Here is a 55,298-nt window from a genome sequence, read left to right as displayed (position 1 = left end):
ATCAGGATAAAGATCTAATTTTAATGGAAAAATTAACCGCATAATTAATAATCGAAATTTAGAATAATACTCTTGTTTTATAGGGGTCAAAACAGCTACAATATAAAAAGATTACATTCCTTTTCATATTAAATTTCTCCGTTAGTGATGCAAATTAAAGTGAGAAATTTAATAACGAAGCGGCCGGATTGAATTTATCATAGTTTTCACAGTTATACCCTAATCAAATTATTTTGTACTTTCTTCATTCCTTCATAAATTTACGAAAGGTTATAAATATTTAGTAATCTGTTTTCGGGATAAAATAGGACTTAAGTTTTCGTTTTTTTGTATTTATTTTAACTTTTACATAGTTCAAATTAATGGTGTTAATTAATACTGAATATGAATAGTTTTTTATATTAAAAGAACCCACAAACGCAATTAGAAATATTGTTTTCAGTAGTAAAAGTAAAGTGGAATAGTTTTCTATGAATGATTCCAAAAAGTAATAGAATAGTAATATAAGGAAGCCTAAAAGATAATTGATTAATAACGATCTACATTTTGTAATCCTAACATTAGTAATCTTATTCAAATCAATTGTTGTAGTACTAATTTTCGCTGTAATTACTAGCGTTTTCTCTGTTAATGAAAATTCCTTATTATTTTTTTCGATTTCTATAAGTTTATTATACATTAAATTAATGTTATTCACATAATATTTTTTAAGCATCTTGTATATACAGCTAATAGTCTTTGATAACCTACAAAAAAGACATAATATTTATCATTAAAATAAATTTAACTTAGCTGTATAACAAGAAATCCCCCAAATTGTTTAACAAAAATATATAATGAACATCGTTTTTATATTGATTTAACCTATAAGTTAAAATAGTTAACCTATATTTTTTTTTAACTTATGAATTAGAGGTTTATTAGGTGAACAAAAGTTACCTTGTAGCAATATCCTATTTACTAAAAAATAAAATTAAATGAATAATGCATTTTCAAATAAAAATAATATAGCAAATGCTATTGATTTAAATTTATTAAAATTAGATAATGATTTTGCTAGGATGTTACTCTTTGTAACAGAAATATGTGCTGTTAAAGACGCATTTATTTCATTGGCAGATGTTCAAGGGCACTCTATAAAATCTAAAATTGGTTTAGATTATTTGACAAATCAAAATGATATTATTTGTTTTCAGGAGCTTGTTAATGGCAATGAATTTTTAATAATTTCAGATCTCGAAAAAGATCCAAAATTCCAATCTATTGATGTAAATAATACCTTTAAATTTTTTGCAGGATTTCTTATAAATATTCCAGGTAGTTTAGTACCAGGAACAGTCTGCATTTTCAATAGAGAAGTTAAAGAACTTTCTTCAATTGAATTAAAAACACTTCAACAGACTATCTCTCAAATCGAATCCTTGCTTCAGTTGAATCTTGATAACCAAATGCTGCAGGAAACGGTATATCAAAAGGAAAATAATTTTGATTTGCTTATCAAAAATTCGTTAGAGGTTTTTTACCAATTTGATTTAGAAGGAAATGTCATTTATGTTTCGAAAAACTGGAGCAGTTCACTTGGTTATTCGAATGATGATCTTGTAGGAAGTAGTTACAGTAAATTTATCCATCCAGATGACCTTGATTCAAGTTCGGAGTTTTTAAATAAGGTGGGGCAAAAGAAAAATGTGGTAAATGAGCACGCATACAGAATCAGGCACAAGGATGGTCATTATATTTGGTTTTCATGTAAGATAGAATTACTAGAAAATAATAAAGGCACCTTTTTTATTGGCGCTTCGAGAGATATAACGGATTATGTAGAAAGTCAAAATAAACTAGTTCTGCAAAAAGAATTTTATGAAAAAATCATAAAGGGAATCCCCTCTGGTGTAGCGGTATTTGATGGTGATTTTAGATATATATACTTGAACCCTAATGCTATTGTAAATAAAAGACTCCGAAAATTTATTGTTGGAAAAAACGACTTCGATTATGCTAAAAAAACGAATCGAGAAGCTACATTTGCAATAAATCGAACAAGTAAATATGAAGAAGCAATACTAAAAAAACAAACAATAGTATGGGAAGAAGTACTCTATGACAAGCTTGGACAAAAAACCTATCATAGTCGAAAAATATCCCCCCTATTTCACAAAGATGGGACACTTGATATGTTAATAGGTTTTGGAGTTGATATTACGGAAAGTAAAAATGCTCAATTGGAGTTACTTAAAAGTAAACAACTTACCAGTAGTGTTATTAAGAATGTAGGAGTTGGAATTTTGGTTCAAGGCCCACAATCAGAAATAGTAGAAAATAATGATGCTGCTTGTGAAATGTTGGGTCTTACACAGGACCAATTGCTTGGTAAGACCTCCTTTGATAAAGGCTGGAGTGTAATACATTTGGATGGGACTACTTTTAAATCTGAGGATCATCCCGTTCCAAAAGCTATTAAACAATTAAAACCATTGCATAATATAGTCATGGGTGTTCATCGTAATGTGACCAATGATTTAGTTTGGTTGTTGGTTAATGCAATACCTGTATTTGGCGATAATGAAGAATTAATTTATGTAATATGTTCTTTTAGTGATATAACTGCTCTAAAGGCGGCAGAAGATGCTTTAAAAATTAGTATCGAAAGGTTTGAGCATGCCAGTAAAGCTACTTCAGACGCTATGTGGGACTGGGACCTTATAACTGACGATGTGTTTTTTGGAGGAACAGGTACTACTTTATTTGGACACATATTTGAAAATAATACTTTAAAGGTTTCAGAAAGTTTGCAATTTGTGCATCCTGACGATAGAGATTATGTCGTTTATAGCCTTGAAAAGGCCTTTGACGAAGGTGCGACTGGATGGTCTACTGAGTACCGTTATTTAAAATCTGACAACACTTTTGCTTATGTAAAAGATAAAGCAGTAATTTTAAGAGATGTTAGTGGTAAAGCCATTCGTGCTATTGGTGTTCAGCAAGACATCACTAATGAAAAAATACTGAAAGACGAGTTAATACAAAGTGAAGAGCAATTCAAAGGAGCATTTATTAATTCACCAGTCGGTATGGCTATTGTTGGCCTAAATGGCAATTGGTTGATCGTAAACAACCAAATGGAAGAAATATTTGGATATACAGATGATGAATTTAAAGTAAGAAATTTTTTAGATTTAACACATCCTGATGATGTTGAAGAAGATCAGGCTAATTTAGAATTGCTAATGACAGGGGGGATATCTACTTTGAATAGAGAAAAAAAATATATCCATAAAAATGGAAGTATTATTTGGATACATTTATCTGTTGCGATAGTAAAAAATAGTTTAGGTGATTTAATCCACTTTATTAGTCAGTTTGTAGATATTACTAAAAGAAAAGCATTAGAAAAAACAAATAGGTTATTAGTAGAAGAAAATAACAAAATAAAGAATATACAGTTGGACGAAGCTAAAAACAGGTATCGTCTTTTAGCCGATAATATGATTGATTTGGTTTGTTTGCATGGCCTCGACTCTAGTTTTCAATATGTATCACCCTCGATACATGCTATATTGGGATATTATCCAGAAGACTTAATTGGCTTAACGCCCTTAGATTTTATACATCCGCAGGATAAGGAAAAATTGCAAAAGAGTATTCTAGGATTTATAACTGAACGAGAATATTTAGTTGCTCGATTAAGATTTAAAAATAAAAAAGGCGATTATGTTTGGTGCGAAACAACAGCCAATTTAGTCAAAGAAAAAGGTAAGGCGACTAGCTTTCACTCTGCTACCAGAGATATCACATTAAGAATGGAAGCAGAAGAAAAAGTTAAAAGAACGTTGCAGAAGGAACGTGAACTTAATGAATTAAAGTCAAACTTAGTTTCTACCATTTCACATGAATTCAGAACCCCTATGACTACTATACGCGCAAGTGCTGAACTGATTCAAATGTATTTGAAGAATCAAAAAATAGAAAACCAGTCACTATTGGAAAAGAGAGTAAATACTATCATAGGTGAGATTGACCGTCTTGTTGAATTAATGAATACAGTTCTAATTATTTCCAAAAATGATCTAGGGAAAACTGATTTCACTCCCGTTAATTTTGATTTAAAGGAAACTTGTTTTGATGTTTTTGAATTATGTGATGTTGATCAAAAAAAAGGAAGAAATTTAATAACATCATTTGAAGGTGATACTTTTCCTGTCTTTGCTGATATAAAACTAATGGAATATACTCTTATTAATTTGGTAAATAATGCATTTAAATACTCTGTAGGGTGCGGTGATGTTGTTTTTAATCTTTTTTCAAATGAAGTTTTCATTATTGTTGAAATTATAGACTTCGGCATTGGAATTCCAGAAGAAGATCAAGACAAATTATTTAATACTTTTTATAGAGCGAGTAATACCATTGGTATCCAAGGTACAGGTTTGGGGCTCTATATAGTTAAAATCTTTACGGAGAGAAATTCGGGTTTGATAAAATTAGAAAGTAAGTTGGGAGAAGGCACCAAAGTAACATTACAATTTCCAAAGTTAAAAAAATAATATTTTTCGTCTAAGAAATGAAATAGTAGTATATCTTGATTGTGATTTTTTAAAATCATTATTTGTTATTCATATGAGTGAAACCCCTATCGAGATTTTTGTTTAGGTTAAACAACTCTTAAAGTTATTCCCAAATAAGTTGATTTCAAACTAATTATATCAAGTTTTTATATTAAATTGGTGTATTTTTTAAACTAGTTTCTAATATAACAGTAAAATGGCTAAAATTTTGTTTATCGAAGATGAGGTTGAAATAAGAGTTTTAGTTTCTGAATTCCTTTTGTTTATGGGGTACGAAATTGTTGAAGCGATTGATGGAGTAGATGGATTAGAAAAAGTACATAAGGAACTACCAGAATTAATTTTATGTGATTTAATGATGCCAAAACTTGACGGATATGGTTTTCTAGAGCAACATCAGCGTTCAGTCTATGCACACATTCCCGTTATACTAGTGACGGCAATGATGAATATGGATTACGAGTTAATTAGTAGGGGGCTTAATGTTAAAGGATATATTAGAAAGCCTTTTAACTTTGAAGAGCTCAAGCAGATTATAGTGGATAATATTTTATTAGCGTAATAAATATTTATTACTGTTTATTTTTAATCTAAATAAAGCATCGCTTAAGGGGACTTTTTAAGCGAAATACAGTAGCTTTAAATTATAAAAAGAGGCAAGGATTTAATTCCAAAATATTGTTTAGCTAAATATCCGTTTTTTAATTAAAACTCAGTAGCATAATATACTACGCTTAAAAGTTTAATTAAAATATTTTTTTAAACTTTTAATGATTTAATATATTCTCGAGCAGAAATTTCAGTATATGATTTGAAACTTGTAGAAAAATAAGAGAATGAATTAAAACCTGTTTCATCGACTAGGAACTGAATGTTCTTTTCACCCAGATTAATAAGTTTAATTGCATATTCGAGTTTGAATTCTCTTATATATTGGCTGGAATTTTTATTAGTATGTTTTCTTATTTTTTTGTCTAATGTTGATTTACTCATGAAAAGTCTTTTTGATAATTCAGTAGTATCAATTTTTGACTTCATTGTTTTTAATAATATTTCATTTAGGGATATAATAAAATCTTTTTCAGACAATTTTATGGTAACTTTTGAAAATGGATCTGGGGATAATTTTTTAACTATATTTTGTTTGAAATCTAATATGTTTTTGATTTTATAAAGTAACTCTTTTGTCTTAAAAGGTTTTGTTAAATAATCATTGACACCATTTTCTAGCTGTCTGTACTTAATACCTTCATCAATATTAGCAGTAATGATGATAAAAGGGATAGAGTTTTTTTTTATTTCTTTATGGATTTTTAAAAATAATTCTTCGCCAGTCATAGCAGGCATCATAAAATCACTAATGATGAGATCACAGGTTTTTCTTTTAAAATAAGTGACTGTTTCAGCACCATCTTTGAACCACTCTACATCATAATTATTGAAAGTCAATATCTCTACAATAGAAATTCCCAAGGCTAAATCATCTTCAATTAATACTATTTTTTTTTTAAATTTCATCTAGTAAAACTAATCATTCCTATTTTAAAATATAGGTATTTTTTTTTAATTTTTACACAAAAACACATTGATTAAATATGAAAAAAAATACTTTTGTGAGACGTTAATTTATACTTAAAAATTATAATAGCTGACCGATGTAGTATTTAAAAGGCAAAAATAATATTAGGTAGCCAGCAATGTAAGTAAGAATGTTCTATTCATAAAGTGAATTTCTATTTAAATAATGAGATTTTTAATTGATTGTGAGTATATATGTTGTATAAATATGGATTGATAAGCAGTTGTGATTTAAGTACGACAATACTTAAAATGTAAGGAATCGTTCTTATATATAAAAAAAAAAATATTTTTTATTACTTTGGAGTTCCTTAGAATTTAAATTAGAATCGTATGATTAATTAGTATTGCAGATTTATGAAACAAAAAAACACTATAAATTAAATGTATAAAAGTAAAATACTACTAATTGATGATGAGATAACCCTTCGAGAAACAATACATGAAATTCTTGCTATTGAGAATTATGAAGTTATCTCTTTGTCGAGTGCACAAGAAGCATTGGATTTATTAGATAATTGGGTACCAGATTTAATAATTTGCGATATCATGATGCCTGTAATGGATGGATTTATGTTTTATGAAATATTGAAAGAAGTCAAACCTTTATCTGCTGTTCCTTTTATATTTTTAACTGCAAAAAAGGAGGATAATTTAATGCGAAAGTGCTTGCTTCTGGGAGCAGATGATTTCTTGATTAAACCTTTTATTATTAATGAATTAGTAAAAATTGTAGAGGTAAAAATTAATAGATTCAAGAAAATAAAAAATACAGTTGGTAATTTATTTGTGGGAGAAAAAAAATATTTATTGCATGAAGTCAATACTTCTCTTAATGGTATCTTAGGAAGTATAAATTTGTTAATAGATGGAGGAGATGATTTAGAAAAGGATAATATTAAAGAATTTCATGATATTATTAAAATATGTGGTTACCATTTAAATAGAACTATGTTCAACTTATTCCTTTATCAAATTGTTATTAATAATGAAGTAAGATATTCAGAAAAGGATAAAAGTAATATCGGCGATACGTTTGAAAATGTTTTAAATACAATTCAAATAGCATATAATGATGCGGACGAAAGAATTTTTTTTAGAATAAAAAAAGCTACTATAAAAGTTAGTGAAGAGTATTTATATTTTATTCTTTATGAGATTGTGGAAAATGCTTTAAAATTCTCTGATAGTAAATCTGTTTCAGTTATAGGTAAGCCTTTTGATGATAAATATTATAGGGTAGTTATTAAGGATTCCGGAATTGGTTTTTCTCAGGAAGAATTAAAAAAAATAGATGCTGGACAGCAATTTAATCGTGAAAAAAGAGAACAACAGGGATTGGGGTTGGGGATTTTTTTAACTAGAGCGATATTAAAGAAGCTGGGTGGTGTTTTTACAATTATTTCAACTGTAAATATGGGGACGGAAATTACATTATATTTCCCTATTTAGAGCAGTAGTATCAGGGTGTAATTTCTTGACAAAATAATCAGATTAAATAAAAAATCAGTTATAATTAAATTTATAAATTTAATTATGACTGATTTTTTTACTGCTATTCTAATATGTTAAAAGTATTTAAAACTTTTATTGGTATTGATATTGAATGCATTAAATATTTAATACAAGTTTTGTGTTATTTTTTTTCTAATTACTTTTTTTCTAATTTTACTTTATAAACACCTAAGCTCAAGGCTAGCATTAGTAAAATCCAAATATGATCATCAATAGGTAGTCCTACTGGATCATCATCACTAGGAGCCCCTTCCGGATTATAGTATCTTGCACTACTAGGGTCCCAGCCCGATGGATCTTCTTGTGCAAATGTAGATGTTGAGCATAATACCAGTAAAACAAAATAAAAAACATTTTTTTTGATTTTGTTTATATTTTTCTTTTTAAACATTTAGTATTGTAATTTTTTATTTATAATTTTATGGTTAATAGTCGTAATTTTCATGATAAGTATTTGTTTTTCAACTATGTCTATTTGTAATTTTATAGAGGAACTAGTAATGTTATCTTTACTATAAAGCAAGCGTCCAATTATATCATAAATTTCAATTTTATCCATTATTTCACTTCCGGAATTAATATTCATCGTGTTATTTTGTTTGTATATGATAACATTATTGGCATCAAAACTTGGCTCATCTAGTACTAATTGTTTTTGATAAATAATTTCAAAACGAGTATTAAAATTTCCAACTTGTGAGTCAAATGAATATGCTGCTGATTTTAAATTTTGTAAATTACCAGTAAGATTATCTCTTAGTATGACTGCTTGATTGGTTTCAAAAAGACCATCAACATGATCAATGCTTATCGTATACATTCCAGCTACATTTGTTCTGAAATTTAAGGGAACCACATCATTTGGATCAAAAGGTAAACTTCTTGCCTGAATATTGTATTCAGTATTGTCTACAATAGACGATAAGCTTGTTGAAATTCCTTCAAAAACTTTACCTTCAAAGCTATAATCGACCCCATTTGTAGCTCCAGTAATGTATCCTATTAGATTTTGACTTATTATTTCTTTTGTATTTGCTAAATTCAGCCATATTCTATGCTTTTCTGTAACAGCTGCATTTATATTTTTAAAGAAAGCGTGTGTAACGTCTCTAGACCGCATCGAATTATTAAATTGTAAGTTTGCTGTAAGTAGACCTGTTTTAACTTTGACAAAAAAACCTTGTCCTATTGCAACAGTTCCAGTTGAAACTCCTTCATTAACGTCTGGCTGAACACTTGTAAGACCAGCATTTGTAAGTGTCGCATAACCTAGTCCTGTTCCTAAATCATTTATTTTTCGCCATAACCAAATAGTTCCATCTATAGCTGCGCTATTACTTTTAAGAAAAGTTTCTACTGAAATGGATGATGGGTAAGGATTACCTACTAAATTGTATCCATTTAAAGCAGTACTTAGTGAACTATTTATAGTTCCATTATTAGGTGTTCCTGTAAATTGAGCTTGATAAGAAATACCAGGTACTGCCGATTTAGTTGCAGGAAAAATTGCGGGAATGTATGTTGCAAAAGTATTGGGAGATCTAATAAGGTATCCTTTGCCAGTTTCAAAACTATAGCTAGTTACTGTTTGCTCAGGAAAAAAACTGTTATTGAATACTGGTGCATAAGCTCCATTCACAGATGCTGTACTGTCATAAAAATAAAATCTATTTGTCAAAGTTCCATTTGAAAAATCTTTTAAATTTTGATCTGAAACAGGTGATGACCATAAAGTAGAGTCTAAGCGATAGAGTGGTGCACTATTTCTTTTTACTGTGATGATTCCATTATTTATGGCTCCTTCTGGTTGCAATAGATTAGCGTCATTATTTAGTGTAAAACTACCTGAAGGATCAATTGTAAGACCTCCGTTTAAAGTAATATTATGGCCTGAATCAACAATTACTGCAACATCACTATTTACAGTTATACTGCAGGACTGTATGTCAGCACTTGCTGTGAAATTTCCATTAAAAATAGCTGAATTTGAAAAAGAAGGTAGTCCATTACTCCAACTGCTTCCATTCCAGATTGTGACAGCTGCAATTGTAATTACGGCTGGAGAAGAATAGATAAAAGACAAGTTACAGTCATTTGTTACTGCCCTAAAATAGGTTGTTGCAGATATAATTCCAATTGAACTTCCACTTAAAGTTGATGTTGTATTAATGATGTCGGTTGTAAGTAAAAAATCTGATGTTAAGGAACTTTGCCATTTTACTACCGTTGTTGTATTGCCTGATAAATTTAAAGTACTTGGTTGAGAGGGCGAGCAAAAATCTTGATTTGATGAGATTATTCCTCCAGAAGGTAGAGAGGTAACAGCAAGTGTAACTATATTTGAGTACGCAATCGAAGAGGTACAGTTTTGAATTACTGCTCTAAAATAAGTTGTAGTTTTTATTGTGCCAATTTCTATCCCTGTTAAGGTTGCATTGCTGGACACAATGTCTATCGGCGTTGAGAAATCTGGACTCAGGGCGCTTTGCCATTTAGTTATTGAACCAGTATTACCAGTTAATACTAAATCATGAGGTTGAGAATTTGCACACAGTAATTGATTAGATTCTAGAATTCCCGGAATAGTAATTGCAGAAACAGACAAGGTAATCAAGGGTGAATAAATTGTAATAGTTCCATCTTCCATTACTGCTCGGCAATAGTTTATTTCTGTAATAGCTCCTATCTCTAACCCCGTCAATGTTGTTAAAGGATTAGGTATTACAGTGGGGTTTGTAAATAGAATATTTGAAGATTTTTCCCATCTTACTACTGGATATATATTTCCTGTAATAGTTAGAGTTGATGGTATGGTGTTGGGTGTAAGTGATTGATTTTCAGAAGTTATTATGGTGGTGTCTGTGTAGGTATTGCTTGGTGCATAAGTAAGTTTGCTATTTGCCAAGGTTATTGCACCAGCTAAAGTAAACATTCTTCCATGAATTAAACAATTATTAGCAATAGCAATAGCTCCAGCTTTACAAATAAAAGTTCCATTTGCTATAGAATTTACTCCTAGTGATAATGCCCCATCGATAAGCCAAAACACACTATCAGTTGCAGCTCCATTTATTAATATAATTTCAGTAGCGGCAGCCAAAGCAAATGCGCCGTTAATTTTAATGATAAAAAGTGATTGTGTATTATTTTGTCCGTCGAGTGTTAACTTACCTCCTAAAGTTGAAGCTCCACCAATTGAATAAACACCTGGAAGTAAAATTTCGCTAGATCCAAATGCGACTGGATGTGAAGAATTAGTAGTAGGGTAAGCATTAATAGTAGTAAACAACTCTTGTAAGTCTTCTTTAGCTTTAAGTGTCAAAGGATCATAAGTATGGAGTAAAGGGTCTGTAGGATTTGGAAACCCAGTAAGGGCTCCTACTTGAGTTCCTATACTGCTTAGGTAAGAAGAAGATCCAGTATTAGTAATTGCACCAGTTCCTGAATAAAGAACAAACGGACCTGCAGCTGCTAAATTAGGTATAGAATTAACGGTTATCTTGATGCTGTTAGAATAAGTATCAATCCCATCAACAGCTATAACAGCTCTGTAAAAGGTTGTAGAATTAATATTTTCAGTACAAGAAAATGAAAGAATTTCTGAATAATGGAGTATATCTATAGGATTAGTAAAAGTACTATTTGATGCGCTTTGCCATTTTATGACAGGACTGATATTTCCAGCTAACACTAAATCTGCAGGTGTTGTACCTGAAGTTATCTCTTGGTTTCCCAATAAAACCATAGTATTGGATGCAGGAGGTGATGCTATGGATAAATGCATTCCATCTACAGTAGTTATTGCTCCAGCCATGGTCATTGCGCTACCTTGCATAGTAGCATTTGCTCCCATACTTATGGCACCTCCTAGACAAATAAATATTCCTCGGGCTTCGCAATTTGCAGCTACACTAGCAGCACCAGCTATAACCCAATATACATTTTTGGCCTGCGTACCATTCGTTAAAATAATTTTTGCAGTTGCTGCCATGGTGAATGCTCCTCCCGTCTTGATGATAAAACGTGCATTTTGATCACCATTACCGTCTAACGTCAAATCGGTAGCAACACTAATTGCTCCAACGGTCGTATAGACCCCGGGAGCTAAAGTTTCAGAACCATAAACACCAACTCTGTTAGTACCTGTTCTTGAAGCTAGATCTGTGTAAAGTATATTTAGGTCTACTGCGCACTGAGCAGTTTCTTTTGTAACACTATATAAATTTGTGGGTTGTGTAATTAAACTTTCAAATCCTACTAAAGTTCCTGCATTAGTACCGATACTTCCGTAATATGTAGAAGAAATACCTGCATTTGTGATATCTCCAGCTCCAGTAAATAAAAGGAAATCAGTTGTGGTACCAGTGATTGGTGCAGGATTTATTTGTGCAAAACTCACAGTTGGTAAAATAGTACAAAAAATAGTATAAATAAGAACGTTTAATTTTGATGACATTATTGAGAATTTAATAAAGTGCAAATTTCCTTTATTATATTCTATTCATTGTCAGTATACTTACTCTTTTTTAAAAGATACTCTATGGGAAATGTCCGTATTTATACCGACATATACAGTTGTTGAATTAATTTTTTGTGATGGAAGCTAAGAAAAGTGATTTTATAATTGAAGTTTGATTATTCTAATGTTACTAAGTTATTCTTTATTGCATAAATAATAAGTTCAGCACTATTTTTACTATCTGTTTTAGAAAGTAATCTTGCTCTGTAGGTTTCGATTGTTCGCTGACTTAAAAAAACGTGTTCTGCCATTTCTAAATTAGATTTCCCTTCACAGATCAATTCAAGGACCTCCAATTCTCGCTTACTTAATTTAGATTCAATAGTTGCTTTGGTATTACTAATGGTAGATTTTATAGTATTCAATTTTATTATATTACCAACGATACTTGGCATACCATTATAAATAATTGTAGTTCCAAATAATTCAATTTTGATTTCCCCTTCATTTTTATGATTTGCTGATAATCTCAAAGAAATAGTAGAATTAATGTCTTTTAAATATTGATCTATCTCAGTCATTTTTTTTGTTTGACTTAACCGGTCCTCTGCCAATAGCTCTTTAAAAGTAATATTTGAGAAGTTTTCTTTTGTATAGCCAAATATAGAGGCTAGTGTTTCGTTATATAGTAAAAATTTACCTTCTTGATAAATAAACATTCCTAAGGTAGGATGCTTTATTAGCGCCTGCAGTTTTTCATCATTATATTTTTGAATCGTTTCGTATTTCGCAAGCCGCGTCTCTATAACTTTTAATAAATCAAATAAGTCAAATGGTTTGAGAATGTAATCATCTGCGCCTAACTGCATTCCTGCTCTAATATCTTCATTTTCAGTTTTTGCTGAAAGAAAAACTAAGGGAATTGTGGATGTAGCTTTAATCTGCTTAATTGTTTTATAAAAGTCATAACCATTCATTTTAGGCATTTCAATATCACATAATATCAGATCGGGTAGGTGCTGTAATGTTTGTTGAATGCCCTCTAATCCATCCTTAGCTACAAATACTTGAAATTTTTCTCCTTCAATAAATTCGGCTATATTTTCTCTTAACAAGGTATCGTCTTCAACGATAAGAATTTTTTTCATATCTCTTGTTTTCAAAAAGGTAATGTAATGGTAACTGTTGTTCCTTTGTTAATTATTGACTTAATAAGTATGGTACCATTGTGAAGTTCTACAAATCGTTTTACTATGGATAATCCAAAACCAGTTCCTTTAACTACACCAATATTTGAAGCGCGATAAAAAGGTTCTAATAAAAATTTAATTTCATTTTGTGGAATTCCAATTCCTTTGTCTTTAAGCGTTATTTTAATTTCAGTATCGTTTATTCTATCAAGACCTACATTAATTAGTTTTTCTTTCGGACTATATTTTATTGAATTTGAAATAAGGTTATTAAAAATATGACGAATCATAACTGGGTCCATGAAATAATTTTTAATATTCAAATTATTTTTTAAAACTACCTTATGATTGGTATCTGAGATAACTAAATTCTCTTGGATTATATCATTCAATAGAGTTACAAAATCTATATGCTCAGGTCTAAAGAAAGATTTACTATTTTGCGCTTCATCAATTAAAGACACATCATCAAGTAACGATTTTGTTTGTTGAATAGCGTCAAATATTTGTTTGTACTTTTTTTCTTTCTTTTCCTCGTCCCAAGAATCATGGTATATTTTTAATAACTGAACGCTAGATAGTATTCCTGCCAACGGTGTTCTAAACTCATGTGATACCGTCGATATAAATTGTGACTTTAAAGCGTTCACTTCCTTTAATTTATGGTTTAACTGGTTTAGTTGTTCTCTTTCAAGTATTCTCTTTGTTATATTATTAATTGTGGATATTAAATACGGTTTACCTTCAATTAGTAGTGGACTAGTATAAATTTCAATATCGCAAATTTTGCCCGAAGCTAACTTATGAATAAACTGAAAATAAGATTGGCCTGCTAATCCAAATTTCCCCAATTCTTCTATGAACTGTTCTGGAGGAAAGGTACTAATATCAGATAAGTTCATTGATTTAAATTGTGCTAATGAATAACCATAAAATTCTGTGGCTGCAGAATTAACATCTATAATATTACCATTAAGAGGATCAATGAGTAACTGTACTGCTTGGTTTTTCTCGAACATTGCAAAATAAAACTGGCGGCTTAGTTTAAGTGCTTCTTCTATTTTTTTTCTATCAGATATATCACGGATAAGGCACAGAATAAATTTCTTTTGTCCTACGGCATATACATTACTAACAAACTCAACATCTAATGATGCACCTGCTTTAGTTTCGAGAGGCATGTTATCAAACCTAATATGTTTATTATTTTGTAATTTTATAAAAGCTTCTTTAGAAGTTGCTATATTTTTAAAAATTCCTATTTCCCAAAGCTCTTTTCCGACTAATTCGACATAATTATAGCCAATCATTTCGATTAAGGAGGGATTAGCATCTGTTATTTGTCCAGTTAAAGCATCAAGAATTAATATTCCTTCTTTTGAAGATTTAAAAATACTAGTAGAATGGACTTCAATATTTTTATACTTTTCCGCTGCTGACTTTCGAACTGTAATGTCTTGCATTAATCCCAAGGAAAAAAAATCCTTTGTTTTTTTATAATATAGGGTCGCTCCTTTAGTATTTATCCACCTTATTTTTCCATCGGATCTTCGAATAATTCTATATTCAATATTCCAAGGTGTTTTATTTTTAATTTTTTCTAAGATATACAATTCTATATCTTTTTTATCTTCAGGATGAACCAAAGACATCCAAGATTCTAAATTTATAGAATCATCTATTTTTAATCCTAATATAGTTTTTAATTCATCAGATACTTCCCATATATCGGTGGTGAAGTTTATTTTATAGGAACCAATAACTCCAAATCGCTGTGTTGCATTAAAAAAAAAGTTATTTTCTTCCAATTTATTTCTAAAGTTTACTTTTTTGGAAATATTCTTTATTGATATAGCGTATTGACTTTCATTTTCAAGATACAGGCCAAATAATTGAACAAAGATTTGCAAATTATCTTTTGTTATTATTTCAATTTCACAATTTTGCTTACTTTTTGTATCTACAGCCTTTTTTAAAAAGTCATCAAAAGTGGGGAGATACTCCAATGGAATAAATTGATTAAATTTAAAATTCACCAATTCAGCATTACACAACCCCATTATTTTACTACCACTATGATTAATGGATACTATTCTTTTATCCAATCCTAAAATAATATAACCAAGAACAGAGAAATCACAGAGCAAGTTTAATTGCTCTAGATCTTTCTCAGCATTTTTTTTGGAAAATTGAAGTGCTTTGTTTTGCTTTATAAGTTTTGAATTTTGAATTCTTAGTTTCTCTATTATCTTCTTAGATTCCAACTCTATCATATATATTCTCTTAATAGGCAAATTGTATTGCGTTTAGCCAAATCCACCAAATCGGAGTCGAAGTGAGATAATGCGTATCATCGACTCCAACAGGTCAGACACAAAGATATGTTTAGCGAAAAAACTATTTTCTTACTATACAACTTATGATAATAAAAAGCTCTTTTAACTATAGGAACCTTGTTCTTATTTGAGACTTATTTCGTTGCCATAGTATAAATATTAATACTTATTCTACTGTAACCGATTTTGCTAAATTTCGGGGTTGGTCTACATTGCATCCTCTCATAACAGCAATGTGGTAGGACAATAATTGTAAGGGTATTGTAGTTAACAGAGGTGTAAAGGCATCTAAAGTTTCTGGTATTTCAATAAAATGATCTGCAAGTGCTTTTACTTGAGTATCGCCTTTGGATACTACTGCGATAATTTTACCACTTCTAGACTTTATTTCTTGAATATTGCTAACCACTTTATCGTAGTGACCTTGTTTGGGCGCAATAACAACCACAGGCATTTTTTCGTCTATGAGTGCAATTGGACCGTGTTTCATTTCGGCTGCTGGATACCCTTCTGCATGGATATACGATATCTCTTTTAATTTTAATGCTCCCTCTAAGGCTACGGGGAAGTTATAACCTCTTCCAAGATACAAGCAATTGGGCACTTCTTTGTAAATAGCAGCAATCTCTTTGGCTATTACCTCGCTTAATGCTAATGTTTCGGTTACCTTTTCTGGAATCAATTCTAATTCTTGCAAATGTGTATGAAATTCTGTGTTAGACATTGTTCCTTTTGCTTTAGCCAATCGAAGTGCAATCATTGTTAAAACAGTTATTTGTGTCGTAAATGCTTTTGTAGAGGCAACTCCAATTTCTGGTCCGGCATGTGTGTAAGCTCCAGCGTGCGTTTCTCTTGAAATCGATGAACCAACAACATTACAAACTCCAAATACAAATGCACCATTTTCCTTAGCGAGCTTAATTGCAGCTAATGTATCGGCAGTTTCACCAGATTGAGATATAGCAATTACAACATCTTTATTAGTTATAATTGGATTTCTGTACCTAAATTCAGAAGCATATTCGACTTCAACTGAAATTCTAGCAAATTCTTCTATAATATATTCTGCTACTAATCCCGCGTGCCATGAAGTACCACAAGCAATAATTAAAATTCTCTCCGCATTGAGAAACTTTTCAAGATTATCTTCAATTCCTGCCATTTGGATAATTCCATTGTTTACATGAAGCCTCCCCCTATAAGTATCTTTGATTACACTTGGCTGCTCATATATTTCTTTGAGCATAAAGTGATCATAACCTCCTTTTTCTATTTGTTCCAAATTCATTTGTAATTCCTGTATGTAAGGGTCTACTAATGAATCGTCTTTTATTTTTCTTATTTTTAAAGGTTTATGCAAACGAACAATAGCCATTTGCTCATCTTCTAAATAAATTGCATTTGAAGTATATTCAAGAAATGGTGAAGCATCAGACGCTATAAAAAACTCACCTTCACCGACTCCAATTGCAAGCGGACTACCTAATCGTGCTGCAATAATCTCATTTGGTTTTTTTTTATCAAAGACACAAATGGCATAAGCTCCCACGACTTGATTTAGAGCAACTTGAACGGCCTTACCTAATTTTAATTTATCTTTTTTCTGTACATCTTCAATAAGATTAATCAAAACTTCAGAATCAGTATCTGATGAAAAAGTATATCCTCTGTTGATTAATTCTTTCTTTAATGGTGCATAATTCTCGATAATTCCGTTGTGAATAATCGTTAAATCACCTGAATTAGAAACATGTGGATGCGAATTTAAATCATTTGGAACCCCATGTGTTGCCCAACGTGTGTGCCCCATTCCAATAGTACCGTTGGTAGTAATTTTAGTTGATGCTTTTTCTTCTAAATCGGCAACTTTACCTTTAGTTTTAGAAACTTTTAAATCTGCTCCATCATAAAGTAGTATTCCTGCACTATCATAGCCTCTATATTCTAAACGTTTTAATCCTTTTATGACAATGGGATAAGCTTCTCTAAAACCAATGTATCCTACAATTCCACACATATTTTTATTTTTAGTAATTAAAATTTTCTTTTTGGTAACGTTTTAAATGCCTTATAAACCAGTTGACTATCTGAGTTAAGAATAACCCATGCTGTAATCACCATAATTTTGAAGTCAACAAGAAAACTATGATGAGACAGATACCAAATTTCTAATTCACCTTTGAAAGGATATATTTTGTTTGAGTAAAAATCCCAAATGTCTTCTCCTCTAGTTTTAGCATCTGTTATTAATTTTTCTTCATCTCTAAAAACTATAGAGCCAATACCTGTAAGACCAGGCTTAACATTGTATATCTCTTTTTGAATTTTTATAGGATATGTTTTAAAACTCACATCCATTAATGGACGTGGCCCTACAAAACTCATGTCTCCTAGGAAAATATTAAATAATTGTGGCAATTCATTAATTTTACTTTTTCGTAAAAAACCACCCATAGGCGTAATTCTAGGATCTTTTTTGGTTGTAAGAACTCCACCTGTCATATTTGGACTGTCTTTCAACATAGTAGCAAATTTGAGGATAGGAAAACTTTTATTTTTAAAACCTACTCGATCTTGTTTATAAAAAACATATCCTTCCCCCGTTAGTTTTAGTCCAATAATTATAGGTATTAATAATGGAGAAAAAATAATTATTAAAAGGGATGAAAGCGCGATATCGCATAAACGTTTGAATATTAAATACATAGTTTTACATTTTTTGGTCTAAACTTTTACCTGTTTCTATATGCTCAAAATCAGGCAGATATTTTTTTAAGTTTTCTACTATAGTTTGTTTATCATAATTTCCCGAATTCATAAGTTGTTGTAAATCCTTTAAGCACATTTCAATTTCTGCAACAGCAAGTTTTCGAGCATTTTTTATCACTCCCAAACTTTCAAATTGTAGTAGATTGACTTCGTCAGTATCAGTGTAAAATTCTTCATATAGCTTTTCACCTGATGTATCTGAACTAAAGAAATAAACTGGATAAGGACCTGATTCTGATAATAATAATGACTTTTCTCGCGCTTCTTGATCAGAATTACATATTTCTATTTCGCGATTAGATGCTTTGAAAAAATCCTGTGTTATGGTTTTGAAATATACTTGTTCTTCTTCTTCTAATTTGGGAAAAAAGATTTCTCCACTTTGACCTAGCATACAAGCTAGCATACAGATTTGACCGCTTTCTTCTGGTGATACAAAAAATCGTTTGATATCAGCAGGGCAGGAGATAGGTTGTTTTTTTAACAAACGCTCTATGTAACCCGCCAGCAAGGAACCGTTTGAAAAGGCGACATTGGCAAAACGAGCAGTTGTAATTTGTATTTCTGAACTATAGGCCATAATTACTTCTTCCATTAATTTTTTGGAAGCGCCCATAACGTTTACAGGATTAGCAGCTTTATCTGTTGATACGCAGAAAAAATGTTCTGGTTTGTTTTTTAGTAATAAATCTAAAAAGGCTTTTGCTTTAAAAACATTGTTTTCAATCATTGCTTCAATTGAAAACTGATCTTTTTCACTGCGTACATGTTTATGTGCTGCAAAGTTTGCCACGATATGAAATGGGCTGTGAGACAAAAACATTTTTTCGAACACAGCGTCACCAAAGCTCATAGGATATGTAATGTACTCCTCAGGAACAAATTGATTTGGTGTACTTCTTAAATCCCTTGTTAACTCCGTTAGTCCATTTTCATTAGTATCTACAACAACTAGTTTTGCTGGCTCAAAAGCCAAAACCGCTTTGATATACGAGGAGCCTATTGTACCTGCTCCACCAATTACAAGTACATTTTTCCCTTTTATTTTGTCAGACAATAAATCGCTATATTTGTCAATATCTAGAGCGAATAAGCTTTTTGGTCTTTTAGTAATATATCCTTTAATAAATTCTGGAATGTCAATTATATTCATTTTTTATAAAGTTTAGTGTGTTGTATAGAATGCCTTAATTGTTTGTACTACTGTTTCCATTTGGGATAAAGAGATTCCTGCCGAACTTGGAATACTAATAGAGGTTTGATAAACTTGATTAGAATGGTCATCGGTAGATACGTAAATGTCCTCATTGAACATTTTTAATTGATTCATCGGTACCCAAAATGGACGCGATTGTACTCCGTTTTCGTTGAGGTATGCTAAGAGTTCTCGCATGTGTTTCGTTCTAAAAGTGAATAACCAGCAATTGGCTTCTACATCAGGTGAAACATATTGAAATTCTATATCACCAACTGCCGAAAGCTGAGAACGGTAATAGCTATCCATTCTCTTCTTATTTTCTAGAAGTGTTGGGAATTCTTCCATTTGCGCAACGCCAATTGCTGCTAAAACATTTACTAATCTATAGTTATATCCTATTTCGTCATGAAGGTATTCCATCGCACTAGCTTTTGCTTGCGTTGTTAAATGTTTTGCTTTTTTGGCAAGTTCTTCATCATCTGTAACTATAACACCACCGCCACCGGTAGAGATAATTTTGTTACCGTTGAAACTAAAAACACCAAATTTCCCAAAACTTCCAGCATGTTTTCCTTGGAATAATGTTCCAAGAGCTTCTGTGCTGTCTTCAATGACGTCAAGGTGAAAGGCAGTGGCAATTTCTTGTAAGCGATTCATATCACCAATATTTCCTAAAACGTGAACAGGCATAATTGCTTTAATACATTTGTTAGTAGATTTATGAAATGAATACAATATACCGTCTACTTCTTTTTCAATTGTATTGTCTCCTAAATAAGCATCTAAAAGGTCCAAATCCATTTGCCAATTTTTAGGATCTACATCAATTAAGATAGGGGAAGCTCCAGTGTATTTGATTGCATTTAATGTGGCAATAAAAGTAATATTGGGCGCAATAACGTGGTCGTCAGCTGTTACTCCAGAAAGAATTTGAGCGATATGCAAACCTACGGTACCGTTCATACAAGCAATTCCGTATTTGGCTCCAGCATAATGTGCTACTTGTTGTTCAAATTGATTAACGTAGGAACCGGCAGATGAAATCCAGCCCGTGTCGAGACAATCTTTAACATACTTCCACTCGTTTCCATTTAGGAAAGGGACTGATAATGGGATCATAAATTGTAAATTAAAATGTGAATGGAAAGTTTTTTTAATGTCTATTAAGATATTGTGTCTTTAGGTTTTTTAATCCATTTATAATACAGGTGTTTGAGTACTGTAGTTTGGTAAATGGTTAATAAATTTATTGAGTTAAAAGACGGAAATGTTATACCACTTTGAATAGAGCCAAACTCCTTGTATAAATAGTCGGTAGGTGCGGGTATAACTTTTATACCTTGATCAGAAAATATTTCAACAGCTCTTGGCATATGGAGTGCACTTGTAACCAGAATTATGTTTTTTTTGGTACCAAATCTGTGCTTGAAGGCCATGGCTTCCTCCAAAGTTGAGGTTGGTGTTTCCAGCATTAAAATATTTTGTTTTTTTACTCCCAGTGAAACTGCTGCTTCTTTACTTAATTCTGCCTGACTTATTCTTCGCCCTTTCATGGCTGCTGACGTCACCAAAATAACATGTGGTAACCTATTGTATATTCTTATGCCTTCAACTAAGCGGGTTAGGGTAGTGGAGGATAAGTTCATAATGGGGGGAAGTCTACTGTCTGCAGATGCCCCTGCACCTAGCACGTATACATAGTACAATCTGGAAGAGTGTAATGTACTGGTAGCGATAGGTTTGAATTTTATTTCTATAGAATTAATTAATTTTTTTGGGATATAGCTTGTTGAACAAACTAAGAAAAGTACAATTACTATTAGACTATAAGCTACAAACATTTTATAGTTTTTGTTTTTTATTTGGTCCATAATGATTAACAGTATAAAATACTATCAACAAACAAGTATTCTAATATTTTACTGATAGAAGTTTATTTTTAATTTTTTATAGGTTTTTAAGTCCTGCAACAGTTAATGAAGTAGGCTTGATTGGTAGATTTTTTAATATTATGTACACTAATTGAGATTTAGGATTAACCAAGGACCAAAATGTTAAAAAAAGTATTTTGAGATCTATCAATACACAACAATTGTTATAATACCATACCTCAAGTGCTCCTTTATGTGGAAAAATATTGGTTTTGTAATATTCTACGGGATCATTGCCCAGCTCCTTATACATTGTTACCAATAGCTCCTCATCTCTGAAAACCAGAGAACCAAGTCCTGTTATACCGGGTCTATTTTTGTAAATAACACTTTGTACTTCTGGAGCATATTTTTCAAAACTTTTTGATAGTAACGGCCTTGGACCTACAAGCGACATATCTCCTTTGATTACGTTTATGATCTGAGGTAATTCATTGATTTTAGTCATTCGTAAAAACTGACCTGTCTTTGTAATTCTCGGGTCATTTCTTACGGTCAAAGTCTTATTGCCCAGATTTGGACTATTTTTAAGCATTGTTGCAAATTTATAAATATGAAAAGGCTTTTTATTGAGCCCCATGCGCTCTTGCAAGTAAAATATCTCGCCTTCACCACTAAACTTAAGGATCAATATAATGATAATTAATAGTGGAGAAAGGGCTATTATTCCCACTAGCGACACTAGTAAATCAAAAGACCTTTTTAATATAAAATAGATACTATTAGTTGCAGTTTTTTTCATAAATTTTATAATTAATCAATCTTAATGTCAGTTAATTAAGTTTGTTTGACCTCTGTTTTTAAGTTGATGAATATTTGAAGTTGGGCAGGATAAATAATATTAAATTAGGTACTATTTCTAATTTTATTTCATTTGCATATTTAGAAGTTTTTACTGTCTAATAATAAGCTTTTCCTTATACCTAAAGAATACCGTTTCATCGTTATTTACTTTGCTGGTGATAGTCATACCGGCCATTATTTTATTATTATTTTCAATTTCGATTTCAGGGAGTAAACAGCTGTTTGTACCTAAAAAATTTGAATTCCCAATCTTTGCATATCCACCTAATACTACCTGAGGACTTAGAAAATTACTATCACCAATTCTGGTATCATGGCCTATTGTACATCTAGAATTAATAACATTAAATGAACCGATTTTTGCTTTAGGTCCTACTGAAACATTGTGAGATATGATTGTACCTTCACCTATTTCAGCTGATTTTGAAATTAATGCGGTTGGATGTATGATACCTGTGAATTTTGCGTTTTTAGATTTAAATTCTTCCAAAACCTTATTTCTAATCGAAACATTTCCTATACCAAGTAGATAATAAACATCAAAATCAACTAGGTGATCATCAATATTTCCTAAAAATGTATAATTGTAATTATAGTGCAGGTAATGAGTATTTGTATTATCAATCATACCTTTAATGTTGAATTGCTTGGTGGTGGAATGATTGTTTATATATTCAATATAATCAACAAGTTCTGAGGCATGGGAACCGCAGCCAATAATAATTATGTTTTTCATTGTACTGTATTTGTTCTTTAAAACTAAATTTTGTGATTTGAAAAAAAAATGCTGTTTACTTTTTATTCAAATATTTGACTTTAGAATGGAGGTTAGTTTTTGTTAAATAGCTTTAACTACAAATGGTTGTAGTCTTTTATCAATTATTGAATAAACTATAGATAAAAGTTCCAATTTATTTTATTAGCCTCAAAAAAATTTCCGTGTCCTGGATAGATGACATCATTTTTACTTGCATTGTCTCGTATTTTTATAATGCTCTTTTTTGCATCAGCTTTATTGCCACTTTTTAATTTGGTAATTACAGCTGTTTCAGGAATTAAGGAATCGCCTGAAAAAATAGCTTGCTCAATTTTAAAGGTTAGGCTTCCTTCATTGTGGCCAGGAGTTTCTAATGTCGTAAGTTTAACATTGACAAATAGGTCACAAGTATCTTCTTCAGTGAGAATTCTTACATTGTTTCCTTTATAAATAACGGGAGTATTGTGATAAAAAGATAAATTCACCTTACTGTCTTGTAGTGCTTCCTTTGTATATTTCGAACAAAAAATGGTGCATTCTGGGAATTGATTTACGATTTCATTTATTCCGCAAATATGGTCATAATGTGCATGAGTCAAAAAAACACTTTTTATGTATTGATTCTTTTCCAATATATTCATTACACCATCATAATTCCCTATATCAATTAAGTAGCAGGCAGTTTCATTGGTGCTACTTTTTATTATATAAGTATTGGCCTTAAAATGTTCATTGGTTACCGCTTGGATTTTTATAAGCATTTGATAAAGTGGAGTGATTATTGCTTTCGCTTCTAAAAGATTATCAATGGTTTTTTATTTGGCTGTATAGCCACCGTCAACTACTAAATTAGTTCCTGTAATCCAGCGGGAGCCATCACTAACTAAAAAAGCACAGGCATTCGCTACATCTTCGGGTTTCCCTAATCCAATAGGATGGAAACTTTTTATTTTGTCATACGCTTCCGCATCTTGTGAATAAACGGCACTTGCACTCATAGGCGTTTCGACTACACCAGGTAACACACAATTCACTCTAATTTTTTTACTGGCCAATTCTAGAGCTAATGATTTTGTTCCTGCTACAAGTGCTCCCTTTGTTAGGCTGTAGATGGTTTTTCCTAATTCACCAACTATTCCCATAACAGAAGAAATAAATACAATACTCATTCCTTGTGGATTAGCAAACTTTACTTTGGTTAACAATTTGGTAATGTTTATTGCTGCAAAAACATTGGTCTCAAAATAGGGTTGTAGTTTTTGTGGTGTAATGTTGCGTAGGGGTAGAGTAGTAGAAATTCCTGCTGCGTGAATGATGCCATCAATTTTCATGTTTTTAATTGATTCTTCTAGACGAGTTGTAGTAGTTTCATAATCAGTAATATCAGTTGCTAGTATCAAATAATCCATATTACTTAACAGGCAAGCTGTTTTTTCTAATCGCTCTTGCGAGCGTCCTATGAGAATTACGAAGGCACCTAAAGCATTTGCTGTAATCGCACATTGTTGTCCAATACCAGATGAAGCACCTGTAATTACTAACTTTTTTCCAGAAAGGCTAAAAGGGTTACTGTTCATTAAATTTCTACTATATTACTAATTTTACAATCTACTAAGTTAATTTGAGCGGTAGCCCAAGACATTCCTACTCCAAAGCCGCATAACATTAACTTTTTCGAACCTTGTAATTGATTTTGTAGTTGGCTCACGATAGTTAATGGAATTGATACCGATGAGGTATTCCCAAATTGAGCGATACTTGAAGGAACTTTTTTTTCCTCTAATTTTAATTTCTTTGCCAAGTAATTGTTCATATAATCGTTGGCTTGATGAAAGATATTAAAATCAATTGATTCATTCGTATTATTAGATTGTTCCAAAACCGATTTGAAATTTTTAGGAATTTCTTTCAAAACAAAATTAAATACATCGGCACCATTCATATAGCCGTGTTCGTCGGTTCTAATATTTCCATACTCATCCACTACCTTTTCCGTAGTTGTTTCTGACGAAGAGGGATTTCGATAACCGCCTGCGTCCATTTTTATTAAATCAGCTTTTGATCCATCAGAATTTAAAGAAAAAAAGCTTTTACCAAATTTTTCATTCTGTTCGATAATCGCAGCAACGCCACCATCTCCAAAAAGAAATGCTGTTTTCCTGTCCTTTGGTGAATATACTTTAGATCGGGTTTCGCCATCCAACAATAATGCTTTTCGAAAGCCACCACTTTGCATTAATCCATAAACTATAGATAGACCGTAAATAAAAGCGGAACAACCTAAACTAATATCAAAAGCGGCGGTATGTTTCCCTAAACCCAAACGGTGTTGTAAAATAATGGATGTTGCAGGCATACGATAATCGGGAGTTTGTGATACAAAAACCAGCAAATCAATCTCCTCTTTGTTTATTTGTAGGTCGCTAATTAATTGTTCTGCCGCCGAAAAACACAAATCAGATGCGCACATTCCTTCTGTAGCAAATCGTCGTTCTTTAATACCTACTTTGTCCACAATAGCTTTAACATCTTCTTCTGGAAAAAATTTAGTGTAGGCATAATTATCAATAGTATTTTTTGGTACTGCTGCTGATATTCCTGAAATACCTATGTTTTTAAACGAAAGTGTTGCCATTTGATAATAATTTAAGAGTTTGTTCTTTTTTGAATTTCGGTAAAAATATCACCTAGGGTGGTTAAGTGCTTGAACGACTCCTCTTCAATGACGGTGTCGTAAACATCGTCAATTTCAGCAATTAAAGAAAGCCTTGTTAAGGAATCCCATTCGTCATAATCACGAAAGGTATCTCTCATTGCTATAGTTTTGTCTTCTAATTCAAATACTTCTGAAATCATTTCTAAAAATTTTGCTTCCATGTTTTTATTTATATTATTATGTTTTTAAATAAGGGTTTTACTTTATTAAGATTGGTTTTATAAAATAAAATTTCACTTTTATTTTATAAAAAAGTAGTTAAATAACGTTACAGTTACCTAAAGTCTATAATTTTATTTTTATATAAATTTTTTATAAATTATAGCCATCTCCTTAAGTGAATTTGTAATTTCAAATTTGTGGGAAACAGCAAATGCATTTTTGCCCATTTTCTCTCTCAATTCTGGATTATCGTATAGATACTTAAGAAAATTTATAAATTGTTTTTTATCCTCTTGTTCAAATAAATAGCCATTTTTCCCTGAATGTACGATTTCTTTATGTCCTCTATCTTTTGTAGCTATGATGGGTAAACCGCACATCATTTCTTCGATTAAATTGAGTCCAAGGCCTTCTTGTTTACTTGAAGAAATTCCTAAATCCGACATTTTAAAGAGTTCATCAATATCATTTCTAAAACCCATAAAGTGAACTATGGATTCTAATTTTTTATCTTTGACCAGAATTTCCATTTTATCCTTCAATTCGCCTCTACCGCAAAATAAAATTTTAAGGTTCGGAAGTTCTTCTTTATGATCCGCTATCGCTTCAATTAGAAATTGATGATTCTTTCTGCTAATAAACTCAGCGGCGTAAATGGCTATAAACTCTTGTTGACTAAAGCCTTTTTCTTCTCTTAGTTTATTTTTCTCCTCCTTGCTTACGACATTAAATCTTTTATTATCTACACCTATGCCTGGAATCAAAAAATAGTTTGTTTTTTTATTTCCTTTTTTACTTATACGCTCATAATCTTCCTTATTGATTGTAATGATTGCGTCTGCATAAACACTTGTGAAAATTTCTATAGGATAATAGCTTAGCCAGTTTAAAAGAGGAGCTCCATTATAAAAATGAAAGCCATGAGCTGTATATAATACCTTCGTTCCTTTTTTTCTAGCTTCTTTGGCAGCAAGTCTAGTTACGATGCTTGCCATTGGTGTATGACAATGAACCAAACTATATTGTTCACGGTCAATTATTTCTTTTAAAATTTTGAAAGATTTGATATGTCCGATAGAAAATGGACTTCTTACGAAAGGAACCATCCATTTTTTATCTGTAAACGGGACTTCTTCATCGCCTTCACAAGCAATATGTACTTCATAACCTTCCTCTTTAAACCATTTTAAATAGGGTAAATGAAATCTTAATAGGTGCTTGGCTATAGAAGCGGTAAAAAGAACTTTCTTTTTCATTACTTTATAATAGGTTAAAATCTTTTTTGAATTCTTTGTAAAATTCTTCTCTTTTACTGTCTAATGTTTCTTTTTTAAACGTTTCTGCTTTTAAAAAATTTTCTCTGGCCGATTGCTCTAAACTGTTCTTAGATAAATCTCTTAGTAACTTTACAATTGCACCAACATTTCCAGCCTTAAATAAAGAGTTTTTATTAATTAATTCCGGAATTCCTGCAATATTAGACCCTAAAACGGGACAAGCTCTGCTCATCGCTTCAATAACAGCTCTTGGTAATCCTTCTTGTTTGCTAGGTTGAATGTATAAATCTAGCGTATCCAAAAAATCAAAAACCTCAGCTGACTTTAAAGGCCCTACTACTTCTACTAAATCAGCCACTTGACATTGTTCAATAATTTTATTTAGTCTGCTTGCATCTCCTTGACCTACGATTTTATAATTAAAGAGAATGTTTTGTTTCTTTAAAATAGCAATTGCCTGTATTACATCGGCTTGACCTTTATATGGAACATCAATGGCCGCGACAGTTCCTATTGTTATTACTTTAGGAAGATTTACAATTTTAAGTATCCTTTTATTTAGAATAGCATCATCTAAGTCAGTTACAATTACATCAGAGCATCCTATAGATTTACCCTCTGTAGGATATCTGCTTTGCAAAAAATGGTCGGTTACATAGATGGTATGAGAAGCCTTTTGTAAAATGTCTTGGTACTTTTTCATTTTTTGGCTAGCGATTAATCTGCCTCGCCAATCGTAATTCCATAAAGCGTCATACACACAAGCTACTTTTTCTATAAGGATAGGTTTATTGATGCTGCTAGCGTATTCAAAAGCTATTGCTCCAATAGCGCTGGGTAAACGCAAAATAATTACATCGTGTTCATCTACTGCTTTTTTAATGATAGCTATTGCTTCAGTTTTCTTAAAATAAGCTTTGATAGACTTAAAATTTGGGACTTCAATAAACGAAAAAGCAGGATGCTTAATAATGGAGAAATTCTGTCCATCTTTTTCGCTTACTACGGCACGTCTCATTAAGAAATTTACGGAATTTCCAAAATAAGAATAGCGCTGTATTAAAGTATCGTTATAATGTACACCATAAAAAATGGATTTATCATCATTAGTATAAATTGGTCCATCATGCACAAATAAAACTTTTTTCATCTTTGTTTTTTATTTTTTTTTATGAACTTAATAAACTGAATTTCAGTATCGAAATTTTCATATCAAATTCCTGATATGAATATGCTATAGGTTTTTTTGTTACGACTACTACTTTTTTTAATTTAGATTTTAATGCTTAGAATTCGATGCTGAAAACTTGTCTATCGCTGGCTAAAAAGAAAATTAATTGAAGAATAGGAGACGATTTATTTCTGGGGTCTAAAATCTTTTAAACTTTATTGACTTAGAATTTCATTATAAGCTGCTAGTACTAATTTATCATCAAAAAGTTCGGACCTTTTAAGAGACTGAAGTTCATAATGAATCACTAGGTTTGGATCGGAAACGTATTTAATCATATTTTCTGCAAGGCTTTGATCACTTTGCTCCGCCATTAGTCCAAAATGGCCATTTGCAACAATTTCTCTACATCCGCTGCAATTTGTAACCAAAGTCGCTTTTCCTAAAATCATAGCTTCACAAAGTACAGTAGGAAGTGCCTCAGAGACTGAACTCATAATGAAAACATCTGCATTTTTTAATAAAGGATATGGATTGCTAATAAATCCCAAAAAATCAATATTTTCTTTTAAATTAATTTCCTTTACAAGTGATTCTAGGTTATTCTTTTCTGCACCACTTCCAAGAATTGATACTTTAAAATTAAACCCTTTTTCTTTTACAATTTTTGAGGCTCTAATTAACCTATCAAATCCTTTTACTGTTAATAAACTTCCCAATGCAACAAATTCAAATAAATTACTCTTTGGGTAAGTTTCTAATTCAGCCTTTTTTAAAACAGATTTGGTATCAATGAAATTATAAATCACTTCCATTTTAGGATATTCGCCAAAAACTTCGATGAATTCTTCTTTTGCATCATTTGAAACGAAATATATTCCGTCTAAACGACCATATCGCTCCTCTTTTAATTTTTGAACATATTTTGTGTTTTCATAGAACCTAGCAAAATTTCGATTGGTCTGGTACGAACTATGAACCCATGTAAATCTTTTCTTTAGCCCTTTCATAAAAAAAAGTAAATCCGTAAAATTTCCGTCCAAAAATGAAATCCCTAAATCATATTGTCCTCTAATTTTATTTTGGGTAGTTTTTTTTAGAAGATAGTTAAAACCTATTTTCTTTTGCATCCATGCTAAAATTCGTACTAGCATCTTGTTATGAAACAAGAAAATACATTTTACTTCATTAGGAACATTTTCTAGATAGATTCCATCTTTTAACACGACTACTAGGTCAACTTCAAACTTACTATAATCTAGTTTTTGCAATAGATTAATTAATGTTCTTTCGGCTCCGCCTCCTGTTAATGATGGGATTAAGAAAAGTAATTTATGTTTCATCGTATTCTAATCTGTTTTAAAACTCTAAACTTAACTTGTTTTTTTGCCACCAAACCATCGTTTCTTTCTTTACAACTTGTGCTGGAATACCTACGATTACTGAGTAAGGTTCGGAAAAACTTTTATTTACAACTGCATTGGCACCTATGTAGCAATTATCTGCAATTGTTATATCTCCAAAAATTACTGCACCTGGTCCAACATATACATTATCGCCAATTCTTGGAGCAATACTACTTCCGCCATTAGTACCAATATTAACATTATTTTGAATCATGCAATTTTTTCCAATTTTACAATTTGCATTTACTACAATTGATCCAAAATGAGGTAAGAACAAGCCCTTTTCACAAACATTTTTTGGTATGGTAATGCCTGTTTTTAGTGAGATTTTCTTATATAAAACGTAGTAGTAGATGAAAAATAATTTAGACCACATACTCTTTGAATTATAAAAGTATTCCGTTTTTCTTAAAAGTTTTAAGAATTTTGCTGTAGGTTCTCTAACAATATATTTTTTTATAAAACCTTCTTTACTTTCTTCGTAATTGATGTAGTCTTTATAATCTGTATAATTATTTATCATGTTAATTTGTATTAATCAGGTCCCCCAATTCATCAGAACTCATGAACTCTACGTCAGGATAAAATTGTAATACCTTTGTAAGTAATTTTTTTAAAAGTTCTAAGTTTGTAGTCCTGTTACTTTCGTCAATAGCACCTATTACATTTAGTCTATGCATTGATACTACAGCGGGTTTTTGACAAGAAAAAGCAATTTTAATTGCGTTGAATGCATCCTCAACAACATCAAATTTATCTCTGAAGTGACTTGGTTCAAAATGAGCATTTCTTGAAATATAGGTTAGTCCTGATTTGCTTTTATTTCCTAAAAAATTGTTTTTTTTATATTTGAAGTTTTGATCATCGTCTATGGGAATCCTCTGGTGAATCATACCCTGAAGATACTTAACACCATTTTTTTTTAAATTATTTTCAATATCAGGATGCCAAGTATAAGTTGTTGGAATAAACGATGTAGATTTATATCCTATTAATTGTTCAAACATTACAAGACCTTCTTTCAAAATAACATTAAAGTTTTCAGTGTCATTTTTTAACCCAGAATTAAATGCACCCATATAATTTACCTTTATGGAAGAATCTACATCTGCAGTCAGTCCATAAGTTCCCATATTAAAAGCTACATGCGTAAGTTTATCATTTTCAAGTAGTTGGTGCATCCATTTTTTGACGTATAAATGTTCTCGACCATGGAATTGTGGTTTGAATATTCCTGCTTCCATGCCTTCTTTCCATAATTCAAACGAATTATGTGTTGATGGATTTCTCTTTAATGTTTCTGTGAAAGGCTCAAAGTAATAATCCGAAAATTGGTGTTCTCGTATTTTTTCAAAATGGGGATTTGCCATTACTGCGTTAGCAGTAAGTATTGCGTTTTGACCATTTTTATCTTTAAATGTCTTTAATAAATCAAACAGAGCTTCCAAATCTTGAGTTGTAGCTAAACTATCATACCTACAATATAAGTCTTTATCTACATGTAAGCCCTTATTTAGTAAATCTTGATACACTTGTTTAGAAGGCATTCTAACAGCTCCCCAATCATCACTTTCAATAACCAGAATTTTGCGTTTTGTATGATAGCCAGGTAAATTTAGTAACGTTCGTTTTATTTTTTTTTGAACATCTTTAAACATTTTAATTTCTATTTTTTGTTATCAAATCTCCTAGTTCAGGAGTAGTTATATATTTTAGTTTTTTCACTTTTTTTAAATTTATTATACAAATAGTTTTTAGCAATCATATCGATTTTGCATACTAAGTTTTTGATCTAATTTATTTTTTATGATTTGGATAGTATTGATTTATTGCCTTAATATGCTATCCAATTTTTTAAATATTTAAATTGCATTTGTTAAATAGTTCAGCATCTTAAAAAGAGTATTTTTTTTAAAATTACCTATATTAGTTAAAATTTAAATTTAGTTGTATACTATCAATTTCTCGCACCAAAAATCATCTACCTCCAGTCAAAATAAAGTATATTTTTTTCAAATATTTTTTAAATAACAAGCCAACACATATGCTAGTTATTATTACTGTGATTGCACTTAGAAAATATATCATTAATAATTGTATTTCATTTTTACCAACTAATACTAACATTAATTTTCTTAAAAACGTAAGAAAAGGTTCGTGCATAACGAATAAGAAAAATGTCGTTTTTAAAATTGAATCCGAAAGAGTTAATAGATTTTTATTCCTTATATAGTCATATATTGACCAAATAGAAAAGACGCCTATTATTATAAAAATCTTATTTATCATTGCAAAAATATAATTTGAATGATGTAAGTAATTTATTGCATATAAAATATTGAATAAAATCCAAATAATAGATGAAATAAATACTAATCTAAAAGGAACCTTCTTTAAAAGTAATTCAAATCTATTTTTAACTATGAAAGCTCCAAATGAAAAAAACAACAATGATCCAGTCTTAACAATAATTATAGATAATGGGTAAAGCCATGCGATAAATAAAATGATTAACCAATAACCTTTAGAATACTTATTTAATAATTCTATTACTGGTGAGACTAATACAAGTATAAATAAATCACGAATAAACCAAAGTTGAAATGGTATAGGATCGATAAAAATTGTGTCAAGTATTTTAATTAAAGAGTAATTGACAATTAATTGATTATTATCAGAAAAATACCTGCTCGTTAATGGATTGACCTGTAATATTAAATATAGAAATATTCCAATTAATGACCATACTATATACGGTATTAATAAAGTAACTACCCTTCTTTGAACTTTTTTTCGATAAATACTTAATGATAAATCAAATTTATAAAAATACAAAATACTTGATATGAAAAAGAATAAAGGAACAGCAACTCTGTTTATTCCTTGCGAAATAAAGTTTTGAATAAAGTGGTTTACTTGTGAATTTATACTATTTAATTGATTAGTAGTTGAGTAACCAAGATTATAGGAGTGTATAAATACAACAAATATCATTAATATAAATGAAAGAACTTTTAATTTTTGGCTTAAAGAGATGTCAAATTTATTGCTAATATTCATTTTATTATTTTCTGTTAATTAGATCTCCTAATTGGGAAGATGTCATAAATTCAACGTTAGGCCATTGTGTTTGTATCTGAGTCAATAAAGTTGTTAAGGCTGCTAAACTTTCTGTACGATTATGTTCTATCAAACGTCCAATAAAGTTTACTCTATGTGAACTAATTACTGCGGGCTTTCCCCATTTAAAGGCATTTTCAATATCATTCATACAACTGCTCACCCAATCTTTACCTGGAGCACTAGGTTCAAAAAAACAATTTCGGGTAATATAAAGTTGTCTACTAGCGTTTTTTTGGCCTAAATAATGAATTCGCTTTTTTTGTATTCCTTGTCCTTGAGGTTCTGACTGTATTTTTGAAGTTGACATATATTTTATACCTGCCTCTGCTGCGGTTTTTTCTAATTCATTATTGAAAGGTCCGTTAGGAGGCACAAAAAAGTCAGCTTTATAGCCATGGATTTGTTCAAACAATTGCAATCCTTCTTTAATAACTGATTTTTGGTATTCTATATCGGAAACGAATTCCAAATCAAAAGCCGCTTGATAATCGATATTAAATTTATTTTTATTTTCAAAACCCCAACAATTGAGTTTAAATGCTTCCATTGTACTCTCTTCTTTGTCTCTCAATTGTCTCATCCAGACTTGTACATTCAAGTGTTCACGACCATGAAATTGTGGTACAAAGAGGTTCTGTGCTATACCTTCTTGCCACATTTTGAAAGTGTTTTTATGTCCGTACCTTTCTAATGTGGTATTAAAAGGTTCATAAAAATATTTTTCAAAATTAGCTTCCTTAATTTTATCAAAATCAGGATTTGCAACCACACTCACAGCCGTAAACACAGGATGTTTTCCGTTTATATCCTTAAATTGTGTTAGTGTTTCATAAAGTGCTTCAAAATCTGCTTCATCTGCTAGTGTATCGTAGTTAGTGTATCGTTGACGTTCTGGATCACCCAAAGAAACATTTTTAGTTTCGAATATTTCTCTAACAAAGTTAGAAGGCATCCGGATACTTCCCCAATCATCCGATTCGATGATAACAATTTTTCTATCGGTTCGCCAACCAGGTAGATTGGAAAGGTTTTTTATTATGGATTTTAGCATTACTGTAGATTACTTTTTAGACTATTAAAAACTTCTTCCCATTTTTTATACGTTTGATCATAAGAAAATCTATTTACATTTTCATACCCATTCAAAGCCATTTGTGATAGTTTGCTAGGATTACTAATTAGTGTAGTTGTTGCATCAACGTATTCATCACTATTGAATGGGGCTACAAGCATTCCGTTTTCATTATGAGTTACAATGTCTTGAGCGGCTGCATAAGAATTAAATAAAATGGGGACACAACCATAACTTTGTGCTTCTACTAATACATTACCAAAACCTTCAAAAGCAGAAGTCATGTGAAATATTTTAGCTTTCTTATAGTATTCATTTGGATTATCTTTGCCAAAGAAAGTAACTCTGTTTAAATTGTTTTCTTTACAATAATTCTCCATAAAAACTTGATCTTCGCCTTCACCAACTACCCAGAATTTCCAATCGGGTAATGTTTTATGTAGTTTTTTCCAAATTTCGAGAAGTAAATCCACTCTTTTTTGCAAGATATTAAGTCTACCTACAAATAGAATTATATTATCTTTCTCTATTTGAGCAATATTTAATATTGGTTTTTCAAAAGGATTACTAATGCTATGTATCTTGTGATTGTACTTCTTTAAATTGGGGGCTAAAAAATAAAGTTCTGGTGTAAATCCTTTAGATAGCATTACAAACGCATCTGTGTTTTTTATAATGTAATTAAGATCAGATCGTTGTTTAATAATATGATATTTCAGAATAATTTTCTGTACGATTTTATTATTTAAAAATCCCAGTTTATTACTATTTAAAAACAATCCTATAAACTGTTTGTAATTGGTGTAAAAATTTAATGGGTTTATTCGAAGAGTATTTATAATCTTTATACCGTCGTTGCTGCTATGTATTAAGTTTTTTGTCAATTTTAAAGAATATCCAGCTTGATTAATGATAATCGAAATTTGTTTTTTTTCTAATATTTTTTTTAATTCAGATTTTCTTTTTTTAAAATCTATAGAAATAATTGGAATTTGATTCCACAATTTTATTTCTGAAGATTGGTAGTTTGAAGTAATAACAATTACGTTGTGACCTTCCTCTTTAAAAATTTTCGCCAGTTTTGATGTACTCCTTTGGACTCCACCTGCGTCAGGATCAAAGGATTGTTCTAAGAATAGAGCTATGTTCATATAGTTTTTTTTAATCGATAAATAATCCTATTACTCCTCTTATGGAATAATCTCCATCACCTAATAGCCATGATACTTGAGGTAGAAATAGTAGAAAGAAACTGAAGGATTGTAGTATATAAGAGAGTTGAAACAAAAACATGGGAATTGATGAAATCAAAAAAAATAATAGTGCTGTATTTAATCTCTTTATTGATTTTATTTTTAAATTATACTTTTTCAAAGTAAGCTGTAAATGTATAGCTGCTGCCAAAATAAAAGTAGCTGCAATCATTTTTGTTCTACCTTGAAGTGAAGGTGAAAATGCTACTAAATTGGAGAAAGCATATACTCCTATACCAACTGCTACCAAAAAAATTAGGTTCCTATCACTCTCTTTTTTTAAGTAAAAAAAAATTAAAATTATAGATAAACCGACAATGCTATAATTCAAATAATTTGTTTCGCCAGATGTCTTATAGAAATTTGAATTTTCAGACTCTTTTTTAGCATTTATGCTATTTTTCTCATAGCGTTTCACATCTTGATCAGAATCGACAGCATATGTGTTTTGTTTTTTTTCTATTAAATCAGATTGTGGTATATAAGCTTTAACAAATGAAAAACCTACTGTCGTAAAGAAAGATACAATGTAAAGAGCTACCAGAATTTTTTTATTTTTTTGTAAGATATAGGCTGTCGTAATAGGCAGTAAAATTAACGCGTAAGAAAAATGGACCAGTACTGAAAATAAAATGACAACTATATACTTTCTGTTTTTTGTTGTTGCCCAACTGTAGGTACCATAAAATAGTACCCACATCCCAGTCCACATTCTAATAGAATTTAGTGCACCGATGCTTCTAATGATAAGTAACAATATGATAAAACCAACTAGAATATAGTTTTTCTTTATTTCTAAATTATTTTTTAAAATAAGCAACACCGATTTTGTGAAAAAATAACCCAATACTAGACCTGAAAATACATGAATTAACTCTGGTTTTTGTAATAGTGAGGTTGAAATAAAGGAAATGCAATGTAAATATATATCTGTAGAACCTTCTGTAGAACTAAACGTTATTATTTCATATGATTTCTTAAAAAACTCTACTAATGACATATCTAAGTAAAACTCTTTAGCATTCATTAAGTGTGAATGCCCATCAGTTCCTACTATATAAACAAATACACTCCCTGCCAACCCAAAAAATAAGGTTCCAAAAAAGGTGATGTCCTTTTCATTTTTCAATTTTAATAGATTAAATAAACCTAAAATAGGTGAAAAAAGAAAAAGTAGTAATAGATATCCTTTTTGAATTTTATCATTTAAGCTGTAATTGTTCTTTAGCATACGTTTAATATTTTATATGGTAGCTATTTGGTTATTTCCCATTGTAATCATATTTGCTAACAATGCTTCTTGGTTTTCTATATTTAATAAACTGTAGAGATCATTCTTTTCAATGTTTTCAAAATTCTGGTCATATAAATTACTTAAATAATTTGAGTAGTTGGTTGTGTATCCATGTATACTATTTAAGGGGTCAAAATACAATACCTTATTTTTAAAGAAAATGGTATCTAGTAAAGAGGAGGAGTGGTCTGCTATTACAAAATCGTAATCGTTTTTTTGAAGAATATCATAAAGTTGACCTTTAATTATTGTTACACCTTCAAATTTGGGATATTCTTTACCAACAGTTATTCTTCCTTGATAAGCATGTGCTTTTACCTCTACCTCAAAATTAAGTTGTTTTAATCTATTGATTAATGTAAATAAAATATCACTATTTTTTTTGTCTAGTGCAGTAGGAACTAACAATATTTTGTTTGAAGTATTTACTTTGTAACTATAATTGTTTCTATAAAATTCATTGTACACTGAATTTCCAAAATTGATTATTTTTAGTTTTTTTAAAGAATTAAATTTACTAAAATGTTCTTCAAAATAAGGCCCCCAAGTTAAAAAAACATCACATTTGGTATATTTATGAGGCATATCGGTTACAAAACCACCTGCATAAACACCATGTTGTATCACTATAAATTTGCTTTTGGGATGGTTGGCTGTCCAAACCTTGTACAAACTTTCACGTTTGGATATCCAGTTTATACTTAAAATGTATTTTGGACGAATAAAAGATAAAATAACATACATGATGCGATGTTTTCTTTTATCTGATGTTTTGAAAGGAATATACTTCCAAATTAAACCTATCTCAAAAAACACATAGTTTTCTTTATTAGTAGGATTACTGGCTAAAGGTTCTGTTTGTCTATGGTGGTTGTAAAGGATGATTTCTTTGCCGGTAACCATTTTAATTAATTTATTTATCAACTATTCGTAGGTTAAATATTTGTTTTTATAAACGTAAAATAAATTATATGCAAGTATTAGAGCGAAACCAACAGCCATTGATTGCGGAAAAATTTCCAAGGCAAAACCTTTAATTTTATAAAGCAACCCTAGAGTGATAAGCCAACCAACTACACCAAGTAAAAATGAAAATAATTTTGCTTTTTGATTATTGACCACATTATAAATATTTGTCCATACATTAAATAAGCCAATAAACCCTGTGATTAGCATCCATTGCCCTGCCTTAACACCATCCAAATAATTAGGAATCAATAATTTCACAAAATAAGGTAAGCTAAACCATCCTATGGGTATGCATATTAAAAATAAAAGAGCACCAATAACTACTGGTTTTACGGCTATTTTAAACAATTGAATTAAGTTTTTACCGGACCCCCATTGATTCGCCATGGTAGCATAGGTTACGGTACTGATAGATCCAGAAACAGCACTTAAGCCACCTTGAACTACAGTGGCTACCGTATATAAACCTAAAGAAAGTGTACCACCAAGGGTCAAAATCATTGTTTTTTGTAATACGGGCCATAAAGAATACACGTTTGTTACCACAAACATAGGAAAACCAAGCCTTAAAAGATGGGTGAAAGATTCTTTTTCATAAGATGGTTTAACCTTGGTTGGGCGCCAGTGCCATGTAAGAATAAGCCCCGATAAAAAACTTAAAACTGCTCGTAAACAAAGACCGTAAAAACCCCATTCATATACAAAGTAAACACTAGCAAAAGAAACAAAGGCCTGCATTAAATTAATGATGGTTAGGTTATTAAAGTCTCGTGTTCCTCTATATAGTACTTTCAGGTATTGCGTGAGGTAAAACCCTTCGATTGAAAGTAACCCTATAACAAAAAAGCCAGCTGCAGATTGGGTATCACCTTCCGTAAGGAAATATGTTGACACGATAAGAGAAATAATTAAGATAATAGAACTTAGCAAAATTGCATAAAATTGTGCAACCTTGGCATATTGCTCAGCAAGCTTAACATCGCCTTTTCCTATGTGTAAAGGCAGCTCTCTTCCAAGAGCAATCGGGATCCCTATTTGTGCAAGAATAATATAGCTAGAAAAAATAGTATAGCTACTAAATTCTCCCATCACTTCTGGAAGTATCCATCTAGCCACAAGTAAACCTGAAATGATAGTCAAGACATTGCCTATTAAACTTGATGAACTCATAAAGAGAATCATAAAATTTGTACTGTCTTTTTTTTTATTTAGGAAATTCAACATTTAAACAGAGCTATTTGATTCATGGTATTGTTATTTTATTTGGTGATAGATTTTATTTTTAAGTTACTTGTTTAAAGTATCGATCATTTGCAATTCAAAACGGTCTCCCATTTCCATATCTGTACTTGCTTGCTTACCTAATATTTCAGGTAAATATCTTGGATGTAATCCAAAACCAGGACGGATAGAACGCACATTTTCTTCGGTAAATAGCTCGCCTTTTTTTATGTCTTTTACTACATACAGTGATCTTGAAAAATCTTTTCCTTTAGCTTGTTTATCTGTCAAGGTGTAATCAACTTTACCAATAGCCAATTCTGCTTCTCGTACTGCTTTTACCATTGCTGTAAATTCTTCTTCGTTCATTGAAAACGACGCATCAGGTCCTCCAATAGCACGATCTAAGATAAAATGCTTTTCTATAATTTTTGCACCAAAGCAGGTTGCCACCACAGGTACTGTACTTCCAATAGTATGATCTGATAAACCTGAAATGACTTCAAATCGTTCCGCTATATCTTTTACCATGCACATATTTGCTTCTTCAATAGGGGCAGGGTAGCTTGAGGTACACTTTAATAACGCAATATCATTGTTACCCACTCTTCTACAAGCATCTAATGCTAGTTCAATATCTTCAATAGTGGCTATTCCTGTTGAAAGGATGATAGGTTTCCCCTTGGAAGCTACATATTCAATTAATGGTATATCGGTAATTTCAAAAGACGCGATTTTATAAGCTGGGGTATTTAAGGACTCCAGTAAATCTACTGCCGTTTTATCAAATGGAGAAGAAAAGCAAACTAAACCTTCTGCGTTGGCAGCATCAAATAATTGTTTGTGCCATTCCCATGGTGTATAGGCTTCTTGATATAATTTATGTAGATTTTGTCCTTCCCAAATGGTTCCTTTTATCTTAAAATCTTCTTTATCAGAATCTAAAGTAATAGTGTTCGCGGTATAGGTTTGTAGTTTTATACAATCTGCTCCAGCGCGTTTCGCTGCTTTAATAGTTTCCAGAGCTACTTCGATACTGCCATTATGATTTGCAGAAAGTTCTGCAATGATAAAAACTTTAGAGCTATTATTTATTTCGAATGTACCTATTTTCATTATTTATATTTTTTTTCGTAAGTAATGTATGCGTCTATCTCACTCACTTGTTGAAACTCTAATGATTTAAAGGTTTTTAACGATGGAATGTTTTCAATACTGACAACACCAATTATTTTAGATAATTCTTTTAATTTAAGTACTTCCTCAATCCCTTTTTCTAAAATTATTTTGCCATATCCTTTGCCATGAAATTGAGGGTCTAACAAGAAACTTAGCAAAGCTTCTTTAATATTGTTTATATCAAAGCGGATAGAACCAATTGGAGTGTTATTTACTTCAGCAATAAAATAGATACAATCTGCTGCTGTTATTTTATTTGAAAACCAGTTTTTGTGATTTGCAAAATAAATTTCTTCTTTTTGAATTGCATATTGGCGTACGATCTTATTCGATGCCCAATCATATGTAATGTTTACATCTTCTAGAGAAGCTAGCCGTAGGGTAAGAGAATGATTTATTTTTGAATGAATTAATACGTCAATATAGTTTTCATTAAACAGACAATGTTCCTTTAAGCGTGCTTCTTCTGTATACCCTGATTTCGATAGGATGCTATACAATTTGGGTCTTAAATCAAAAGCATAGGTAAATATTTTATGTAATTTCAAATCGCTAAAGGCTACCTTTTCAACTAAGTTTAAGTATTCACTCCAAATTTCATCAAATCGATTTTGCTCTAAATTTGTTTGCATGATAAATGAAATCTCCGCATTTTTATCTATCCAATTAATGTGCACTAATCCTCCATAACCAATACATTCTCCATTTTCTAAAAAAGAAAACAAGATCTGATTTGGTTGGTCTTGCTCAAATAATTTTGAAACTATATTCTTAAAATAGCTTTTTTGATTTTCTAAGGTAAGAGGTTGGTTTTGTCGAAGATGATAAATTTGCTCATTGCGCCATTGCATGATTGTTATCCTATCCTCAAAGCGAATAGGAATAAGTGAAAAAATGTCTTTTGAAAATATTTTTTTTTCTAAAACTTTATATCTTTTAGGAAACTCCATACAGTAATTTATATTTTAATTCCGCTAATTTCCAGTCAATTTCATTATCAATATCTTGCACTTCAATTTCAGATAACACTACACACCCTGTATTTTCTGATAAAACACTTTTATTTTTAAACAAGCTTTTGAGGTTGAACCAATAGAATTGTCCTGCATCGTGAAAACTTTCATTTAAATCTTGAGAACGGGAAAGTTCAAATTCTGGTTGAATAAATGATACGCTATCTGCTTCGTTTTTTTTTAATGCTCTTTGTATAGGAAATCCGTATTGTACTATGGGTAAGACGGTTTCGAATTTATCTAATTTTCTAGCTGCTTCAACTAATTTTTTTGTTGAAATGAAAGGAGCACATGGATAAATACAACAGGCTTGGTCAAAAGATTGTCCTCTTTTTTTATAATTCTGCAGTACTTCCTCAATTACTTCATAGGTTGTAGCAAAATCGTTAGACTTTTCATTACTTCGTAAAAATGGGATTTTAGCGCCGTATTTTATAGCAATCTCTGCTATTTCTTCGTCATCTGTAGAAACCATTATTTCATCAAACAAGCCACTTTTAATAGCCACTTCAATTGAATAAGCGATAATAGGTTTACCTAAGAAAATTTTAATGTTTTTTCGAAAAATACGTTTACTGCCACCTCGTGCAGGAATGATACAAATATTAGTCATAAAATTCATGTATGGATGTAATCACAAATTGTTGTTCTTCAGCTGTTAATGTGGGATACATAGGCAAACTGATACAATGTTTGTAATAATTTTCTGCATTAGGCATATCGCCTTCTTTCCAGCCAAATTGTCTGTAATAGGGCATTAAATGGCAAGGAATATAATGGATTTGCGCAAAAATATTTTTAGTTCGTAAATGATTGTATAAACCTAAACGATTTTCTACTTCAAGAATATATAAGTGATAAGCATGCCCTTCAATTACTCCAGATTGCCCTTTGACAAAAGACTGATTTTTAAAAGCCTCTAAATAGGTTGCCGCAATATCTCGTCTTCTTGCAAGTCCTTGATCAGCTCTGCTTAATTGACTTAAGCCTAATGCTGCTTGAAAATCTGTTAGGCGGTAGTTAAACCCTAAATCTTGCATTTCCATATACCATAATGGGTATTGTGTATCACCTCCCGCAAATTCTATAGAATTTGTAAATGCATCTTCAGATTTTACGATGCCGTGTGTCCTAAGTTGTAATAACTTATGGTATAAAGCTTCGTCATTCGTAGTTACCATACCACCTTCACCCGATGCTATGTGTTTTACAGGGTGAAAGGAGAAAATAGCTAAATCAGCAAAGTTTCCATTCCCGCAATTTTGCTCTTTCCCTTTTGAGTCTACAAAAAAACCTCCTGGCGAATGACAAGAATCTTCAATAATCCAAAGATTATACTCATCAGCCAATGCTCTAAATTTTTCTAAATCAACCGCTCTTCCTGCAAAATCTACTGGAATAATCCCACTATAAGTTCCCTTTGGAGATGCTTTGAGCAGTTTTTCAACTGCATTATAGTCTATTAAATACGTTTCAGGGTCAATATCTGCAAATACCACTTCACCATCACAATAACGAACACAATTAGCTGATGCTGCAAAAGTGATTGGTGTAGTAATTACTTTTTGTTCTTTTTTTACGTCTAATGCTAATGTACATAGATGTAAAGCTGCCGTTCCGTTTGCAACAGCTACTGCATATTCTGAACCAATATAATTTGCAAATGCTTTTTCAAATTCTAAGATTTTTGGACCTTGAGTTAAATAATCCGACTTTAAGGTCTCAATTACCGCATCAATATCTTCTGGGGTAATATTTTGTCGTCCGTAGGGAATATTTTTCATTGTTTAAGCTATAAAATTTGCATCTACATGTTCTGTGATTAAAGCTCTTAAGGAATCAATCGTTTCCCATTCACTATTAGTACCAGAGTTGTATGCAAATCCGTGAGGGACGATGTCTGCAGAAAATTCTTTCACAAACTCTTCCAATTTCCATTTAGGATGTGAAGGAAGAATAGTGAAATATTTCCCTAAATCATAAGTGTAAAATGAGTCTGATGGAGTAATCATTTCTTCATGTACCTTTTCTCCTGGTCTGATACCAATTACCTTATGTTCACAGTCAGGACCAATCGCCTCTGCAACATCCATAATTTTATAAGAGGGGATTTTCGGAACAAAAATTTCACCACCCCACGCATGTTCAAGTGCATGCATAACCATATCAACTCCTCCCTCAAGAGATATATTAAAGCGAGTCATCTCTGGATCAGTGATCGGTAATATGCCTTCTTTTTTCTTATTGATAAAAAATGGAATCACTGACCCATTAGAACCCATTACATTTCCGTATCTTACAACTGAGAATCGAATAGGATTCCAACCCGTAATGTTATTAGCTGCAACAAATAGTTTATCAGAGGCTAATTTAGTAGCTCCATACAAATTAATAGGTGCACATGCTTTATCGGTAGAAAGTGCTACTACACGTTCTACACTTGTTTGTAAACAAGCGTCAATAACATTCTGTGCACCATGAATATTAGTCTTAACGCATTCGTCAGGATTGTATTCTGCAATAGGAACATGCTTCATAGCAGCGGCATGTATTATATAATCAATATTTTTAAAAGCTCGTATTAAACGTTCTTTATCACGTACATCTCCAATTAAAAAACGAATTTGGGGGTATTTATGAGAAGGAAAATCTTGAGCCATTTGATATTGTTTTTGCTCATCTCGGGAATAAATAACTAATTTTCGTACATTAGGATAATTTTTTAGGATATGAGCTGTTAAAGCTTTACCTAAAGAACCTGTTCCTCCGGTAATTAAAATTGATTTATTGTTTAACATAAATATTTGATTATGATTTATTTTTATATTATTAATTTACTAGTTTTCTAGCTTTTTTCTGAACTATAATTTATTTAATTTGAGAAGTATTACAATAATTTACTAGACTATCACTAGGACTTAACTATTTTATTTGAATTAACAGCAGTGATCTATTCAGTGAAAGTATTAACTGAATTTTACGAACCAATTGCTTGATATATAAACCCAATTTGTTCCATTTCTTTTTTATCTAATAAATTTCTTCCATCGAAAACAAAAGCAGGCTTCTGCATTTGATTGTATATTTTTTGCCAATCATATGTTTTGAATTCTTCCCATTCTGTTAAAATTGCAATTGCATGGGTTTCATTACAAGCTTCATATGGATTATCTACAACGGTTACTCCTTCTATATTTTCTCCATGAGGTCTTGTTGCTAAATGATTTAAATCAGTATATATTTGATGTTCTTTAACTTTTGGGTCAAAAACAACTAAATTGGCCTGCTCCGCTAGTAAATTATCTGCTACATATATAGCTGCTGATTCTCTAGTATCATTGGTATCTTTCTTGAAAGCCCATCCGAGTATAGCTATTTTTTTACCTGATACAGTATTATATAATTTTTTAACTATATTTTTTGCAAAGCGAGCTGTTTGATGGTCATTCATAATAATTACTTGTTCCCAGTAATCAGCCACTTCATTTAACCCATATGATTTTGCAATATATACCAAGTTTAGTATGTCTTTTTTAAAACAGGAACCTCCGAAACCTACAGAAGATTTTAAAAATTCAGATCCTATTCTGTTGTCCATGCCAATGGCTTTAGCTATTTCACTTATTTCAGCTCCTGTTTTTTCACATAGCTCAGACATGGAATTTATGGATGAAACTCTTTGCGCTAAAAAAGCATTTGCTGTAAGCTTAGATAATTCAGACGACCAAATATTAGTTGTTAAAATTTGATTTTTTGGAACCCAATTTGAATAAATATCAACTAATTTCTGAACTGCTTTTTGACCTTCTGCATCGGTATCCCCTCCAATTAAAACTCGATCAGGATTCAACAAATCAGCTACAGCGGTTCCTTCTGCCAAAAATTCAGGATTAGAAAGAATCTGAAACTTTACGCCATTTCCTGTATGTTCAAGGATATTTTTGATTGCACTGGCAGTTCTAACTGGTAATGTTGATTTTTCAACAACTATCTTATCTGATTTAGCAATTTTAGCAATTTGCCTTGCGCACAATTCAATGTATTTTAAATCAGCGGCCATTCCTTTTCCAACACCGTAGGTTTTAGTAGGTGTATTTACAGAAATGAAAATCATATCTGCTTCATCAATCGCACTATCAACATCAATAGAAAAAAATAAATTTCGTCCTCTTGATTCAGCAACAATTGCACTTAAACCAGGTTCATATATTGGAATATTATCTACATTTGGATCATTCCAATCTGCAATTCTTTTTTCATTTAAATCAACAACAGTAACTTTTATATGAGGGCATTTTTGTGCAATAATAGCCATAGTTGGACCACCTACATAACCTGCTCCTATACAGCAAATATTTTTTATCATATTTTTTTTATTTTTTTTTGTTTTCAAGCTTTATTATTTTGATTATTATTTCGAAAACATTGATATTTTTTTTACTAAATTTTCTGATATTTTTTAAAGTTGTCAGAAGTCCTTGGTAATTACCATTTTATTAGCATGTATAATTAAGTAATATTCAATAGTTCTTTTCGTAAAGCACTACTCGAAAAGCGATGATCTCTCTTGTTGAAATACAGTTCTATTTCGTTCTCTTCACAATATGATCTTTCTGTAAAGTTTTGGTCTTGATATTCTACGCCAACTATTCGAAAATCTAGCTAAAAGGACTTTAATATTTCTTCAAGATCTTGTTCTGTTGTATCTGGAACAATTTCATATACAAACTTGTAGCCATTGAGTTGAATATAATGCTTTACAATTGTTTGTGCTGGTTTATTTTTTGAGGGTCTATACTATGGTAGGATGTTTGTAAACCACAAATTAAATAATCGCATTTAATTTGTGCTCATTCAAGCATTTTAATATGACCTGCATACAATACATCGAATGCTCTAAAAGTTATCGCTATTTTCATGATTTTTAACGGCTTCGCCGTTATGAGTCACATAATGTGTTCATTAAATATATTTAGTAAAAAAATATCGTTATTCTAATGTTAGTTGAACCCAAAATTACCTAGTTCAATGGTCCTGTTAAATTAGGGCTACTCTTTATCTATTAGCTATTTGATAATTTTTTTGATATTAATAATTTTTATAACTTTTAAATATTAAAGAACAAAAGTGAGTAATCTTTGGATGGGAAAAAGGTTGAATGTAATAAGTGGTTGAATATCCAGGATAGGTGAAGGTGCTGGGTTTTTGATTAATGTTTTTATTAGGAGTTAGAAATGAAAGTACATATTCAATAATAGAAAAGTTAGTGATTTCATTTTAAAAGAGTTAACCAAGGTGAAGAGATTTGTATAATCATATTGTTAGGGCACAGAAACCTATTCTGAAGTTCAGCGACTATTTTATTATCTAATTTCTATTTTTTAAATTATTACTCGATTATTTTAAGAAATAAATAGTAAATGGATGCTTATAGGTTTTTAAAAATAAATTTGTATGCACATAAGAAGTTCAAAAGCACTAAGGTTCTAAAACACTTATTACATGTGCTTCACACTTGTTATTTATTTTTCTTGATTTATTTTTAAGATAAAAGTAAATCAAGAACATAAATATAATTAAAAACTAAAATTATGATAAATCTACTTTATTTTAGAATCGAGCCACATCTTAGAGAACAAATAGAAAACTTCGCCGCAAGTTCTTCAAGTCAAAAAATAAATTTTCAAACAACCGATGATATTGAAGAATTTAAAGTTTTATATGCAAAGAACTATTTTGAAATAATCATTATTGATCCAAGTCAAAATAAGGTTGAAATTATTGATTTATTAAAAAAAGTAGTCTTAACAAATTCTAAGTTAATTGTTTTTTCATCTGCTAAAATTGATGCTTTTGAATTCATCAACTTTAATGTTTTTGGCTTTTTACCATATCCTCTTGACGCGGTGCTAGTACTAACAATTATAAATAGATGCATAAATAAGATTACGGGAGAAAATGAAGCTCTTCAACTAAAAGTAGCTGAAAAGAAATTCCAGAATTTTATATCAATAAATTCAGTACAGAAAATTGAGTTAATAAAAACAGAAGATATTAGTCATTTTGAAGCAGACGGCAGATACACGAATGTATATTTAACCAATGGTGTTAGTAAAATGGCTAGTAAAAATTTGGGTGAATTTCAAAAGTTATTAAATCCAGATATTTTTTGTCGAATCCATCATAAATTTATTATAAATATGAATAACGTTCTCAATATTTTGAAATCAGATGGGTATTACTGTGAAATGACGAACAATAAAAATATCCCTGTTTCTAAAAGGAAACTAGAAAATTTGAATTCTATATTGAACTTAGGAAAAACACTTATTTAAAAAGAGATTGGTTCTAGGGCAATATTATTTATTTGATATATCAGTTTGAAATAAATATTTCAATAAAATATTATAATATATAGGTGGTTTAGGTTGTCATTAAATCAGGATTAATACCACTTATGAAAATTTAAAGTTCACTTATTACTAATCAAAATCAAACATTGTTGTAGGAGAGTACTTTTACAACTTAAATTAAACTACCGTGGAAGATACGATACCAAAATTTTTTATAACCTCATTTTTTTCATCAGATAACATGTACTTGTTTTTTTTTATTATTGCTTGGGCAATTAGTTACATTAGTTTTCCGGTAATTATCAATATTTCTAAAGTAAAGGGACTAACTGCAATACCATCAGACAGAAGTTCTCATACTGTAAAAACACCTAATCTTGGAGGTGTAGGTATTTTTATGGGATTTATATTAGCCTTTACAGGTTTTGGTTCCATATTTGATATTGGTTCGAATTATAATTTGATAGGTTCTCTCGTTGTTCTATTTTTTTTGGGGTTAAAAGATGATATATTAGTTTTATCAGCAAAAACAAAATTTATAGTTCAGTTTGGAATAGCCTTATTAATAACTTTGAACTCTAGTATTTCAATTAATAGTCTTTTTGGTATTTTTGGCATCTACAAAATAGGAATCATTCCAGCTATTGCGCTAACAACATTTGTATATGTACTCATAATTAATTCATATAATCTTATTGATGGAATTGATGGGTTGGCAGGAATAATTGCTATTTGTTTTCTAAGTGTTAGCAGCATTTTATTTTACAATTCCCATTCAATCACACTGCTCATCATTTCTCTAACTTTACTGGGGTCGATATTAGCTTTTTTGCAATACAATTTTTCTAGGAGAAAGAAAATTTTTATGGGCGATACTGGTTCTATGATTGTTGGTTTTTTAATATCTTTTTTGGTAATTAATATTCTTAATTTAAAGGAAATAAATTTCGGACTTTTTTCATATACGACCAGTCCAACTTTATTAATAGCTTTGTTATTTTATCCACTGGTAGATACGGCTAGGATATTTTTTGTCAGGCTTGTAATTTTGAAGAAAAGTCCATTTAATGCAGATAAAAATCATATTCATCATAGGCTATTAGCTTTGGGGTTTAATCATTGTCAAATATCTATTTTTGTAGGTCTATTTACTTTTGTATTGGCTTTTATCAGTTTATTAATGATAAATGAAACTATCTATTTTCAATTGTTTAGTATCATATTTTTAGGGATGTTGCTCTTTTCGTTACCTCTTATTCTTGAAAAAATGAGATCGATGACCTTTAATTTTTTAGGGGATGCTATTTTACCATTTGTAATAATGTTGTCTATTGGTCTAATGCAGTCTTGTGCTACAAAAAAAGATATTCTATATTTAAATGACAATAATAGTAATGCTATTAGTGACATTAAACTAAATAATCAAAAAATTGAATCTAATGATATTTTATCAATTAAAATTTATTCATTAGACCCGGAGTCTTCCAAAATATATAATATTGATTTACTTGAAAGTAGTACAAGTGTAAATAGTATTGAGATCATTAAACTTAAAAGTTATTTGGTATCGGATCAAGGAGATATCACAATGCCAGTGTTAGGGACTTTAATGGTAAACAATAAAAGTACTTTAGAGTTAGAAGGATATCTAAAAAATAAATTGATAGGTGAAGGGCATTTAAAAGAACCTATTGTTAAGGTTCGAATTTTAAACTCAAAAATTACGGTTTTAGGAGAAGTTAGATCACCAGGAATGTATACTTTTTATGAAAAGAATTTGACCATCTTTCAAGCGCTTGGTTTGGCTGGAGATTTGACAATTAATGGCAAAAGAAAAGATGTTTTGTTAATACGAAATGAAAATGACACTAAAACCATTTACCATATAGATTTAACTTCTAAAAATTGGATGGATACTCAATTATATTACATAAAAAAAAACGATGTAATAATAGTAAACCCGAATGAGTCCAAAATAAAATCCTCAGGTATAATCGGAAATACTGGAACCTTTGTCTCTGTTATATCCTTTCTACTCACTGCATTGTTACTAATAAAAAAATAATACCATTGGATAATACATTTGAAGAACAATTCGACCTTAAAAAGGAAATATTTAGCTATTTATCCTACTGGAAATATTTTTTACTCAGTGCAATATTTACGCTATTTGTAGCCTATTTTTATCTACGTTATACAAGCCCTGTGTATGCTATTGAATCCAAAATCAAGATTCTTGAAGAAAGTAACAAAGGATTGAAACTACCCTCAGAGCTTTTGGGGATGATGGCGAGTAGGAGTGGGATTAACCTCGATAATGAAATTGAAACGATGAAATCGAGACGGTTATTTGCACCTGTTGTGTCGCAGCTAAACCTTATGACTTCCTATTCTACTACTGGTCGATTTAGAGATACTCAACTTTGGAATTCACCAATAAGTGTAGTTGCACTAGTGGCAGATGATGTCTTATTTAGTTCAATCAATTTATCTATTACATTAAAAAAAGACGGTTATTTAATAAAGCAGGAAAATAAGAGAGATTTTTACGTAAAGGGTACCCACGTTAAAACTAAAATTAATAATGTTGAAATTAGTATCGAACCAAATTTAAATTCCAAGGCGACATTAGATAGCAGAGAGATAAAGGTAAAAATTGTTACATTTAGATCGGCTTTAGAATCATTAATGGGAAAGATTGCCATTGGTAACGTAGGGAAAGATAGCGATATACTCTCTATAAAAGTACAGGATGTCAATACAGATCGAGGTATAGCTATAATAGATAAAATAGTAGAGGTATTTAATCAAGATGGAATAAATGACCGCAGATTAGTAAATAAAAAAACTGTAGAATTTATTGATGATCGTTTCAAAAATTTAAAATTTGAACTGGATAGTATAGAAAGTCATAAAAGAGATTTTAAAAAAGCTAACGATATCAGTTATATTGAGGCTGATGCAGCAATTGATATTTCTAGAAAGTCAAAGTCTGACGAGAATTTATTTAGAATAGAAACGCAGATACAGCTATCTAAAATATTAAAAGATGCGCTAAATAGTGCAAAATATTCTGTTTTACCAGCAAATATAGGTCTTGATAATGAAATAATTAATAGCATAGTAAATGATTATAACTCATTAGTTATACAAAGAGAAAGATTGATAAAAACTGCTGGTAATGATAATCCAGTTTTGAATGGATTGGATGCACAAATTATTGTGTTAAAAAATAGTATAAATGAATCTGTGGTTACCTACAACAAACAACTAAAAGTTAGTTTATCACAACAGCAATTTGATTTTTCAAAATCTTCGGAGATAGTTTTTCAAATTCCATCGAATGAGAAAACACTTAGGAGTATTGATAGACAACAACAAATCAAAGAAAATTTATATTTGTTATTACTTCAGAAAAGAGAAGAATCTGCAATAGCTTATGCTGTAACAGCTCCTTCGATTAAAATTATTGAATATGCTAATGCAAGTCTAGGACCTATTGCACCTAAAAGAAATATAACGCTATTGGTGGCATTATTTCTAGGTTTAGGCCTCCCGTTTGGTATTATTTTTATCTATAATTTACTAGATACTAAAGTTAAGGATGCCAAAGATTTGTTTTTTAGAAAATCTCAGATTCCAGTTGTTGCAGAGATTCCATTTTTTAAAGATTTTAAATTATTTAAAGATAAAAATGACCGTTCTGTTCACGCCGAAAGTTTTAGAATTTTATCTTCTAATGTTAATTTTTCACTACCGTCAAAAGATAATAATGTGGGGCAAGTGATTTTGGTAACTTCTTCTATCATGAGCGAAGGCAAAACATTTATCGCAACAAATTTAAGTCTTGCTTTTGCGAGTTATAATAAAAAAGTATTACTTGTAGGAGCAGATATGCGTAAACCTAAGCTCCATATTTCTTTGGATATGGCTAATGTAGATAAAGGTTTGTCGACTTACTTGCATAATAAAAATGTGTCATGGAAAGAGGTGGTAGTAGATAGAAACCCTTATAATGAAAACTTGGATATCATTTTTTCAGGAAGTATTCCACCAAATCCTTCGAATATTATTTCAAATGGTAGGTTTGAAGAATTTATAAATGAGGCCAAAAAAGAGTACGATTATATTATAGTAGATACAGCTCCAACCATATATGTAAATGATACTTTTTTGATTGCAGGTAGTGCAGACTTAACTTTGTATGTAACTATGCAAAACTATACAGAAAAACAGTTAATTGCCTATGCAGCTACTTTAAGTGAGAGTGCTAAAATTAAAAATATGGTTTTTATACTCAATGGAATTCAAGAAAAAGGCGGGTACAGCTATAATTATGGATATGGATATGGTTATAATAATGAAATCGAGAGTAGTAGAAATTTCTTCAAAAATCCATTTTTATTTATTAAATCCTATTTACATAATAATAGATCTTAATAAAAGGCTGCAGAGCACTATATATTTTTCTTATAGTATATTAAGTAGTTATTTATCGAAAATAATGTAGCGAAAATAATTATAAATTCACTTATTACTCCAGTACAACACTTATTACAAGGGTCAAAATTGAACATCCTATTATCGTAATTTTACTAGAGCTTGCTTTGTTATTGAAGTATTTTAAATGTTCTTATAACTTTTATAATATAAATAAAATACCGTAAAAAAGTTTTTTTAGGAATTATATTAATTATCATATTTTATAAATTGTCAATTTTTTTAAATTTTAAATGGAATGAAAATACTTTACACTTTACTTTTAACTTTATTGCTGTGTAGTTCAAACATCATGTTAGCAGCTACTTATACAAGTTCTGCTTCTGGAAATTGGAATAGTTCTTCCACTTGGTCGCCAAGTGGTGTGCCAACCACCGGGGACATTGTTAATATTGGTAATCATACCGTTACCGTCACAGCTAATGCTACTTGTTCCTCTATTAATTCATTGTCTGGTACTGCACTAGCTCAATTAGTTATAAATAAAGGTTTCTCATTAATTGTAAGTGGTAATTTTTCAGTTAGGCCTAGTAATATAGTCAACAATGATACTTATATCTCTGGAGGAGGTAGTCTTCAAGTTTTAGATGTTGTAATTGGACTTGATGAGATGGATAATTCTTACCCTACTAGCACCAAGTTAACTACGCTATATGTGGATAATGTTACCTTATTTAAAATTACAGGAAATATTGTTTCTACGACTCCTGTAAAGGGAAGTTTATATAACGAGTCAAGACTTAGACATCGTTCTGGAGTGATCGATCTTGATGGTATTTTATCCATACCAGCCGTTGGTTCAGGACCGACTGCCTTAGGATATAGAACAGATAATGATAATCAAGGTTCACCATTTATAATATTCAGGAATACCGACCCAACTATTCCTACAGATGTTCAGAAGGGGCCTAATTTTACTGGGGGTAGTGTAGAATTTAGATCTACCGCAACTACTAATTATACACTTCCGAGTTTAGCTTACAAAGATTTAATTCTAAATTCAAACAGAACTTTTATATCTGGGGGGTCAAGTACTTCAATTGTAAGCGGAGGAAGTATGAATTTGAAATTAGGAGTCTTTTCTTCGTCAGCAGCAAATCAGATGAGACTGAACGATGGTGCTACTATTTATAGGTCAGTTGGTACTTTTGCATCTGGTACTAATTCCCGATTAAGATTGGCTACAAAATCAGCTCAATACAACGTTGTTTACGAACAGAATTCTATTCCGACAGCTATAAATGATTTGCCAGCGTATTATCCAGGAAGTACAATATTAAATTCTATAAAGACAGTTGAAGTTAATTCAACTAATGGAGTTGTTCTGAATACAAATACGATTGTAGTGGAAAATTTATATTTAAATGTTAATTGTACAATAACAGGTACAGGTAGAGTTAACGTAACAGATGTTTTAGACATTCCAAATGGTTCAATTGTAAATTTGCCAGATAATTTTATATATTTAATATCAGATGAACTCAAAACTGCACGAATTGCAGCTTTAAAGAATGGCACAGTGATAAATGGAAAGGTTGTTGTTGAGCGATACTTACCAAATAATCAAAGAAGTTGGAGGCTTTTGACTGCACCAGTTAAAGGTAGTACAGGGAATACAGTTTGGGAAAATTGGCAAAATAATGGAACGTATACAGGATTAGATCATGGTGTCGACCTGTGGGGGCCTGACGGTACGTTAACTGCTGAAGATACTGGATCTTCCTTACAGGTAAGTTCTGTTGGAAATGGTTTAACTTATATTAATAATTCAAGTTACAATTTACGAAAATTTGATAATACTCTAGGTACTTGGTCTTATGTAACAAATACTTTGTCCCAACCTTTATTCACAGCTTCTATAAACCAGGGGTTTTTATTATTTGCTTCAAATTCCTTTTTATTATCAAGTAATTTAGAAGGTGTTGCAAATACTGGAAGCACACAAGCCTTACTTAGTGCTTCTGGTACACTCAATATTGGTGATGTAAGTTATAATAATATTGCTTCCAACAAATTTTATTTAATAGGTAATCCTTACGCTAGTCCGATTGATTTTAAATCCGTTTTAGATGAACCTGAAAATAATGGTGTTAATAAGATTTGGGTAATCGATCCAACAATTGGATTAGGAAGCTATGTTGCTTGGGATCCTATGATAGGTTATAGTAACTCGGGTACGGTGTTTAATGGAAGCACAATTTTACAATCAGGACAAGCTTTTTTTGTTAGGGCATCTTCTACAACAACCTCATTAACAATTAAAGAATCACATAAAAGTAGTGCCGTAGCTAATACGACCTTAAATAAGTTTAGTTCGACCAAAATTAATGCATCACCAGCTTTATTTAGAGTAATTTTAGAAAAACAAGTTGATGATATTTATTCCAATAGGGATGGTTGTGTAGCTGCTTTTTATGATGGTGGTAATAATGGTTTAGATATTAATGATGGTAGAAAAATTAGTAATATAGGTGAAAACTTAGCCTTATTTACAAATAATTTTTCGTTGTCAATTGAACACAGAGCTTCAATAGTGGATAATGATTTTTTAACAGTCCGTATAACAGATGCTCTAGTAGGAATTAATTACAAGTTGAAGTTATATGGTACTAATTTTACTTACTCTGGGAAGGCCTATTTGAAAGATTTATTTAACGGTTCAAAAACTGAATTACCCTTAGATGGATCAATTTTTGAATATATTTTTCAAGTTACTACTGATGCGAAAAGTGTTGGAAATCGTTTTGAAGTTGTATTTCAGCAGGAGTCATCTTTAAAAACTGCAGACGTAGTTACTACAAATTTCAGTGTATATCCAAATCCTGCCAATAGTCAGGATGCTATTATGGTAAATCTTGAAGAAGGAAAATCATCAGATAGTTATTTATATAAGATATATAATACTGTAGGACAGTTAGTTTGTAACGGTGATTTTTTAATAGATAATGGTGTTGGATCAATAAAACTTGATGGTAAATTAGGTGCTGGACTATATTTTATTGAAATATACAATTTAAAAAATAGTGATCGATCTACTACAAAAATAATTATTAAATAAATATTTAGTTATGAATTTAAAAAAACTCATTTTAATGTATTCTATTTTGTTTTCTACTCTATGTTTTTCTCAAGGTTGGGATCCAGGTCCTGACCCAGGATTTGGTGGTGGATCTGGAGACCCGGCAAAGGAGCCGGTACCTTTACCCATTGATGGTATAGAATTTCCTTTATTGATTACAGGTATAATTATAGCGATTGTATTGATTAGAAAAAACCGAGAAGTAGAAATATATTAATAAATGTTCTTGTATTTTTTAATACAAGAAGACACTGCCAGAGAGTATTGCTTTCTATTTTAAAAAAAATAATTAAAGCTAAGAATTTTTAACTTATAAGTAATGGTCAAAATTTAATGTCGTATTTTGTTCCGAAATTAGTCAGGACAAAATTTAATTTTTCTTTGAGGTTTTCGAATGATTTATAAGCA

41 protein-coding genes and 1 pseudogene are annotated in these 55,298 nt (G+C 30.8%); 8 read left to right on the top strand and 34 right to left on the bottom strand.

The features are described 5' to 3' along the window. Window positions 1-977 precede the first annotated feature (977 nt). Entirely contained in the window at window positions 978-4,544 is a 3,567-nt protein-coding gene (locus M2326_RS12830; RefSeq protein WP_264619955.1) for a PAS domain S-box protein, read from the top strand. A 217-nt stretch (window positions 4,545-4,761) separates the two neighbouring features. Next, complete coding sequence (locus tag M2326_RS12825) at window positions 4,762-5,127, top strand: response regulator (RefSeq protein ID WP_264619954.1); 366 nt, start codon at window positions 4,762-4,764, stop codon at window positions 5,125-5,127. Window positions 5,128-5,324: 197 nt separating this feature from the next. On the opposite strand, the gene M2326_RS12820 is transcribed toward M2326_RS12825, so the two are convergent. Continuing rightward, window positions 5,325-6,083, bottom strand: a complete 759-nt coding sequence (locus M2326_RS12820; RefSeq protein ID WP_264619953.1) for a response regulator transcription factor — start codon at window positions 6,081-6,083, stop codon at window positions 5,325-5,327. Window positions 6,084-6,527: 444 nt separating this feature from the next. Here M2326_RS12820 and M2326_RS12815 point away from each other — a divergent pair, with 444 nt between their 5' ends. Then, complete coding sequence (locus M2326_RS12815) at window positions 6,528-7,595, top strand: ATP-binding response regulator (protein ID WP_264619952.1); 1,068 nt, start codon at window positions 6,528-6,530, stop codon at window positions 7,593-7,595. 199 nt (window positions 7,596-7,794) lie between these two features. On the opposite strand, the gene M2326_RS12810 is transcribed toward M2326_RS12815, so the two are convergent. The 33 genes and pseudogenes from M2326_RS12810 to M2326_RS12650 all read right to left on the bottom strand — a co-directional run bounded on the left by M2326_RS12810 (window position 7,795) and on the right by M2326_RS12650 (window position 45,877). Continuing rightward, complete coding sequence (locus M2326_RS12810) at window positions 7,795-8,049, bottom strand: hypothetical protein (RefSeq protein ID WP_264619951.1); 255 nt, start codon at window positions 8,047-8,049, stop codon at window positions 7,795-7,797. Continuing rightward, window positions 8,050-12,114 carry an ice-binding family protein gene (locus tag M2326_RS12805; protein ID WP_264619950.1) on the bottom strand — a complete coding sequence of 1,355 codons (4,065 nt, stop codon included), beginning with the start codon at window positions 12,112-12,114 and terminating at the stop codon, window positions 8,050-8,052. Between the two features lie 179 nt (window positions 12,115-12,293). Further along, a complete protein-coding gene (locus tag M2326_RS12800) occupies window positions 12,294-13,265 on the bottom strand; it encodes a response regulator (protein ID WP_108741967.1) in 972 nt (323 codons plus the stop codon). A gap of 11 nt (window positions 13,266-13,276) precedes the next feature. Then, window positions 13,277-15,580, bottom strand: coding sequence for a PAS domain S-box protein (locus M2326_RS12795; RefSeq protein WP_264619949.1), 2,304 nt, complete (start codon window positions 15,578-15,580; stop codon window positions 13,277-13,279). Between the two features lie 229 nt (window positions 15,581-15,809). Next, window positions 15,810-17,660: a glutamine--fructose-6-phosphate transaminase (isomerizing) gene (glmS, locus tag M2326_RS12790; protein WP_108741965.1), complete on the bottom strand. Its 1,851-nt coding sequence runs from the start codon at window positions 17,658-17,660 to the stop codon at window positions 15,810-15,812. Between the two features lie 17 nt (window positions 17,661-17,677). After that, window positions 17,678-18,349, bottom strand: coding sequence for a sugar transferase (locus M2326_RS12785; protein ID WP_264619948.1), 672 nt, complete (start codon window positions 18,347-18,349; stop codon window positions 17,678-17,680). A gap of 4 nt (window positions 18,350-18,353) precedes the next feature. Beyond that, complete coding sequence (locus M2326_RS12780; protein ID WP_264619947.1) at window positions 18,354-19,565, bottom strand: polysaccharide biosynthesis protein; 1,212 nt, start codon at window positions 19,563-19,565, stop codon at window positions 18,354-18,356. Between the two features lie 12 nt (window positions 19,566-19,577). Next, complete coding sequence (locus tag M2326_RS12775; RefSeq protein WP_264619946.1) at window positions 19,578-20,729, bottom strand: LegC family aminotransferase; 1,152 nt, start codon at window positions 20,727-20,729, stop codon at window positions 19,578-19,580. Between the two features lie 44 nt (window positions 20,730-20,773). Continuing rightward, on the bottom strand, window positions 20,774-21,481 hold the full coding sequence (locus tag M2326_RS12770; protein ID WP_264619945.1) for a YdcF family protein: 708 nt from the start codon (window positions 21,479-21,481) through the stop codon (window positions 20,774-20,776). 76 nt (window positions 21,482-21,557) lie between these two features. Then, on the bottom strand, window positions 21,558-22,283 hold the full coding sequence (locus tag M2326_RS12765; RefSeq protein ID WP_264619944.1) for a sugar transferase: 726 nt from the start codon (window positions 22,281-22,283) through the stop codon (window positions 21,558-21,560). A 150-nt stretch (window positions 22,284-22,433) separates the two neighbouring features. Next, a complete protein-coding gene (locus tag M2326_RS12760) occupies window positions 22,434-23,081 on the bottom strand; it encodes an acetyltransferase (protein ID WP_108741960.1) in 648 nt (215 codons plus the stop codon). 155 nt (window positions 23,082-23,236) lie between these two features. Next, window positions 23,237-23,863, bottom strand: a complete 627-nt coding sequence (locus M2326_RS12755; protein WP_264619943.1) for an MBL fold metallo-hydrolase — start codon at window positions 23,861-23,863, stop codon at window positions 23,237-23,239. A 54-nt stretch (window positions 23,864-23,917) separates the two neighbouring features. Beyond that, the gene (locus tag M2326_RS12750) at window positions 23,918-24,679 is read right to left on the bottom strand and encodes an SDR family NAD(P)-dependent oxidoreductase (protein WP_264619942.1); all 762 of its coding nucleotides are present in this window, start codon (window positions 24,677-24,679) and stop codon (window positions 23,918-23,920) included. Further along, window positions 24,679-25,737 (bottom strand): ketoacyl-ACP synthase III, encoded by a 1,059-nt coding sequence (locus M2326_RS12745; RefSeq protein WP_264619941.1) that lies wholly within the window; start codon window positions 25,735-25,737, stop codon window positions 24,679-24,681. Before M2326_RS12745 ends, M2326_RS12750 begins: the two co-directional genes overlap by 1 nt. Before the next feature lie 11 nt (window positions 25,738-25,748). Beyond that, complete coding sequence (locus M2326_RS12740) at window positions 25,749-25,979, bottom strand: acyl carrier protein (RefSeq protein WP_264619940.1); 231 nt, start codon at window positions 25,977-25,979, stop codon at window positions 25,749-25,751. Between the two features lie 138 nt (window positions 25,980-26,117). After that, the gene (locus M2326_RS12735) at window positions 26,118-27,236 is read right to left on the bottom strand and encodes a glycosyltransferase family 4 protein (RefSeq protein WP_264619939.1); all 1,119 of its coding nucleotides are present in this window, start codon (window positions 27,234-27,236) and stop codon (window positions 26,118-26,120) included. A 4-nt stretch (window positions 27,237-27,240) separates the two neighbouring features. After that, window positions 27,241-28,407, bottom strand: a complete 1,167-nt coding sequence (locus M2326_RS12730; RefSeq protein ID WP_264619938.1) for a glycosyltransferase family 4 protein — start codon at window positions 28,405-28,407, stop codon at window positions 27,241-27,243. Window positions 28,408-28,643: 236 nt separating this feature from the next. After that, the gene (locus M2326_RS12725) at window positions 28,644-29,771 is read right to left on the bottom strand and encodes a glycosyltransferase (protein ID WP_264619937.1); all 1,128 of its coding nucleotides are present in this window, start codon (window positions 29,769-29,771) and stop codon (window positions 28,644-28,646) included. Window positions 29,772-29,787: 16 nt separating this feature from the next. After that, window positions 29,788-30,357, bottom strand: coding sequence for a serine O-acetyltransferase (locus M2326_RS12720; RefSeq protein WP_264619936.1), 570 nt, complete (start codon window positions 30,355-30,357; stop codon window positions 29,788-29,790). Between the two features lies 1 nt (window position 30,358). Further along, window positions 30,359-31,492 carry a polysaccharide (de)acetylase gene (locus M2326_RS12715; RefSeq protein WP_264619935.1) on the bottom strand — a complete coding sequence of 378 codons (1,134 nt, stop codon included), beginning with the start codon at window positions 31,490-31,492 and terminating at the stop codon, window positions 30,359-30,361. Between the two features lie 319 nt (window positions 31,493-31,811). Beyond that, window positions 31,812-32,894 carry an acyltransferase family protein gene (locus M2326_RS12710; RefSeq protein WP_264619934.1) on the bottom strand — a complete coding sequence of 361 codons (1,083 nt, stop codon included), beginning with the start codon at window positions 32,892-32,894 and terminating at the stop codon, window positions 31,812-31,814. A 4-nt stretch (window positions 32,895-32,898) separates the two neighbouring features. Then, on the bottom strand, window positions 32,899-34,008 hold the full coding sequence (locus tag M2326_RS12705) for a polysaccharide deacetylase family protein (RefSeq protein WP_264619933.1): 1,110 nt from the start codon (window positions 34,006-34,008) through the stop codon (window positions 32,899-32,901). Next, the gene (locus M2326_RS12700) at window positions 34,008-35,180 is read right to left on the bottom strand and encodes a glycosyltransferase (protein WP_264619932.1); all 1,173 of its coding nucleotides are present in this window, start codon (window positions 35,178-35,180) and stop codon (window positions 34,008-34,010) included. Before M2326_RS12700 ends, M2326_RS12705 begins: the two co-directional genes overlap by 1 nt. A gap of 10 nt (window positions 35,181-35,190) precedes the next feature. Next, the gene (locus M2326_RS12695) at window positions 35,191-36,513 is read right to left on the bottom strand and encodes a hypothetical protein (protein WP_264619931.1); all 1,323 of its coding nucleotides are present in this window, start codon (window positions 36,511-36,513) and stop codon (window positions 35,191-35,193) included. Window positions 36,514-36,525: 12 nt separating this feature from the next. Beyond that, entirely contained in the window at window positions 36,526-37,479 is a 954-nt protein-coding gene (locus M2326_RS12690) for a hypothetical protein (protein WP_264619930.1), read from the bottom strand. Between the two features lie 21 nt (window positions 37,480-37,500). Next, entirely contained in the window at window positions 37,501-38,769 is a 1,269-nt protein-coding gene (locus tag M2326_RS12685; protein ID WP_264619929.1) for a lipopolysaccharide biosynthesis protein, read from the bottom strand. A gap of 63 nt (window positions 38,770-38,832) precedes the next feature. Continuing rightward, on the bottom strand, window positions 38,833-39,882 hold the full coding sequence (gene pseI / locus M2326_RS12680) for a pseudaminic acid synthase (RefSeq protein WP_264619928.1): 1,050 nt from the start codon (window positions 39,880-39,882) through the stop codon (window positions 38,833-38,835). Further along, entirely contained in the window at window positions 39,882-40,895 is a 1,014-nt protein-coding gene (locus M2326_RS12675; RefSeq protein WP_264619927.1) for a GNAT family N-acetyltransferase, read from the bottom strand. The genes pseI and M2326_RS12675 overlap by 1 nt, the downstream gene beginning before the upstream one ends. Next, window positions 40,882-41,571 (bottom strand): pseudaminic acid cytidylyltransferase, encoded by a 690-nt coding sequence (pseF, locus tag M2326_RS12670; RefSeq protein ID WP_264619926.1) that lies wholly within the window; start codon window positions 41,569-41,571, stop codon window positions 40,882-40,884. Before pseF ends, M2326_RS12675 begins: the two co-directional genes overlap by 14 nt. Further along, window positions 41,564-42,742: a UDP-4-amino-4,6-dideoxy-N-acetyl-beta-L-altrosamine transaminase gene (pseC, locus tag M2326_RS12665; protein WP_264619925.1), complete on the bottom strand. Its 1,179-nt coding sequence runs from the start codon at window positions 42,740-42,742 to the stop codon at window positions 41,564-41,566. The genes pseF and pseC overlap by 8 nt, the downstream gene beginning before the upstream one ends. Before the next feature lie 3 nt (window positions 42,743-42,745). Beyond that, window positions 42,746-43,756, bottom strand: coding sequence for a UDP-N-acetylglucosamine 4,6-dehydratase (inverting) (pseB, locus tag M2326_RS12660; protein WP_264619924.1), 1,011 nt, complete (start codon window positions 43,754-43,756; stop codon window positions 42,746-42,748). Window positions 43,757-43,935: 179 nt separating this feature from the next. Continuing rightward, window positions 43,936-45,324, bottom strand: coding sequence for a nucleotide sugar dehydrogenase (locus tag M2326_RS12655; RefSeq protein ID WP_264619956.1), 1,389 nt, complete (start codon window positions 45,322-45,324; stop codon window positions 43,936-43,938). Window positions 45,325-45,467: 143 nt separating this feature from the next. Next, window positions 45,468-45,877, bottom strand: a pseudogene (locus M2326_RS12650) (adenylyltransferase/cytidyltransferase family protein). A 672-nt stretch (window positions 45,878-46,549) separates the two neighbouring features. Here M2326_RS12650 and M2326_RS12645 point away from each other — a divergent pair. The 5 genes from M2326_RS12645 to M2326_RS12625 all read left to right on the top strand — a co-directional run bounded on the left by M2326_RS12645 (window position 46,550) and on the right by M2326_RS12625 (window position 55,107). Then, on the top strand, window positions 46,550-47,293 hold the full coding sequence (locus M2326_RS12645; protein ID WP_264619923.1) for a LytR/AlgR family response regulator transcription factor: 744 nt from the start codon (window positions 46,550-46,552) through the stop codon (window positions 47,291-47,293). 205 nt (window positions 47,294-47,498) lie between these two features. Continuing rightward, on the top strand, window positions 47,499-49,376 hold the full coding sequence (locus M2326_RS12640; RefSeq protein ID WP_264619922.1) for a polysaccharide biosynthesis/export family protein: 1,878 nt from the start codon (window positions 47,499-47,501) through the stop codon (window positions 49,374-49,376). Between the two features lie 5 nt (window positions 49,377-49,381). Next, a complete protein-coding gene (locus M2326_RS12635) occupies window positions 49,382-51,751 on the top strand; it encodes a GumC family protein (RefSeq protein WP_264619921.1) in 2,370 nt (789 codons plus the stop codon). A 298-nt stretch (window positions 51,752-52,049) separates the two neighbouring features. Beyond that, the gene (locus tag M2326_RS12630) at window positions 52,050-54,869 is read left to right on the top strand and encodes a T9SS type A sorting domain-containing protein (protein ID WP_264619920.1); all 2,820 of its coding nucleotides are present in this window, start codon (window positions 52,050-52,052) and stop codon (window positions 54,867-54,869) included. 34 nt (window positions 54,870-54,903) lie between these two features. After that, the gene (locus M2326_RS12625; RefSeq protein WP_264619919.1) at window positions 54,904-55,107 is read left to right on the top strand and encodes a hypothetical protein; all 204 of its coding nucleotides are present in this window, start codon (window positions 54,904-54,906) and stop codon (window positions 55,105-55,107) included. Window positions 55,108-55,298 lie beyond the last annotated feature (191 nt).

It is taken from the genome of Flavobacterium psychraerolatum, from assembly GCF_025960985.1.
Lineage (GTDB): Bacteria > Bacteroidota > Bacteroidia > Flavobacteriales > Flavobacteriaceae > Flavobacterium.
Note: the sequence above shows the minus strand (reverse complement) of the source record. Positions and strands in the feature narration are given on the sequence as shown.

Excerpts from the sequence above, each read along its gene's own strand:
- M2326_RS12785 (WP_264619948.1), bottom strand. The coding sequence starts at position 18,349 with ATGTATTTAATATTCAAACGTTTATGCGATATCGCGCTTTCATCCCTT.
- M2326_RS12710 (WP_264619934.1), bottom strand. The coding sequence starts at position 32,894 with ATGAATATTAGCAATAAATTTGACATCTCTTTAAGCCAAAAATTAAAA.
- M2326_RS12770 (WP_264619945.1), bottom strand. The coding sequence starts at position 21,481 with ATGGACCAAATAAAAAACAAAAACTATAAAATGTTTGTAGCTTATAGT.
- M2326_RS12730 (WP_264619938.1), bottom strand. The coding sequence starts at position 28,407 with ATGAAAAAAGTTTTATTTGTGCATGATGGACCAATTTATACTAATGAT.
- M2326_RS12725 (WP_264619937.1), bottom strand. The coding sequence starts at position 29,771 with ATGAAACATAAATTACTTTTCTTAATCCCATCATTAACAGGAGGCGGA.
- M2326_RS12690 (WP_264619930.1), bottom strand. The coding sequence starts at position 37,479 with ATGGTTACCGGCAAAGAAATCATCCTTTACAACCACCATAGACAAACA.
- M2326_RS12755 (WP_264619943.1), bottom strand. The coding sequence starts at position 23,863 with ATGCTTATAAAAATCCAAGCGGTAACCAATGAACATTTTAAGGCCAAT.
- M2326_RS12695 (WP_264619931.1), bottom strand. The coding sequence starts at position 36,513 with ATGCTAAAGAACAATTACAGCTTAAATGATAAAATTCAAAAAGGATAT.
- pseF (WP_264619926.1), bottom strand. The coding sequence starts at position 41,571 with ATGACTAATATTTGTATCATTCCTGCACGAGGTGGCAGTAAACGTATT.
- M2326_RS12795 (WP_264619949.1), bottom strand. The coding sequence starts at position 15,580 with ATGATAGAGTTGGAATCTAAGAAGATAATAGAGAAACTAAGAATTCAA.
- pseB (WP_264619924.1), bottom strand. The coding sequence starts at position 43,756 with ATGTTAAACAATAAATCAATTTTAATTACCGGAGGAACAGGTTCTTTA.
- glmS (WP_108741965.1), bottom strand. The coding sequence starts at position 17,660 with ATGTGTGGAATTGTAGGATACATTGGTTTTAGAGAAGCTTATCCCATT.
- M2326_RS12735 (WP_264619939.1), bottom strand. The coding sequence starts at position 27,236 with ATGAAAAAGAAAGTTCTTTTTACCGCTTCTATAGCCAAGCACCTATTA.
- M2326_RS12810 (WP_264619951.1), bottom strand. The coding sequence starts at position 8,049 with ATGTTTAAAAAGAAAAATATAAACAAAATCAAAAAAAATGTTTTTTAT.
- pseC (WP_264619925.1), bottom strand. The coding sequence starts at position 42,742 with ATGAAAAATATTCCCTACGGACGACAAAATATTACCCCAGAAGATATT.
- M2326_RS12800 (WP_108741967.1), bottom strand. The coding sequence starts at position 13,265 with ATGAAAAAAATTCTTATCGTTGAAGACGATACCTTGTTAAGAGAAAAT.
- M2326_RS12625 (WP_264619919.1), top strand. The coding sequence starts at position 54,904 with ATGTATTCTATTTTGTTTTCTACTCTATGTTTTTCTCAAGGTTGGGAT.
- M2326_RS12685 (WP_264619929.1), bottom strand. The coding sequence starts at position 38,769 with ATGTTGAATTTCCTAAATAAAAAAAAAGACAGTACAAATTTTATGATT.
- M2326_RS12830 (WP_264619955.1), top strand. The coding sequence starts at position 978 with ATGAATAATGCATTTTCAAATAAAAATAATATAGCAAATGCTATTGAT.
- M2326_RS12825 (WP_264619954.1), top strand. The coding sequence starts at position 4,762 with ATGGCTAAAATTTTGTTTATCGAAGATGAGGTTGAAATAAGAGTTTTA.
- M2326_RS12820 (WP_264619953.1), bottom strand. The coding sequence starts at position 6,083 with ATGAAATTTAAAAAAAAAATAGTATTAATTGAAGATGATTTAGCCTTG.
- M2326_RS12715 (WP_264619935.1), bottom strand. The coding sequence starts at position 31,492 with ATGTTTAAAGATGTTCAAAAAAAAATAAAACGAACGTTACTAAATTTA.
- pseI (WP_264619928.1), bottom strand. The coding sequence starts at position 39,882 with ATGAAAATAGGTACATTCGAAATAAATAATAGCTCTAAAGTTTTTATC.
- M2326_RS12815 (WP_264619952.1), top strand. The coding sequence starts at position 6,528 with ATGTATAAAAGTAAAATACTACTAATTGATGATGAGATAACCCTTCGA.
- M2326_RS12765 (WP_264619944.1), bottom strand. The coding sequence starts at position 22,283 with ATGAAAAAAACTGCAACTAATAGTATCTATTTTATATTAAAAAGGTCT.
- M2326_RS12655 (WP_264619956.1), bottom strand. The coding sequence starts at position 45,324 with ATGATAAAAAATATTTGCTGTATAGGAGCAGGTTATGTAGGTGGTCCA.
- M2326_RS12745 (WP_264619941.1), bottom strand. The coding sequence starts at position 25,737 with ATGGCAACACTTTCGTTTAAAAACATAGGTATTTCAGGAATATCAGCA.
- M2326_RS12675 (WP_264619927.1), bottom strand. The coding sequence starts at position 40,895 with ATGGAGTTTCCTAAAAGATATAAAGTTTTAGAAAAAAAAATATTTTCA.
- M2326_RS12750 (WP_264619942.1), bottom strand. The coding sequence starts at position 24,679 with ATGAACAGTAACCCTTTTAGCCTTTCTGGAAAAAAGTTAGTAATTACA.
- M2326_RS12700 (WP_264619932.1), bottom strand. The coding sequence starts at position 35,180 with ATGAACATAGCTCTATTCTTAGAACAATCCTTTGATCCTGACGCAGGT.
- M2326_RS12705 (WP_264619933.1), bottom strand. The coding sequence starts at position 34,008 with ATGCTAAAATCCATAATAAAAAACCTTTCCAATCTACCTGGTTGGCGA.
- M2326_RS12740 (WP_264619940.1), bottom strand. The coding sequence starts at position 25,979 with ATGGAAGCAAAATTTTTAGAAATGATTTCAGAAGTATTTGAATTAGAA.
- M2326_RS12780 (WP_264619947.1), bottom strand. The coding sequence starts at position 19,565 with ATGAATATAATTGACATTCCAGAATTTATTAAAGGATATATTACTAAA.
- M2326_RS12645 (WP_264619923.1), top strand. The coding sequence starts at position 46,550 with ATGATAAATCTACTTTATTTTAGAATCGAGCCACATCTTAGAGAACAA.
- M2326_RS12720 (WP_264619936.1), bottom strand. The coding sequence starts at position 30,357 with ATGATAAATAATTATACAGATTATAAAGACTACATCAATTACGAAGAA.
- M2326_RS12630 (WP_264619920.1), top strand. The coding sequence starts at position 52,050 with ATGAAAATACTTTACACTTTACTTTTAACTTTATTGCTGTGTAGTTCA.
- M2326_RS12805 (WP_264619950.1), bottom strand. The coding sequence starts at position 12,114 with ATGTCATCAAAATTAAACGTTCTTATTTATACTATTTTTTGTACTATT.
- M2326_RS12760 (WP_108741960.1), bottom strand. The coding sequence starts at position 23,081 with ATGAAAAACATAATTATTATTGGCTGCGGTTCCCATGCCTCAGAACTT.
- M2326_RS12775 (WP_264619946.1), bottom strand. The coding sequence starts at position 20,729 with ATGATCCCATTATCAGTCCCTTTCCTAAATGGAAACGAGTGGAAGTAT.